Genomic DNA, 55640 nt, shown 5'->3' with positions numbered 1-55640 from the left:
GCAGTGGCCGCCGCAGGGCAAGATCGATGCGGGTCCGGTGGTGCAGGCGGTTGCTGCCGCCAACCCCGAGGCGATCCTCAACGTCACCTTCGGCGCCGATCTGGTGAAACTCGTGCGTGAGGGCAACACCCGCGGCCTGTTCAAGGGGCGCGAGGTCGTGTCGTTCCTGACCGGCGAGCCCGAATATCTCGATCCGCTCAAGGACGAGACGCCCGAGGGCTGGATCGTTACCGGCTATCCCTGGTATTCGATCAAGACCCCCGAGCATGACGCGTTCCTCAAGGCGTACCAGGCCAAGTACAATGACTATCCGCGCCTCGGCTCGATCGTCGGCTATCAGACCATCAAGTCGGCGGCTGCGATCCTGACGAAGGCCGGCTCGACCGATCCGGAGAAGCTGATCGCCGCGGCGGAAGGGCTGTCGATGCCGTCGCCGCTCGGTGAGATCACCTTCCGCAAGATCGACCACCAGTCGACGCTCGGTGCCTATGTCGGCAAGACCGCGCTGAAGGATGGCAAGGGCGTGATGGTGGACTCGGTCTACAAGAAGGGCTCGGACTATCTGCCGAGCGACGCCGAAGTCGAGAAGCTGCGCCCGAAGGATTGATGTCTTCCTTCTCCCTCTCCCCGCTTGCGGGGAGAGGGTCGGGGTGAGGGGGAGCCTTCGCGAGGGAGGTGATAGTGAGCCCTGCGGAAACTCCCCCTCACCCGAATTTGCGCGTTGCACAAATTCGACCTCTCTCCGCAAGCGGGGAGAGGTGAGCCAAGCCTCGCATGCCGCGGCATGCAACACCCAACCCGGACCGCCGATGGCCTTTTACGTCGTACAGTTTCTGACCGGTCTCGCCAGCGCAGCGTCGCTGTTCCTGGTGGCCTCGGGCCTGTCGATCATCTTTGGCGTGACGCGGATCGTGAATTTCGCGCATGGCGCCTTCTACATGATCGGCGCCTACATCGCCTTCACGCTGACGGAACGCCTCTCCGGCACCTTCGGCTTCTGGGGCGGGATCGTGTTGGCTGCGCTGGCCGTGGCGGTGATCGGCGTGCTTGTCGAGATGGTGCTGCTGCGCCGCATCTATCACGCGCCGGAACTGTTCCAGCTGCTCGCGACCTTCGGCCTGACCTTGATGGTCGAGGACCTCGTCGTGCTGGTCTGGGGTCCCGACGATCTCGTCGGCCGTCGTGCGCCGGGCTTCCGCGGCGCGGTCGATTTCTTTGGCCAGAACATCCCGAGCTACGATCTGTTCCTGATCGTGCTCGGCCCCGTCGTGCTCGGGATCCTCTGGCTGCTGTTCCAGCGGACCCGCTGGGGCGTGCTGGTGCGCGCGGCGACGCAGGATCGCGACATGGTCGCAGCGCTCGGCGTCAATCAGAAATGGCTGTTCACGAGCGTGTTCGCGGTCGGCGTCTTCCTCGCCGCCCTCGGCGGCGCGCTTCAGATCCCGCGCGATGCCGTGCACCATGCGATGGATTTGCGCATCATCGTCGAAGTCTTTGTCGTGGTCGTGATCGGCGGCCTCGGCAGCATCGTCGGCGCCTTCGTCGCGGCGGTGCTGGTCTCCGAGCTCAACGCGTTCGGCATCCTGATCTTCCCGAAGATTTCCATCATCCTGGTCTTCCTGGTGATGGCGGCGGTGCTGATCGTCCGTCCCTGGGGCCTGTTCGGCAAACCCGAGGCCCCCGCGCGCAAGACGCCGGGGCTCACCGTCAATCCGTGGCGTCCGCTGACGTCGAACGAGCGGCTGGCTGCGCTGGCGGCGCTCGTCATCGCTGCGACCCTGCCGCTGTTCGCAGGGAACTATGCGCTGACCGTCGGCTCCGAGATCGCGATCTTCGTGATCTTCGCCGTCAGCCTGCACTTCCTGATGTCGGTCGGCGGGCTCGCCTCGTTCGGGCACGCCGCCTATTTCGGCCTTGGCGCGTACGGCGTCGCCTTTCTCGCCAAGATGGCGGGGCTGCCGATGATCGTGTGCCTGTTGCTCGGCCCGCTACTCGGCTGCATGGGCGCCGCCGTGTTCGGCTTCTTCGCTGTGCAGCTCTCCGGCGTCTATTTCGCGATGCTGACGCTCGCTTTCGCGCAGATCGTCTGGTCGATCGCGTTCCAGTGGGTGAGCGTGACAGGCGGCGACAACGGCATCTTGAGCATCTGGCCGGAGAAATGGGCTGCGAGCCCGTCGAATTTCTACTGGCTGGCGCTCGGCGTCGCGGCGCTCGTCACGATCGCGCTGCGAGCCATGGTCTTCTCGCCGTTCGGCTATGCGCTCCGGGCCACGCGCGACTCGCTTCTGCGCAGCGAGGCGATCGGCATCAATGCCAAGCGCATCCAGTGGACGGCCTTCGTGATTGCAGGCACCACCGCCGGCATCGGCGGCGCGCTGTTCGCCTACCTCAAGGGCAGCGTCTTCCCGGACAATCTCGGCATCTCGCTCTCGGTCGACGCGCTGGTCATGGTGCTGCTCGGCGGCGTCGAGACGGTGTCGGGCGCGGTGATCGGCGCCATCGTCTACAAGGCTCTCAACATCTGGCTGGTCAGCCAGACCGATCTGTCGAAGCTCGTGCTTGGCGGTTTCATCGTGCTGATCGTCGTGGTCTTCCCCAAGGGCATCGTCGGCATGCTGGAGATGCTCGCGCAGCGGCGCAGGAAGGCTTCGCCGCCGGGATCGCCTCTTATTGCCAAGCCTATCGAGTCCGCCGAATGAGCGTCGCCCCCCCACTTCTCGCGGTCGAAGGCCTGACCAAATCCTATGGCGGCATCCATGCCGTGCGCGGCGTTTCGTTCTCGCTGCGCGCCGGCGAGATCCTGGCGCTGATCGGTCCCAACGGCGCAGGCAAGAGCACCTGCTTCGATATGCTCAACGGCCAGAACCGGCCGGATTCCGGCCATGTGCGTCTGCTTGGCGAAGAGACCACCGGCAAAAAACCCCGCGAGATCTGGCGGCTCGGGGTGGGACGCACGTTCCAGATCACCGCGACTTTCGCCACCATGACGGTGCGCGAGAACGTGCAGGTCGCGCTGGTGTCGCATGGCAGGCAATTGTTCAATCTCTGGGGCTCGGCGCCGAATTACGATCGCGGCGAAGCCGCACGCCTGCTCGAACTCGTCGGCATGGGCGGCTACGCGGATCGTCCCTGCGGCGAGCTCGCCTATGGCGATCTCAAGCGGCTCGAGCTTGCGGTGGCACTCGCCAACCAGCCGAAGCTGCTGCTGATGGACGAGCCGACCGCCGGCATGGCGCCGCGCGAGCGCGTCGAGTTGATGCGCCTGACCGCGCAGATCGCGCGGGAGAAATCGATCGGCGTGCTGTTCACCGAGCACGACATGGACGTGGTGTTCGAGCATGCCGACCGCATCATCGTGCTCAACCGCGGCACCTTGATCGCCGAGGGCTCGCCGGCGGAGGTGCGCAGCAATCCGCAGGTCCAGGCAGTCTATCTCGGCGAGGGTCTGCTCTACGAGGCCGGACACCGCGAGGGAGCCTCCGCATGAAGCTCACGGTGCAGGACCTCAACAGCCATTACGGCCCGGCGCATATCCTGTTCGACATCGGTTTCGAAGTCGGCGAAGGTGAAGTGGTGGCGCTGCTCGGCCGCAACGGCGCCGGCAAGTCGACGACGTTCCGTTCGATCGTCGGCCTCGTCGCTCAGCGCTCCGGGCGCATCATGTTCGAGGGCAAGGATGTCTCGGCACGCCCGACGCATGAGATCGTGCGCGACGGGCTCGGCTACGTGCCCGAGGAGCGGCGCATCTTCACCGATCTGACAGTGGAGGAGAATCTGGAGGTCGGTCGTCAGCCCAAGCGCCCGAACGCGCCATACTGGACCCGAGAAAAGCTGTTCGCGCTGTTTCCAAACCTGGGCGAGATGAAGAATCGCCCGGGCGGACGCATGAGCGGTGGCGAGCAGCAGATGCTGACGATCGCGCGCACGCTGATGGGCAATCCGTCGCTGGTCCTGCTCGACGAGCCCTCGGAAGGCCTGTCGCCGAAGATCGTGGAGCAGATGGTCGAGGCCATCCTGACCATGAAGAAGGAAGGCGTCAGCATCGTCGTCTCCGAGCAGAATTTGCACTTCGCGCGGCTGATCTCCGATCGCGCCTATATCATCGAGCGCGGCCGCATCTGTTTCGGCGGCACCATGGCCGAGCTCGATTCGCGTCCGGATATCCGCGACGCGCATCTGTCGTTGTGAGGGGCGGGGATCGGATGGCGAGAAGCGTCGCGGTGAAGAAGGGCGTCAAGCCGTCCAAGTCCTCCTACGTGCTCGACGAGCAGGTCGGCTTCATCCTGCGCCAGGTCTGGCAGCGTCATAGCTCGATCTTTTCCCGAGACATCGGCACCAACATCACGCCGACGCAGTGGGCGGCGCTGTCGAAACTCGCCGAGGCCGGGCCGTGTTCGCAGAACCAGCTCGGCCGGCTGACGGCGATGGACGTCGCGACCATCAAGGGCGTGATCGACCGCCTGACCGCACGCGGGCTCACCGAGACCAGCCAGGATCCCGAGGACGGGCGGCGACTGCTGGTCACCCTGACCCGCGCTGGTCAGCAGCTTGCGGAGAAAGTTGCGCCGAATGCGCTCGCGATCACGCGTGAGACCCTGGCGCCGCTCGAGCCGAAGGAGCGCGAGACGTTGATGGCGCTGTTGAACAAGCTGCGGTGAGCGGCGACTAATCTCGATAAAGGTTTGTCGAGGTTTCCGGCATGAGAGCAGCAACACGGATTGCAATGGCTTTGAGTTTCGGTGTGGCGCTGGCGGGCAGTAGCAATCCCGTCTGGGCGGCGCAGCCCTATGAAGGGTTCTGGGCGTCGACGAGGAAGGACTGCCGCGATCAGGACAGCGCCAATCGCATGAGTATCGAAGGCGGCAACCGTCTCTATTGGTACGAGACGCGCTGCCGCGCCAACGAGATCACCGCCGATGGAAAGCTCGGCTGGAAGATGAAGCTTGCCTGCGAAGGTGAGGGCGAGAAGTTTCGCTCCAATCCGCGTGTCTCCATCGCTGCGGACGGCGGGCTGGTGATGGACAACGGTCCGGTCGGGCAGGCCAGGCGCCAGACCTATGTGCGTTGTGAGATCGCGAAAAAGCGGTGATCCCCTTACGTCTTTCCCGGCCATTTGGCGCGGTAGCGGATTTCGCTGCCATCAGCGAGTCGGCGCCATGTGCCGAATTCCGGCGTATGCGGCGCCCGCGCGGTCAAATCGATCGGATAGATTCGGCTCGGCTGCCCTTCGATAGTGACGGCGAGCTGGCGGTGCGAGGTGCGAAACGCCAGTTCGACCTCGCCCGCGATGACGGGCTGGTCGCCGTCGCGACGGAAGGCGGCGGGGGTCACTTCGCCCGGCATGGTGTTGAGGTCGGTCTGCAGTTCGATGGTGATGCCCTGCGGTGACGTCGGCACCGTGACGCCGGCGGGAAAGCGAACCTCGAACATGAGCAGGGGATTGCTGGCGTTCGGATTGAGCCAGGGTGTGGCGGTCGTATAGGAATAGGCAATGTAGATGCCGATACCCACGGCGCAGAGCAGGACGACGACGCCGAGCGACTTCAGGCTGTTGCGCGCGACGCCCCCATTGTCCGCGCCCGTGCCTGAACGCGTCACCAGCCAGCTGGCAAGCACCGCGCCGGCGGTCGCCCCGATCGGGGAGTAAAAAAATAGCCCCAGCAGGCCCGATGTGATCGGGTCGGCGCGGTTGCCGAAATCGAGCAGCGAGAACAGCATAAAGGTCGCGATATAGCCCGCTACCGCGCCAGCAACGCCAACGGCTATCCGCGATGAGTTTTTCATGTCTCGCTCGATGGTCCAGCAAATGAACGCCGCCGCCGAGGGCCGCCTGCGTTAGACGCAGCAGGCAGCAGACTTGTTCAATGCGCTTGAAGCTGCGTCACTTCGCCACCACTTCCGGTACCCTGCCAGCGGGTGGGGTATTGCGGCTGCGCTGGGTGCGCACGATGCCGTCAATGATGGTCATGCCGATGCCGGGGAGGTCGCCGAGCTGCACGCTCTCCAGGATGGTCTTGCCGGGTGAATGCTGCGCCTTGTCCATGATGACGAAATCGGCGGAGCGGCCGACCTCGATCAGGCCGCAGTCGAGCTGCCGCATCCGCGCGGTGTTGCCGGTGGCAAGGCAGAACGCGATCTCGGCGGGCAGCTCGCCGATCGAGGACAGCATCGAGACCATGCGCAGGATGCCGAGCGGCTGCACGCCGGAGCCGGCCGGCCCGTCGGTGCCGAGGATGACGCGATGCAGGTCGCCCATCTCGCGCGCGATGCGCAGCGTGTAGAGCGCCGAGCGCTCATTGCCGTTGTGAACGATCTCGAGCCCGCGCTTGCACCCCTCGCAGATGCAGCGGATCTGGTCGTCGGGAAGCGCGGTGTGGCCGCCGTTGATGTGGCCGACCACGTCGGTGTCGGCCTCGAGCACCACGTCCTTGTCGATCAGGCCGGAGCCGGGGATCGAAGGGCCGCCGGTGTGGATCGTGCTCTGGATGCCGTATTTGCGCGCCCAGCCGACCATTTTTCGCGCGGTAGGTCCGTCCTTCACGCCGCCAAGGCCGACTTCGCCGAGCAGCTTGACGCCGGCGGCCGCCAATTCCTTGAAGTCTTCCTCGACCATCTCGCATTCGATGACGGGGGCACCGGCGTGAACCTTCACGCCGCCCGGGCGCAAGGTCCAGAACGCGCGCTGGGCGAAGATCGCCATCGCCTTCAACCCCACGACGTCGCGGGGGCGGCCGGGCATGTGCACTTCGCCTGCCGAGATCATGGTGGTGATACCGCCATGGAGCGAGCTGTCGATCCAGCCGGTCTGGTTCTGCCGCGGCGTCCAGTCACCCGCGACGGGGTGGACATGGCTGTCGATCAGGCCGGGGGTCACCGTCGTGCCGTTGGCATCGACAATGGTGGTCGCGCCTTCGGTGTTGAGGTCCTTGTGGCGGCCGATCGCGGTGATCTTGCCGTTCTCGGCGACGATGGTGTCGCCGTCCAGGATCGGCTTTTCCAGCGCTCCGGAGAGGATCAGACCGATATTCCGGATCACGAGTTTCGAAGGTCCGGTGGCCTGGGGTGCGTCATGCGCCATGGAAGGGGTCCTTGTCCTTAACTGCAACGCTCGCGATCTTGGGCAGCCTTGACCGCGGGAGCAAGCGGGATTATTCATTAGTATACGAATGATCGTATACAAACGACGCATAGCTGACCGCCTCGAACCGCACTGGAAGCGACACGGAAGGGTGAGATGAGCAATTTCAACCAGGAAAGCGTCTTGAGCGTCCACCACTGGACCGACACGCTGTTCTCGTTCAAGACCACCCGCAGCCCGACCTTCCGCTTCCGCAACGGCGAGTTCACCATGATCGGGCTCAAGGTCGGCGAGAAGCCGCTGCTGCGGGCCTACAGCGTCGCCAGCGCCAATTACGAGGACACCCTCGAATTCTTCTCGATCAAGGTGCCGGACGGTCCGCTGACCTCGCGGCTCCAGCACCTGAAGGAAGGCGACGAAATCATCGTCAGCCGCAAGGCCACCGGCACGCTGGTGATCGACAATCTGGAAGAGGGGCGCAACCTCTACCTCATCGGAACCGGCACCGGCCTGGCGCCGTTCCTGAGCGTGATCAAGGACCCCGAAACCTACGAGCGGTTCGAGAAGGTCGTGCTGCTGCACGGCTGCCGGCACGTAAAGGAACTCGCCTATGGCGAGATGATCACCGAGCATCTGCCGAACGACGAGATGCTCGGCGACTATATCCGCGCCCAGCTGATCTATTATCCGACCGTGACCCGCGATCCCTTCCGCAACCGCGGCCGCATCACCGACCTCATCACCTCCGGCAAACTGTTCGCCGATATCGGCCTGCCGGCGCTGGAAGCCGCCCACGACCGTGTCATGATCTGCGGCAGCCCAGCGCTCGTTGCCGACACCCGCACGCTTCTGGGCGAGAGGGGCTTTGTCGAGGGCAACCACGGCGAGCCGGCGCAGTTCGTGGTCGAAAAGGCCTTTGCCGAGCGCTAAGCGCGCAATTCTCGCGTCATAAGACCGTAGTTTCGCCGCCGCAGGGGCGTTGCGGCGCCGATTCGGCGCGCGCTACACTACGGGAGCGAATCAGCGGAGTTCCCACATGGTTGCGGACAGCGACAGCAACATCGCCTGGCACCGGGTCCAGTTGAAGAAGAACCGCGCCGAGTTGAAGGCGCTCGAGACCGCGCGCTTCATGATGGGCGAGATCGCGTCCTCCAAGCGGACCGGCCAGACCCAGAAGACGATCGCGGACCTCAAGCGCAAGATCGCGCAGTCGGAGCGCGTGATCGCGGACCACGACAAGCGCACGCGGCGGCCGCTCACGACCGACCTGCGGAGCCTCAGCGACGGCAGCTGGAGCCATTGGGATGCCTACACCAGCCAGCAGCAGCGCAAGACCGCGCCGCGTGCGCCGGGACGCGGATAGGGATCAAGAGCCGGTCAGCTTCTTCGCCGCGAGGTCGCGTTCCCAGCCGAACACGGAACGCCCGTCGAGTTCAGGCGATGCGGCACGTTCAACTGCGATGAACGACTCTACCGACGGGCCGCGCGCAGTGCGCTCCAGCCGGCGCGCCTGATCGTCGAGACGCTTGACCGCCTGCATCTCCTCGTCGCGTCCGAGCTTCGCGTTCTGGATCGCGCCCTTCAGCACGCGAATGGTCTCGTCATAGACCTTGATCGGGACGGGGTAGGGATGCCGGTCCTTGCCGCCATGGGCGAGCGAGAAGCGCGCGGGATCGTCGAAGCGATAGGGTGCGCCGTGCACCACCTCGGCGACCATCGCGAGCGAGCGCACGGTGCGCGCGCCGACACCCGGCGTCAGCAGCAGCTCCGGGAAGTCGACCGGGCCGCGCTCGGCGGCGGCTGCCAGCGTGCCGTGCAGGCGGCGCGCGAACACGTCTTTCGGCCTGACGTCGTGATGGGCGGGCATGATCAGATGCGGCAGCATCGCCTGCGCCGGCTCGGACGCCGTGCCGGTGAGCCGTTCGAATTCGGAGAGGATGCGATCGGGGCCGAGATCGCTCAGCAGCTCGAGCTGCGCGCTGCGCGAGACACCGGCACGATGGTCGGTGAGATTGACGATCTCGCCCTGCCGCGGCCCCTCGATCGCGCTGTGCGGCGTCTCGACAAAACTCTTCAGCGCCTCGGAATGCCAGTGATAGCGGCGGGCCTGCCGCTTGTCGCCGTTCATGCCCTGCTGCACCACGGTCCATTTGGCGTCCGCGGTGACGAAGAAGCCGTGCAGGTAAAGGTCGAAACCGTCCTGGACCGCGGCACTGTCGACCTTGGCCACCAGGCGGCTGGCGCGCGTGAGTTTTGCACCGTCGAAGCCGACGCGGTCGCCGAGCTGCATCAGCTCGTCCGGCGTCTTGCGCGAATGCTGGCCGCGGCCGCCGCAGACATAAATGCCGAGCTCGTCTTGGAGCGGGCCGAGCCCGCGCTTCAGCGCGCCGATCACGGAGGTGGTGATCCCCGAGGAGTGCCAGTCCATCCCCATCACGGCGCCGAACGACTGGAACCAGAACGGATGCGACAGCCGCTGGAGGAACGCGTCGCGCCCGTAATGATGCACGATCGCCTGCGTGACGATCGCGCCGAGCGACGACATGCGGGTCGCAAGCCAGGGCGGAACCCGGCCAGTGTGCAGGGGAAGATCGGCGCTGCCGGTTCGGCGAGTCATGATTGCGTAGCAATAGCGCAGTTCGGCCGTCAGGGGGAGGCGACAATACCGAGTTCCTGCAGCGTCACCCGGCGCAAGAGAAGATGCGGGCGAGGGCGAAAAGCTGAACGGCTGCGGTCAGGCGGCCTTCGCGACGGTGGTCTCCGTCCGCTCGTCTCCACGCGATCGCGGCTTGCGCAGCTTTCGCCGCGCCCAGATCAGCAGGCCGGTCGAGAGCAGTGTGAGCAGCGCGATCGACGTCACGACATTGAGCGGCGAGGCGATCAAGGCCGACCAGTTTCCTTCATGAATCAGGCGCGGCCAGTTGCGCGGCAACGGCGTGACGCCTGACGAACTGACGGCATAGGCGCGCAGCTCTCCGCCCTCGTAGACCCGCGCCATCATGCGTCCGCCGCGCACGCCGATCGAGATCACGTGCGACAAGTCGTGGGAGGCCGCGACCATGCCAACCGCCTCGGGCAGTGGCAGCGGACGGCCGCCGCTGGCAGGAGCGGACGCGCTCTGAAACGTCAAGCCGAACGCCAGGCAGAGGCCGGTGAGCGGGCTCAGGAGGATCAGCGGCAATGCGAACCAGGCAGTCCCCTTGTGCCATCCCGACAGCGTGTTGCGCAGGCGCGGCAGTCCCATGAGGATGCCAAGCACCATCAGGATGACCATGGCGACGGTGGAGCTCGTGACCAGCCACGCCTGGCCGAGCAGCCGCTCATGCGTGCCGCGCGCCCACATGAAGAGATCGGAGAGGCTGGAGCCGGTGACCGCGGGTTCGCCGGTAGCGAGATCGATCGCGGGCGCTCCCGCGCCTTGCAATGTCATCCGCTGCGCGGCGGCATTGATCGAAAGCCCGCGTGCCTTGCCATCCGGATCATATCGTTTCACCAGGTCGACGATGCGGGTGGAGGCGATCGGCGGGCCGCCAACGGCGCTGATTTGCGCCAGCGGCTCAAAGGACAGGATGAGGCCAGTCGCGATGATCGCGAGCAGGGGAAGCGCAAAGACCAGTGTGATCCAGCGATGGAGCGTCAACAACAACGGCTTGTTCATTCCCGGTCTCCTGCAATCCGCAGCTTTGGTCGCTCAGCGCGGTGCCGAGGACAAATGACGCTTTATCCATGTTGTTGCGTTGATTTGCAGCAAACGGAATCAGCACCCGGCGCAGCGATGTCAGCGAATGCCAATCGTTCGCAGCTTCGCGCGTCACGAGCAGCTTGTGCAGCAGCCGCGTCGTGCGTTCGACTTCGGTTGCCGAGCCGAGGTCAGGCTGCAGCGTGTCGCTGATATCGTCACCGCGATCGGCGACTTCCTCACTGGGCGCGGATGTCAGCGGCCTTCAGCACCGGCTCCCATTTGGTCGCCTCGGCACGCATATAGGCGTCGAAATCCTTGGCGGCGGAGCCGACCGGCGCGGCGCCAATCTTGCCGAGCGTCGACAACACGTTCGGGTCCTGCAACACCGCCTTCAAATCGGTCTCGAGCTTCGCCACGATCTCCGGCGGCATCTTGGCCGGACCAAGCACACCCCACCAGACCGAGACGTCATAGCCGGGTACGCCCGACTCCGCGACGGTCGGGACATTCGGCAGCGCCTTGGAGCGCTCGGCGGAGGTCACCGCGAGCGCGCGCACCGGGCCGCCTTCGAGCTGACCGATCGCCTCCGCAAGCGGATTGATGCTGAGCGGGATCTCGCCGGCGATCACCGCCGTGAGCGCCGGAGCGCCGCCCTTGTAGGGGATTGCGACGATCTTGGTGCCCGACATGTATTTGAGCAGCTCGCCGGCGAGATGCGCCGAGGTGCCGTTGCCGGACATGCCGTAGGAGAGTTTGTCCGGGTCCTTCTTTGCGGCGGCGAGGAGATCGCCGAGGGTCTTGTAGGGGCTGTCTTTGGCAACGACGATCGCGAGCGGCGAGGAGGCGACTTCGCTGATCGCGGTGAAATCCTTGAAGGTGTCGTAGGGCACGCTCGGATAGATGAACTGGTTCAGCGGATGGCCGCTCGCGACCAGGATCAGCGTGTAGCCGTCGGGTGCCGCCTGCGCCAGCGCCTGCGAGGCGACGATTCCGCCCGCGCCGGGCCGGTTGTCGACCACCGGCTGCTGGCCCCAGGTCTTGGCCAGTGCCTGGCTGAGCGTGCGCGCGAGCACGTCGACAGCGCCGCCGGCGGCATAGGGCACGAGGATATGAACCGGCTTGCTCGGATAGGTGTCAGCGGCCTGCGCGGCGCTCCCCGACAGCAACAGGCCGGCACCCAGCATCAAGCGGCCGATCGTCTTGTTCAAACCCAGCATTCCCAGCACTCCTAGAGGGCGTTTGTGCGCATATGGCGGTCTCGGAGCCATCGGGGCGCGGCCCTTGGTTCTTGTTGACGAGACCTGATCTTTTGTACGATAGTACAAATCACATGGTACGCAAGCCCACCAGCAAGGAAACGGCCCGCAAGCCGAACATGCGCGAGGCGATCCTCGTCGCGGCCGAGGAGATGTTCGCCACCAACGGATTCAATGCCGTTTCGGTGCGCGACATCGCGCAGGCCGCCGGCGCCAATCCCGGCAGCGTCACCTATCATTTCAAGACCAAGGACGGCCTGCTGCTGGAGATCTACCGGCGTCATTGCGGGCCGATGAATCTGCGCCGCTCCGAGCTGCTCGCCGCCGCCAGGCGGGTGCGCGATCTCCAGGACCGGCTGGAGGCGATCGTGCGCGCCTATGTGGTGCCGGCCTTCACCTCGGGCAGCGATCTTGCCGGCGGCGGCGCGCGCTTCACGCGGCTGCGCGCCGTAATGTCGGCCGAGGGCAACGAAGTTACGCGAAAAATCATCGCGCAGACCTTTGACGACACCAGCCATGCCTTCATCGATGCGGTGCACGACAGCCTGCCGCACATTCCACGCACCGATATCGTCTGGCGCAGTCACTTTCTGCTCGGCGCGCTCTATTACTCGCTGGTGACGCCGGACCGCGTCTCGCGGCTGTCGCGCGGCGAGGCCGACGGCAGCGATGCTGCCAGCGCCATCGAGCAATTGGTGCAGGCGACCGTTGCTGCGTTCCAGGCGCCTGCGCTGGATCAGGCTGCCCCGGCGCGGCGGCGGCCGGTCGTCAGCAGCAAGACCTGAAAAAAGCGTTCTCGTTCGGCGGTTCACCTGATGACGATGATGTACACGCCGACCATTCCACCGCCCGATCCGAACACGCGCACGCCGAAATTCAAGCTGCCAAAACTGTCTTGCGACGCGCATTGCCACATCTTCGGGCCCGGCGCGAAGTACCCTTACGCGCCGGATCGGACCTACACGCCGCCGGACGCACCGCTCGAGGATTTCCGCGTGCTGCATGCCAAGCTCGGAGTAGAGCGTGCCGTCATCGTCAATGCCAGCGTGCACGGTACCGACAACACGGTGGCGCTCGACGCCATCGCGCAGAGCAACGGCGCCTATCGCGCGGTCGCCAATATCGACGACACCATCACCGAGCGCGGGCTTCGCGTGCTGCATGAGGGCGGTTTCCGCGGCTGCCGCTTCAATTTCGTCCGCCATCTCGGCGGCGTCCCCGACAAGAGCGTGTTCAACCGCGTCATCGCGATGGTCGCACCGCTCGGCTGGCACATCGACCTGCATTTCGACGCAATCGACCTGCCTGACTATGCCGACATGCTGGCGAGGCTGCCGCTAAGCTACACCATCGACCACATGGGGCGGGTGAAGGCTGCCGAAGGGCTCGATCAATTGCCGTTCAGGATCCTGATCGAACTGATGGAGCGCGACGAAAAATGCTGGGTCAAGATCTGCGGCTCGGAGCGGGTGTCCTCCAGCGGTCCGCCGTTCGCGGACGCGGTGCCGTTCGCGCGAAAGATCGTCGAGACCTCAGCAGACCGCGTCATCTGGGGGACCGACTGGCCGCATCCCAACGTCAAAATGATGCCGAATGACGGTGACCTCGTTGATCTGATCCCGCTGTTCGCACCGGAGCCGGAACTCCAGCAGAAGATCCTCGTCGGCAATCCCGCGCGGCTTTTCGGGTTCGACCCATGACGGTGCCGTGATCGATACGTTGCTATCAACCAAAGAGGGGAGCATTCCCGTGAAAACAGGCCTTGTCGTCACCGCCCATCCGGGCGATTTTGTCTGGCGCGCCGGCGGAGCCATCGCGCTGCATGCGAAGAAGGGCTATCGCATGAAGATCGTCTGCATGTCCTTCGGCGAGCGCGGCGAGAGCCAGTTCGCCTGGAAGGAAAAGGGTGCGACGCTGGAATCGGTGAAGGCCGGCCGCAAGGACGAGGCGGAGCGCGCGGCAAAGCTGCTCGGCGCAGAGATCGAGTTCTTCGACTGCGGCGACTATCCGCTCAAGCTCACCGAGGCGCATTTCGACCGCATGGTCGACATCTACCGCGAGCTCAATCCGAGCTTCGTGCTGACCCATGCGCTGGAAGATCCCTATAATTTTGACCACCCGAACGCCGCGCATTTCGCGCAGGAGACGCGCGTGGTCGCGCAGGCGATGGGCCACAAGCCCGGCGCGCAGTACAAATACTCCGCGCCTCCAGTATTCCTGTTCGAGCCTCACCAGCCCGAGCAGTGCAATTACAAGCCTGACCTGCTGCTCAAGATCGACGAGGTCTGGAAGGAGAAGTACGAGGCGTTCCAGATCCTCGCCGCACAGAAGCATCTTTGGGGCTATTACGAGCGCGTGGCACTCAACCGCGGCATCCAGGGCAGCCGCAACACTGGCGTGCCCATGACCTATGGCGAGGCCTATCAGCGCCTGTTCCCGACGGTTGCGGAGGAACTGGCATGAAGCCCGTCGTCGTTCGCAATATCGAGCGAGCCGATCCCGCCGGTATGGCGGAGTACGGTGTCTCGACAGTGCACGAGGCCTACGGCCGTATCGGCCTGATGAAACCGTATCTGCGCCCGGTCTGGGCGGGGGCGTCGATTGCCGGTCCGGCCGTCACCGTGCTGGCGCAGCCCGGAGACAACTGGATGATCCATGTCGCGGTCGAGCAGTGCAGGAAGGGCGACATTCTCGTCGTTGGCTGCACCACCGACAATACCGACGGCATGTTCGGGGACTTGCTCGCAACCTCGCTCCAGGCGCGCGGCGTGCAGGGGCTGATCATCGACGCCGGCTGCCGCGACGTCAAAGCGCTGCACGAGATGAAGTTTCCGGTGTGGTCGCGCGCTGTCTCGGCCAAGGGCACGGTGAAGGCGACACTCGGCTCGGTCAACGTCCCCGTGGTTTGCGCCGGCGTCAATGTCGATCCCGGTGACATCGTCGTGGCCGATGATGATGGCGTCGTGGTGGTGCCGAAGCGTCATGCGGCTGAAGTTGCCGAGAAGGCGAAGAAGCGAAACGCAGACGAGGGCGGCAAGCGCAAGCGGCTCGCCTCGGGCGAGCTCGGTCTCGACATGTACAGCATGCGCGAGGCGCTGGCGAAAGCGGGGCTCGTCTACGTCGACAATCCCGAGGACGTCTGAAGAGAACCGGAGCGGGCGGATGGATCGTCTCAGGCTGAAGGCCGTGCTCGGCAGTCACCCCCATGTCCAGGCGGTGAAGAGCGGTGAGCTCCGCTCCGACCTGTTCGACCTCGACTTCATCGAGTACACGCCGACCAACACGGCGTTCAAGCCGATGGTGCGCGAGCAGGCCTTTGACGTCTGCGAGATGGCGATCGTCACCTATCTGATGGCCAAGGCGCATGGCAAGCCGCTGGTGCTGCTGCCGGCGACGATGCTCGGCCGCTTCCAGCATGCTTACGCGCTCTACAATCCTGTGCAGGGGAAGCTCGGGCCGTCCGATCTCGAAGGCAAGCGCGTCGGCATCCGCTCCTTCACCACGACGACGGGGGCGTGGATCAGGGGCATCCTCGCCAACGATTATGGCGTCAACCTCGACAGGGTCCGCTGGGTCACCTTTGAAGATCCGCACGTCGCCGAATATGTCGACACCACCGAGCGCGCACCGAAGGACAAGAAAGTCCTGCAGATGCTGCTCGACGGTGAGCTCGATGCGGTCCTCGGCGAGACCTCGAACGACCCCAGGCTGAAGCCGCTTTTTCCTGATCCGGCCGCGGAAGCCGCAAAATGGTACGCCCGCCGCGGTGTCGTCCCGGTCAATCATCTCGTGGTCGTGACAGAGAGGCTGGCGAAATCGCGGCCTGATGTGGTTGCGGGCGTCTATGATCTGTTGAAGCAGAACAAGGTGCGGACGGGGCCGGCGGGCTCACCCGACCTCGTTCCGTTCGGCATCGAGGCGAACGGGAAGCCGCTCGAGCTGATTGTCGACTACGCATTCCAGCAGGCGCTGATCCCGCGCCGCTATGCGGTCGAGGAGCTGTTCGATGAAACGATTCGAGGACTGAACTGATGGCGGGTGATCTCAAACGCTGGCAGATCGGGCTGGTTGGCTATGGTGAAGTTGGCCGGATTCTGGCTGAGGATTTGCGCCTGCAGGACATCAGGGTCGCCGCCTACGACATCAAGCTCGGAGGCGAGCAGCGCGCGGCTCTCAGGGAGCATGCCGCCAGGTTCGGAGTGGCACTCGCAGCCTCTCATGCCGAGCTGGCCGCGACATCCGATTTCATCATCTCTGCGGTCACGGCGAGCCAGGCCGTTCCGGTCGCAAGGGCCTGCGCGGCCGCGATCAACCAGGGCACATGGTTCCTCGATTTCAACTCGGCCTCTCCCGGCGCCAAGCAGCGCGCCGCGGCGCTGATCGATGGCGCCGCGGGGCGTTATGTCGAGGGCGCGGTGATGACCTCGGTACCGCCGTATCGCATCAAAGTGCCGCTGCTGCTCGGCGGCCCCGGCGCGAAAGAGCTGGAGCCGTTACTGAACGCGATCGGTTTTGCGGCGAAGGTTGCCAGCGACAAGCTCGGGGTGTCGTCGGCCGTCAAGATGTGCCGGAGCATCATGATCAAGGGACTGGAGGCCATGGTCATCGAAAGCTTCACCACCGCGCGCGCTTATGGCGTCGAGGATGCGGTGCTGGCGTCGCTCACGGAAACCTTCCCGAGCATCAATTGGGAGAAGCAGGGCGCTTATTTCTTCCAGCGCGTGATCGAGCACGGCCGTCGCCGTGCCGAAGAGGTGCGCGAAGTCGCGGACACCGTACGGGAGGCAGGGCTGACGCCATGGTCGGCGCAGGGCACGGCCGAACGTCAGGCCTGGGTGGCCGATCTCGCCGACGAAGGCCTGTTCGGCACCAGGGGCACGAAGGAGTTCGCCCGCAGCGCCGATTGGCGCACCGAGGCGGACAAGATCCTCGCGAAGATCAAGCGCTGACGCCGGGGCCCATTCAGCTCAGGACCCTGCTGCCGCCGCGATAGCCCGAGACTTCGTCGCGGGCGGCCTCGATCAGATCGATCAGGCTGTTGGCCTTGCGCACGATGTCCGTTGTCCGCTCGCTGCGGAATTCGGTCAGGATCAGGCGAACGCATTTGTCGGCTGTATCCAGCGTCCACAGCGCGCGTGCCATCTCGTCCTGTGTGTGGATTGCCGTGATGTCGAGGCCCGACAGGACTTCGCCGATTCCATTCAGGCGCTTGACGGCGGTCTCGGCTGGCGTGCTGGCCCGGATGGAATGATAGTCGATACTGTTGAATGCGCTGAACATAACCAAACTCCCGTGTACGCAGATGGTCAGTGCAAGGTCTTAGTAAGATTACCTGATCCTTGTCGCAACGCGTTGGGCTACGGACCGGGATTCTACCGGACTCGGAGGCTCGGGGAGGGCTTGACGGTACGATTGAACGGTTAGGCGCGTTTGCCGACAACCTGGCCGTTTGCAGCGACAAGTTTCCCCTCCTTGTACACGGAGCGCCCCTGCGGCACCGCGACGACGGCCTCGGGGATATGGGCCGCATTCAGCGTCACGAAGTCGGCCTTGGCGCCGACACGCAGGCCGTAACCTTCGAGGCGCAGCGCCTTGGCGCCTGATGCGGTGACGATGTCAAATGCGACGCGCAGTTCTTCGTCGATGTTGAAGCCGGAGCGATAGCCGAGCGTGGTTGCCCGGCGCAGCATGTCACCGTCGCCATAGGGCCACCAGGAATCGCGGATGTTGTCATTGCCGCTGAAGACGGTGACGCCAGCGTTGCGCAGGGCGAGAATCGGTGGAAACGGCCGCGCCCCCGGCGCATTGGTCATGATTGCGACGCCCGAGCGGGCAAGAACCTCCGCCATCTTCTTGAGGTGATCTGCCGGAATATCGCCGAGCCCGTAGGCGTGGCTGATGGCAACACGGCCCTCCATGCCGAGCGCGCGCGTGCGCGCCGCGATCTGCTCGATCTCGAAGGCGCCGAGGGTGCCCATGTCGTGCAGATGGATGTCGACATCGACGCCATGCTTTTCGGCCACGCCGAACACGACGTCGAGGTGCTTCTCGACATCGCGATCAAAGCTCGCGGGATCGAGCCCGCCGACGAGGTCGGCGCCGAGCCCGATGGCCTCATCCAGCAATTGCGGCGTGCCGGGGCTCGCCAGAATGCCGCTCTGGGGGAAGGCGACGAGCTGGATGTCGATCAGGCCCCGGTATTCCTCGCGCACGCGCAGGATCGTCTCGATCGATTTCAGCCCGACCGAGCCATCCACCATGACATGGCTGCGCATCTGCGTGGTGCCGTGGGCGATGCAGAGATCGAGCTGGTTGCGCGCCCGCACGTCCATCGGCGCAGCCTCGGCCATGTTCTGCGCCTGGAAGGCGACGCGCTCATGCACGTCGAATCCGTTGGTGCACGGCTTGTGCGGACGCCAGGCATCGCCATAGAAGCTGGTGTCGAGATGGATATGGCCCTCGACGAAGCCGGGGACGACGAGGGCCTGATCAAGATCGATCGCCGCAGCGCCGGTCGGGGGCTGGTCAGCGGGCGTGATCGCGGCGATGCGCCCATCCTTGACCGCGAAGTGATGCCGGGACCCGCCGTCGAAGCGCGCATTGAGGAAGATTGTGTCGAAGGCCATCGGTTCCTCCGTTGATCGTTGTGGCGCCGTTCAGCTCCGCGGTGAAAACAGCGTCGGACGCGGCCGTTCAAACGTCTGCCGGCCATTCTTGAACCCCATCAAGACATCCGGCAGCTCGGCGATGGCGAAGCGGCTGTCCTTCGTGTCGAGCACGATGAGATCGGCGGGGTTGCCGACCTTGGTGCCGTAGTCGTCAAGGTTCATCAGCCGCGCCGGCAGGTCGGTCACGAGATCGAGGCAGGTGTCGAAGTCGCTGACCGAGGCGTGCGCGACATTGGCATAGAAGTTCGCCATCCGGAGCAGCGAAGCGTCACCGAACGGGGTGAAGGGGTTGAGCACGTTGTTGGTGGCGACGGAGCACAGCACGCCGTTGTCGACGAGCTTGTGTGCGAGCGTCAACCCGCGCGGTGCATTGTGGGTGGCCTCGCGCCCCATCAGATAAAGGTCGGTCGCGGGCAGCACGGTGACGGCGACGCCGGCATTTGCCAGTTGCGCGGTGGCCGCTTTCAAGCGCTCCGGTGGCAGTGCCGAGAGCTTCGTGGCGTGGCCGATCGCGACGCGCCCCTGATAGCTGCGCCGCTCGGTCTGCCGGCAGACCTCGTCGAGGTGCCACCAGGACGGATCGAGATCGAAATCCAGATGGAGATCGACGTCGACGTCGAATTCCTGCGCGAGATCGAAGATGCGTTCGAGATGCGCGTTCGGGTCGGTGTCCATATAGGGACAGCCGCCGATCGCCTCGCCGCCGTCGCGCAGTGCCTGGATGAGCAACTCTTCGCTGCCGGGATCGTTTGTCAGCCCTTCCTGGGGGAAGACGCAGAGCGAGAGGTCAATGGCCCAGGCATGGTCGCGCTTGAGCGTCTTGATCGCTTCGTAGCCACGCAGGCCGATGCGCGGGTCGATCTCGACATGGGTGCGCATGCGCGTCGTACCGTGCACGATGGCGCGTTCGAGCACCTTCGCGCCGCGCGCGTAGACGTCCTCGACCGTAAAATCCTTCTTCATCCCGGCGACGGCACGGATCGCTTCCGAGACGCTGCCGTGATTATGCCCGCAGCGGCCGAGCAGGCAGGCCTTGTCGAGATGGATGTGGGTGTCGACGAAGCCGGGCAGGGCCAGATGCCCACCGAGGTCGACCTCGACGGCCTCGCAGGCGAGCTTTGGCTCGATCGCGGCGATGCGGCCGCCCTTCATGCCGATATCGACGGGTGTGGCGGACGATCGCAACAGCGCATTACGGAAGATCTGGTCGAAGGCGGTCTGCGTGGTCATGGCATCAAATTCAGCTGTGCTAGCCTAGCGGAAGCGCCAAGTGGGGGCAGCCCCAGATTGTGTGCAGTTCTGATATCAAATTGTTCAAAAAATGTGCATGCAGTTTGAAGTGCGAATTGTAGACTGTCCAGACCTTGGAGAACCCGCCATGTCCGCCCCCGCAAAAGCCGAAAGCCCGATGACCGACGCCGAGATCGTCGAAGCCTACCTGACGGCCTCGATGATACCCGATCCTGACGCGGCTGCGGCCTATATGAAGCCGGGCACCGTGATCACCTTTACCGGCGGGCGCGAGTTCGATCATCCGCGTGGCCCGACCGGCTTCAACGCGAAGCGCTACCGCTGGGTCAAGAAGAAGATGGACCGCTTCGACGTCTGCCCGGGCGCGGACGAGACGGTCGTCTACAGCGTCGGCACGCTCTATGGCGAGTGGATGGACGGTACCCCGTTCGAGGGCAATCGCTACGTCGATCGCTTCGTCGTTCGGGGCGGGCAGATCGTGAAGATGGACGTCTGGAACGACAGCGCCGAGCGGATTCTGGTTCAGCGCGGGATCGAGGCTTAACACGCGCATGATCCGGAAAAGTGTGCAGCGGTTTTCCGACGAGATCATGCGCAAACAAAAAAGCTAAGGCGCAACCTATTGCGCCTTAGCGGCGCGCGACCTTGGGCAGCTTGACGACGCGGTCGCTCGTCACCTCGTCGGCATACGGCGCGAGGATATCGAGCAGATCGCGGCCGCGCTGCGGGGTAGGGGCGACCAGCGCACGGTTTGCCACGGAATCGAGGTGATGGTGCATCAATTCCATCACCTTGGCCTCGTCGCCCTTGGCGAGCGCGGCGATGATGGCACGATGCTCGTTGATGGCGCATTCGGTGGAATGCGGCCGGCTGTAGAGCGACAGCGTCAGGCAGCAGCGATACGCGACCTCGCTGACATAGCGCACCAGGATCGGGCTGTTCGTCATGTGCGCGAGCAGGATGTGGAATTCGGTGGCAAGCCGGATCGAGATGGCGTCCGTGCCGCCGCGCGCGCGATCCTCGGCATCGACATGGGCATTCAGCTCGGCGATCTGCGTCTTGGTCAGCTTGCCTGCGAGCTGGCGGACCACGAGACGTTCGAGCTCGATGCGGATATCGAAGGCGTCGCGCGCCTCCTGCCAGCTCGGCGTCGCCACCACCGCGATCCGGTTGCGGCGGAGCTCGACCAGCCCTTCCGCGGCGAGCTGCCCCAGCGCGTGGCGGGCAATGGTGCGGCTGACGCCAAAACGCTCGCCCAGCGAATCCTCAGGCAGCTTTGCACCGGGCTCGAGTGCCTGCTCGATGATCGCGCGCCTGAGCGCACGGCAGATCACGCTGACCTTGTCGGATGATTCAGAAGTCTTGCTGGTGGGGCGCGCCGCCATCGGCGAATCCTTGAGGGGAGGGTCGAAGCCACTCTTTAGCACAGGCCCGCGCCAATCCAGCGCTGCAATTGCATGCAGTTTGATGTCCGGATTGCCTAATCCGAATCTCGCCGTTCGGCAGGTCGTTTGGCCAAATCATTGATTTTCCGGGAGTCGAGCGCTGGCATCCAGCTTGCATGCACTTTGGCTGTGATGCGCATGCAACCCAACGCCCAACTTGACGGCCAGCCCGTTCCCGAAGGCTCCGGCCCTGTTGCCATCGAGCTGTCCGAGGCCTCCGTGACCTTCGGGCGCGGCGACCGTGCCGTGCCCGCTTTGTCGACGACCAGCTTGCGGATCGCCGACGGCGAGTTTGTCGCACTGGTCGGTCCGTCCGGATGCGGCAAATCGACCATTCTGCGTCTCGTCTCCGGTCTGGTGCAGCCGACCAGCGGCGTCGTCATCGTCGGCGGCCGCGAGGTCGCGGCGCGGGCGCTGCGCGTCGGCATGGCGTTCCAGAACCCGACCATGCTGCCCTGGATGACGATCGAGCGGAACATCATGCTGCCGCTCAAGATCGTCGAGCCGTTCCGCTCCAACTTCCGCAAGCTGCGAAAGACCGAGTTTCGCGACAAGGCCAATGCGCTGCTGGAGCAGGTCGGCCTCAAGGGATTTGGCAGCCGCTATCCCTGGCAGCTCTCCGGAGGCATGCTCCAGCGCGCCAATCTCTGCCGCGCGCTGATCCACGAGCCGCGCATGCTGCTGCTCGACGAGCCCTTCGGCGCGCTCGACCAGTTCACCCGCGAGGAGCTGTGGGCGATCCTCCAGAACCTCTGGATGACGCACAAGCCGACGGTGCTGCTTGTCACCCATGATCTGCGCGAGGCCGGCTTCCTGGCCAGCCGCATCTGCGTGATGAGCGCGCGTCCGGGCCGCATCCTCGACGACAGCCGCGTCGCGTTCGCGCGGCCGCGCACCGTCGCCATGACCTTCGAGCCGGATTTCGTCGCGTTGAACCAGAAGCTGCGCGCCTTCATCGAGGATGCGCGCATTGCAGCTCAACAGGGAGCAGGCTGATGCTCGGGATCGATATCAGGCAGAAGGCATGGTCGGCCGGACTGATCGTGCTGTTCTTCGTCGGCTGGGAGCTGTTCTGCCTGATGACGGGCATGTCCGACCTCGTGCTGCCGCGGCCGTCGCAGGTGTTCGTGACGCTGTTTCAGCGCTTCCCGGTGCTGTGGCCGCATATCCTGCAGACACTGGGGACCACCATGCTCGGCTTCGTGCTTGGCGTCGCGCTCGGTGTCGCCCTCGGCGCCGTCATCGGCGTGTCCAGGACAGCCTACGACACCTGCTATCCGCTGCTGATCGGCTTCTCGTCGATCCCGAAGGTCGCTGTGGTGCCGATCTTCGTGCTGTGGTTTGGCTCGGGCACGGTCCCGGCCGTGCTCACCGCCCTGTCGATCTGCTTCTTCCCGATCGTCGTCAACATCGCGACGGGCCTTGCGACCACCGAGCCCGAGCTCGAGGACGTGCTGAAGGCTCTCGGCGCGAGCAAGTTCGACATCCTCTGGAATGTCGGGCTGCCCCGAACGATGCCGTTCTTTTTCGCCTCGCTGAAGGTCGCGATCTCCTACGCCTTCGTCGGTGCGGTGCTGTCGGAGACCGTCGCGTCCAATCGCGGCATCGGCAACGTCATGATGACCGCGTCCTCCAATTTCAACGTGCCGCTGGTGTTCGCCGGCCTGTTCGTGCTCGCCGGCCTCGGCGTCGCGCTCTACGCCGTATTCTCGCTGATCGAGGGGCGGGTCACCGGCTGGGCCACGCGCAAGAACGACGTGATTGCCACCTGAATTCTTGAACCATCACGCAACGAAGCTTGAGGAGGTCTCGATGTTGAGAAACGTTACTGCCGCACTGCTGGGATTGGCCCTGTCCGCGGGCGTCGCAACGGCCCAGGAAACCACGATCAAGTTCACGCTGGGCTGGAAGACGCAAGGCAGCGACGCCGCGTTCTTCTATGCCAAGGACAACGGCTTCTTCAAGGAGGAAGGCCTTAACGTCGTCATCGACCAGGGCGAGGGCTCCGGCGCCACCGTCACGCGCGTCATGTCGGGCGCCTACGACGCCGGCTTCGGCGACGTCAACGCCATCATCCAGAACGCCTCGACCAAGCCGCAGGACGCGCCGGTCATGGTCTACATGATGTGGAACCAGCCGCCATTCGCGATCGTCGCCAAGAAGACCAGCGGCATCAACACCATCAAGGATTTCGAGGGCCACACGCTCGGCGGTGCGCAGGGCACGCCGACGACGCGCCTGTTGCCGGTGTTCACGCGCAAGAACGGGCTCGACGGCGAGAAGATCAAGATCTCCAACATGGCCCCGAACCTGCAGGAGCCGATGCTGATCAAGGGCGACATCGATGCGGCCCTCGTCTTCAACATCACCAGCTATTTCAATCTCGTGCTCAATCGCCAGGATCCGGACAAGGATTTCAAATGGTTCTCGTTCGGTGATTACGGTCTCGATCTCTATTCCAACGGCGTGATGGTCTCGAAGAAGCTGATCGCCTCCAACCCGAAGGCGGTGGCGGGCCTTGTGCGCGCCATCAACAAGGGCGCGATCGCGGTGGCGAAGGATCAGAACGCGGGCATGAAGGCGGCGCTGAACTACGACAATCTGATCGACGTCGCGGTCGAGAAGCGCCGGCTGCAATATTCCTTCGACAAGCTGATCGTCTCGCCGGAGATGAAGGAGATCGGCATCGGCGACATCAAGGACGACCGCATGACGCGCGCCATCGGCATCGTGGTCGAGGGCTATCAGCTCGCCCGCGCGCCGACGCCGGCAGAGGTGTTCTCGCGCGAGTTCCTGCCGCCGCGCGCGGAGCGGGAGTTGGTGTATACTGCCAACTGATTTTGGAGAGGCGCTCATGGCCACGGAGATTGCGGCAACCAGCCTGTCCCGTGGCCCTGATCGCGGCATCAGCGACAATGTCGTGCTGCGGCACGATGGCGGCGTCATCACCGGCATCTCGGAAGGAGCGGGGCATGGGCCTCGCTCCTTCGTCATTCCCGCCTTCGTCAACGCCCATGACCACGCCCGCGCCACCGCATCGTCCTTCGGCGCGGTGGGTATGCCGCTGGAAAGCTGGATCTTGCGGACCGCGCTCGGTTCGCCGGTCGATCCGTATCTGACCGCGGCCTCCGCATTGGCACGTTCCGCCAAAGCCGGCTGCGCGGCGATGATGGTGCACTACACCCGCCCGAGCGGGACCATGCCTCTGCTGGACGAGGCCAAGGCGATTGCCAGGGCCGCGTCCGACGTCGGCATTCGCATGGCCTTTGCGCTTGCCGTGCGCGACCAGAATCCGATCGTCTACGGGGACGCCGAACCGATTCTCGCAGAACTCCCCAGCGACGAGCGCGAGACGATCGAAGACCTGTTCGTCCGCGCGCCGATGTCGCCAAAGGCGTATATCGAGCTGACCGACGCCATTGCCGCCGCCATCGCCGGTCCAATGGTCGACGTGCAACTCGGGCCAGCCGGGGTGCAATGGTGCTCGAAGCCCTTGCTGGAAGCGATCGCGGAGAACTCGGCGCGAACCGGCCGCCGCATCCACATGCATCTGCTGGAGACCGTGTACCAGCGCGCCTGGGCCGACCGGCACTTTCTAGGCATGGTGCGCTGGCTCCGCGACATCGGCTTCCTCTCGGAGCGGCTGACGCTGGCGCATTGCATCCACGCTCGGCCGGACGAACTGGAGATGATCGCGGCCTCTGGTGCGCGCATCGTCACCAATTTCAGCTCGAACATGCATCTGCGCTCAGGGCTTGCTCCGATCGCCGCCGCGCATAAATGCGGCTGCGCCATCGCCGTCGGCGTCGACGGGCTGGCGCTCGACGAGGACGACGACATCCTGCGCGAGATGCGGCTGGTGCAGATGGTCCATGGCGGCCTCGGCTTCAAGGCGACATGGACGCCGGCCGAGCTGTTCGCGCTTGCGATCCGCAATGGCCGCCGGGCGACTGGCGCACCTGGAAGCGGCGAGCTCAGTCCCGGCAACCCGGCGGATTACGTCGTGATAGATCTCGACCGGCTCGACCGCGACCGGATCATGCCGGTTGATCCCATGGCGCTGCTGTTCGCGCGCGGGAATGCATCGCTGGTGAAGGAGGTCGTCGTCGCCGGCAAGACCATCGCGCGGGACGGGGCCTGTGTTGGCGTTGACCTTCCGGCGATCGAACAGGAATTGCGGGCCATGTACCGCGCCAATGCCGGCAAGCTCGGAGGCTTTCAGCGGATGTGGCCGTCGCTGTCGGAGCGGCTATCCGGCTGGTTCGAGCAGCAGCTCACCTGCGAATAGGATGGGGCGCGGCGCCCCTGTTCAGGCCGATATAAAACCGTGATAGCTGATAGGCGGAACCTCGTCTGGCGGTTGGTTCGGCGCTGGGCTACACCGTGTGCGGCCGCGCGCCGACGTGGCCCATGATCCCCTCAAGGAGCCCCCGATGCGTCTTCCCGCCATTCTCCTCGCCGTCACATGTCTTGCCGGGGGCGCCTCCGCCGAAGACCTGTCGGGAACGCTCCAGAAGGTCAAGGAGACGAAGAAGATCACGCTGGGTTACCAGGAAGCGTCCGTGCCGTTCAGCTACCTCGACGGCAACCAGAAGCCTGTCGGCTTCGCCATGGACATCTGCCTGAAGATCGTGGACGCCGTGAAGAAGCAGCTCGGCATGCCCGACATCGGCGTCGAGTATCTCGCGGTGACCTCGTCCAACCGCATACCGCTGATGGTCAACGGCACGCTCGATCTGCACTGCTCGGCGACCACCAACAATGCCGACCGCCAGAAACAGGTCGCGTTCACCAACACGCATTTCCTCAGTGCGACGCGATTCGCAGCCAAGAAGGCGGCGAAGATCAACACCATCGACGATCTCAAGGGCAAGGCCGTCACGGCGGTGGCAGGCTCGGTCAATTTGAACCAGCTTGCCAAGGTCAACACCGAGCGCAATCTCGGCATCAGAATCATGCCGGCCGTGGATCAGGCCGAAGCGTTCCTGCTGCTGGAAACCGATCGCGCCCAGGCCTATGCGCTCGACGATGTGCAGCTCGCAGTCGCAATTGCCCGCTCGAAGGAACCGGCGATGTTCATGATCAGCGAGGAGGCGTTCTCGAAGCCGGAGCCTTTCGGAATCATGCTGCGACGGGAGGACGCGCCGTTCAAGGCGCTGGCCGATCGCGCCACGGCAGAGCTTTACGCCAGCCCGGAGATCGAGGTCCTCTACCGGAAGTGGCTGGAATCCCCGACGCCGCCGAACGGCCTCAACTACAACGTCCCGATCTCGCCAGCCCTGCGCAATGCCTTCCAGAAGCCGAGCTCCAGCGCCGATCCCGATGTTTACGTGGTGAACTAGGCGAGGGCGCTAGCGCGTCGGCGGCATATCCAGCAACTGGCCGACCAGCCCGCCGCTCACCAGCGGCGCGCTGGTGTTGGCGCCGGACATCGGCGGCTGAGACCCGAGTCCCATCTGCGTTGTCCTCGGTCGCTTTTGCGTGAACAGCTGCAATATGCCGGGCTATATAGTTGCAAACTAATAGTTCGCGTCCTATCTAATTGGCATGGCTCCCTCGCAGGCTCACATCCATGCCGAACTCGGCAGGCTCATCGCGCGCCTGGCCCGCATCTGGCGCCGCGAGTCCGACCAGGCCCTGTCCGATCACGGCCTGTCCTATGCGACCGCGATTCCGCTTCTGGTGCTGTCAAGGCAGGGTGAGAACGTCCGTCAGGGCGTGCTCGCCGACGAGCTCGGCATCGAGGGGCCGTCGCTGGTGCGCCTGATCGACCTGCTCCAGGCCGAGGGGCTGGTCGAGCGCAGGGAAGACCCCACCGACCGCCGCGCCAAGACGCTCCATTTGACCAAGGCGGGCGAGGCCAAGGTCGAGGAGACCAACCGGGTGCTGCGCCGGGTGCGGGCGAGCCTGTTGAAGGATATCGGCGCGGACGAACTTGCGATAACCTTCGAGACGCTTCAGCGCATCGAACGGCGGGCCGGTCGCCTGCAGGACGGCAAGACCGGTCCAGAGGCGAAGTAGCCATGCGCGCAGACGAGCCTTTTCTGGTCCGCCACGCGGACCTCATTTTCGCGTTAAAGACGTTTGCCGCGTCAATTCTCGCGCTCGTCATCGCATTGGCCATGGACTTGCCGCGGCCCTATTGGGCGATGGCGACGGTCTACATCACGTCTCAGCCGCTTGCGGGCGCAACGAGCTCGAAGGCGTTCTTTCGCGTCATGGGCACGCTGGTCGGCGCGATCATGACGGTGGCGCTGGTGCCGAACCTGATCGATGCGCCCGAGCTGCTCTGCCTCGCGATCGCGCTCTGGGTCGGGCTCTGCCTTTATCTGTCGCTGCTCGACGGCACACCGCGCAGCTACGTCTTCATGCTGGCCGGATACACCGTGGCGCTGATCGGCTTTCCTTCCGTGTCCGAGCCAGCCGCCATCTTCGACACGGCGGTGGCGAGGCTGGAGGAGATCTCGCTCGGCATCATCTGCGCCAGCCTCGTTTCCACCATCGTGTTTCCCCGCAGCGTCGCGCCCGCCGTCGCGCACCGCGTCGACAACTGGTTGTCCGATGCGCGCAATCTCAGCCGAGCCGTGCTGCTGCGCGACGGTACGAGCGAAGCGCACCGCGCCAGGCGCCTCAAGCTCGCAACCGACATCGTCGAGATCGATACGCTTTCGACCCATCTTGCCTATGACCGGCTGGCGGATCGCAATGCCGTAAGCAACCTCGGCGAGATCCGTCTGCGCATGCTGATGCTGCTGCCGGTCGTCGCCTCGCTCGAGGACCGTCTGGCCGCGCTGGGGGAGGAGGCCCTGCGCCGGCAGCCGGAGCTGAATCGGCTGCTGGAGGATCTTGCGCAATGGATCGTCAGCGACGTCGGTGCGCGGCAGCCGGCCGGGCGGATCCGCTCCATGATTGCGGAGCGACAGGCGGTGCTCGATGACGACGCCTCCTGGGAGCGGATCATCACCACCAGCCTGTTGTCGCGGCTACGCGAGCTGGTCGACCTCTCGCGCGACTGCCGCGCGCTGACCGAGGCGATTGCCGAGGGCCACGACGTCTCGACACTCGATCTTGCTTTTCATCCCGAGACCGGCGCCGCGCCCGTGCGCCACCGGGACCGCGGCCTTGCGCTGTGGTCCGCGGCCGGTGCGGCCGGCGCCATCCTGATCTGCTGTGCGTTCTGGATCGGCACCGGCTGGCCCGACGGCGCGTCGGCCCCGATGATGGCGGCGGTGGCGTGCTCGTTCTTCGCAGCCCAGGACGAACCCGCGCGCTTCATCCGCAGTTTCGGCCTGTGGTCGCTGGTCGCGATCGTGGTGGTCGCGATCTATCTGTTCGCGCTGGTGCCGGCGATCTCGCATCTCGAGGTCCTGGTCGTGGCGCTGGCCCCGGCGTTCCTGCTCTATGGCTTTCTGATCGCGCGGCCGGCGACGGCCGGCACCGGCATGGCTCTCGCGGCCAATACGGCGACGCTGCTGGCGCTGCAATCGACCTACAGTGCGGACTTTGCGTCCTATGCGAACTCCGCGGTCGCCTTCTTCGTCGGCGTCGTCATCGCCGAGCTCGTGACGCGGATCGCGCGCGGCGTTGGCGCCGAGTGGATCGCCAATCGCCTGGTGCTGTCGAACTGGACAACGCTTGCGGTCGCCGCGGAACGCCGCGGCAAGGGTGATCGCGCGGAATTTGCCGGCCTCATGCTGCACCGGCTCGGGCTCCTGGTGCAGCGGATCGCCTTTCTCTCCGAGAGCGATCGCCGCGATACCGACAGCCTCGTCCAGCTCCGCATCGGCCTGAACATCATCGACCTTCGCCGGGCCCGCTACGGGCTCGCGGTATCGACCATTTCCGTGATCGACGACATGCTCGACCAGCTCGCCATCGCCTGCCGCAGATTTGCAAGCGATGGGATGCCCGTCGAACTGCTGACGAGCATCGACCGGGCGCTGGCCCGGGCGGTGAAGGATCCCAACGACAAGGCGCGGGAAGACGCCCTGATCGGCCTCGTCGGCATCCGCCGCGGCCTGTTCCCGGACGCGCCGGCCTACCGGCCGCGCGCAGGCGAGAGTGTTGCGGCATGAGATATGTGATCGACATCTATGGCGTGCTCGTGCCGGCGCTGCTGCTGTGGATCATCGTCGCCTATATCCTGAGCGCGATTCTCCGCCGGCTCATGCATCGCTTCGATCTCTACCGGCTGGTCTGGCACCGCGCGCTGTTCGACTTTGCAATTTTCGTCTGCCTTCTCGGCGGTGTCGTCTATCTCTCGGAGTATCTCTCATGAAAGGGAATTTTCCCTGGCTCGGTCGCCTCGCACTGACAGTGCTTGCCGTCGTCGCGGCGCTCGTCGTCGGCCGCGAGCTCTGGGTGTATTACATGGAATCGCCGTGGACCCGCGACGGCCGTGTCCGCGCCGACGTGGTGCAGGTCGCACCCGACGTGTCCGGTTTCGTGACGCAAGTGCTGGTCAAGGACAATCAGAAGGTCCATCGAGGCGACGTGCTGTTCCGGATCGACCGCGAACGTTTCGCGCTGGCGCTGCGGCAGGCCGATGCCGCGGTGGCCGGTCATCAGGCCACGCTCGATCAGGCCAATGCCGATCTGAAGCGCTACAGCGCGCTGACGACCGACGCGGTGTCGCAGCAGAAGCAGGAGCAGGTGCTGGCGACCCAGCTTCAGGCCAAGGCAGCCGTCGATCAGGCCGTGGCCGACCGTGCGGTGGCCCAGCTCAATCTCGACCGCAGCGAGGTCCACGCCTCCGTGAACGGCGTGATCACCAACATGGATCTGCGTCCGGGCGCCTATGTCACAGCCGGGAAGGGCGTGATGGCGCTGGTCGATACCGACACGCTGCATGTGGAAGGCTATTTCGAGGAGACCAAACTCGCGCGCATTCGTGTGGGCGACAAGGTGCAAATCCGCCTGATGGGCGAGAAGGTGACGCTGTCAGGTCATGTCGAGAGCATCGCCGCCGGTATCGAGGACCGCGACCGCGCCGACGGCGCCAGCCTGCTCGCCAACGTCAACCCGACCTTCAGCTGGGTGCGCCTCGCCCAGCGCGTGCCCGTGCGCATCGCGCTGGATCCGGTGCCGGATGGCACGGCACTGGTCGCAGGGCGCTCGGCGACGGTGGAGGTGCTGGACTGAAAGCGCAATGCGCATTGCTGCACACTCTCCCCCTTGCAAGGGAAGAAGGAAGAGAGGGCGCCGGCTGGTGAGCTGCTGCTGCCTTTCCTCACGCGTTCGAAAATTTCTTCAGCTCGAACCGTGCGATCTGGTTCCTGTGGACCTCGTCCGGCCCGTCGGCAAGACGCAGCAGACGCGCGGTCGCATAGGCCTGCGTCAGCCCGAAATCGTTCGACGTGCCGCCGCCGCCATGGGCCTGGATGGCCCAGTCGATGATCTGGCAGGCCATGTTCGGCACCGCGACCTTGATCATCGCGATCTCGGCTTTCGCCACCTTGTTGCCGACCGTGTCCATCGCGTAGGCGGCATTGAACGTCAGCAGACGGGCCTGCTCGATCATGATGCGGGATTCCGCGATGCGCTCCTGCGTCACCGTCTGCTCGGACACCGGCTTGCCGAAGGCGACGCGGCTGCGCACGCGGCGGCACATTTTCTCCAGCGTGCGTTCGGCGAGACCAATCAGTCGCATGCAGTGGTGGATGCGGCCCGGGCCGAGGCGGCCCTGTGCGATCTCGAAACCACGGCCTTCGCCGAGCAGAATGTTCTCCTTCGGCACCCGCACGTTGGTGAAGACGACTTCGGAGGCACGGTCGGGCACGCCGTAGAAGCCGAACACCGGCAGGGGACGCTTCACCTCGACGCCTGGTGTCTCCATCGGGACCAGGATCATGGATTGCTGCCTGTGGCGGTCTGGATTGTCGGGATCGGTCTTGCCCATGAAGATGCAGATCTTGCAGCGCGGGTCGGTCGCATTCGTCGTGTACCATTTACGCCCGTTGATGACGTAGTGGTCGCCGTCACGCACGATCGAGCTTTCGATGTTGGTTGCGTCGGATGATGCGACCGCCGGCTCGGTCATGGCGAAGCAGGAGCGGATTTCGCCCGCGAGCAGCGGCTTCAGCCAGCGTTCCTTGTCCTTCTCGGTGCCGTAACGCTCCAGCACTTCCATGTTGCCGGTGTCGGGCGCCGAGCAGTTGAAGACTTCGGGCGCCAGATGCGAGCGGCCCATCACTTCGCAGAGCGGGGCATATTCGAGATTGGTGAGGCCTGCGCCATGGTTCGACTCCGGCAGGAACAGATTCCAGAGGCCTTCCGCGCGCGCCAGCGGCTTCAGCTCCTCGACGACGGGATAGACTTTCCACGGCCCCAGCTCTTCGGCCTCGCGATAGAAGCGCTCCTCGTTCGGATAGATGTGCCGGTCCATGAAACTCTCGAGCTTGCGCTTGAGCTCGACGACTTTGGGCGACATCGGGTAGAGCATCTGGGTCTCCTGCAGGTCGGTCAGGGTCTGGTTTTGGGGCAGGCTGGCGCCGAATCGCGCCCAATGTTGCCCGGCATGCGCCCCATTTTTCATCAATCGGTCGGCCGCAACTTGCGTCAAGGCAGACCCGGCACGTTGCCATGTTAACGGTTATTCACAGGCTGTCTTGCGTCGTGCCGCGATTAGGAGGCGGGCAAGACAACCAGCAGCAACAAACTGCAACTGTTGCCGTCGCGGTACTGGCAATTCAACGCGTGGTGCCTAAGATCAGCCTCAATTAGAAGCAGGGGGCTGCAATCATGACAAGAGAAGGGGACTTCGGACGCGCATCCATGGGGTTCGCTCGTCTTTAGTTCGCCCATCGACCAGCCGCGGAGCGCATTTTCCTAGACCGCGCCCCGGCTCTTCCAACTCTCAATAGGTTTTCCCGTCGATCCGCTGGTGCGTGGTCGCCGGCTTCGTTCGTTCAAAATCCAGCAGGGGCTTGACCCAAATGTCGTGACCTCAAATTCAATCTAAGATAGCGCAGATATAATATACATCCTTAAATTCAGAGAAGGAAATGGACCTCGACATGCACACACATTCAGGACGCTCCGTAACTCGCTGCCGTGGATTCGCAGCCGCCGTTGCAGCGGCGAGCGCGATCATCGCCTCACCCGTTTTCGCCGGCGGTCCGCTGCCGGCCCCCGTCGTCTCCTGGACTGGCGCCTATGCCGGCGTTCACGGTGGTTGGGGCTGGGGGAAGAGCGAGTTTCGCGATCCGCTCAACAGCCCTGCCAACAATCCGTTCTTTGCCTACTACAACGGGCCGCTCGCCGGCGGGCAGCTCGGCTACAACTGGCAGCAGGGCAACTACGTCATCGGCGCCGAGATCGACGGCTCCTGGTCCTTTGTGAAGGGCAACACCAGCACCTCGCCCATCGTCACGTCGAGCACCAACAACGGGGTCGGCTACACCGCGCTTGCGACCGCAACGGGACGCGTCGGTTACGCATCGGGCCAATGGCTCGCCTACGCGAAGGGCGGCGCGGCCTATGCGCGCATGGAGCTTTCGTCGCGGTTTACGCCCGAGGTCACCAACTACGACCGAGACCTGTTCGGTGCCGTGGGCGGCGTCGGCCTGGAGGTGGCCTTCCTGCGCAACGTCTCGGCCAAGGTCGAATACAACGCGATCTTCCTGCCGACCGAGACGCTCCGTTGGGTGAGCCCGGACACCACGTCCGAGATCAAGCATTTCGTCCAGGTGGTGAAGGCCGGCATCAACATCCGCTTCAATGGCGACGATGGCCCGCTGCGCTAACGCCCCGAGATCAATCGAAACATCATTCAGCAGAAATTTGGAGAACATCATGTCCATCATTTCCAGCAACCGCCGCGCCGCCCGTATGGTCGCAGCCGCCGTCACCATCGGCCTCACCGCCGTGATCGCCGCGCCGAGCCACGCGGCTCCGGTCGAGTACGTCAAGGTCTGCTCGTTGTACGGCGCCGGCTTCTTCTACATTCCGGGCACCGACACCTGTAGCAACGCCAACCAGATCCAGACGAACCAGTTCGACATCGCGCGTGCGCAGACCCGCGCCTCGACCGGCACGGCGATGGCTGCGTCGCTCGTCGCGCCGTGGCTTCCGACCGGCACCAACTACGCGGTCTCGACCCACTGGGCGACCTATGACGGCCAGCACGCCGCGGGCTTCTCGGGCCTGGTGCGGGTCTCCGGCAACTTCGTGTTCTCAGGCGGTTTCTCGCTTGGCCTGGACAAGGGAAGCCTCACCTCCCTCACCAACCGGACGCAGACGGAATACGGCACGGCGATCCCGGCGCAATCGTGGAACGACGTCCGCGGCCTTGGCCGCGCGGGCTTCATGTACGCCTGGTGAAGCGCGCGAAACCTCACCCGATAATTCATTCCGACATTTTGAAAGATCATCTCATGACAATCTTCATCCTCCGATCGGCGCGCCGCTTCCTCGCCTGTGCTGCTGCCGTTGCGCCGGTTCTCACTGCCATGTCGCTCACCGCCACGTCCGCGAATGCGGCCGATATGACGGTGAAGGCTCCGGTCGTCGCTCCGGTGCCGCTGTGGAACGGCTTCTATATCGGCGCTCACGGCGGCTATGGCGTCGGCAGCAGCCGTCTGGTCGACCCGAGCTTCGCCTTCGCGCAAGACCGATTCACGATGGATACGAAGGGTGCGATCGCCGGTGCGCAGGTCGGCGCCAATTGGCAGTTCGACAACATCGTGGTCGGTGCCGAGCTCGATCTCTCCTGGGCGTCGATCAAGGGCAATCGCCCGGTCGATCCGGCGAACCCCATTTTGTCCGGCCTCTCAGTGTCGTACCAGGCACTGGCGACGGGTACCGGTCGCATCGGCTACGCATTTGATAACGCGCTGGTCTACGCCAAAGGCGGCGTGGCATGGGCCAATATTGCTTACCAGGCCTTCGTCGGCACGCCCGTTCCGACCGACATAAACCATCAGCGGACCGGTTTGACCGGCGGCGTGGGCCTTGAATACGCGCTGACGCGCAATCTCTCGGCGCGACTGGAATACGACTATTTGTATTTCGCTCCAGCTGCGCTCGCGTTGTCGACACGGATCAGCACCCAGAACGTCGACCATGAGCTGCATCTCGTGAAGCTCGGCGTGAACTACCGCTTCAACGGCGATGCCATCGTTGCTCGTTACTGAGCCGCGTTTTCATCATTGATTGGAGACAACCATGTGGAAGCAAATCAACGCGGCACGAGGCGTCCTCGGGCGAAGCTTGCGCGCTTTGCTCGCGACTGCGGTCCTTGCTCTGGCGATCCCGACGCCGGGCCATACCGCGGTCGAATACGAAAAGGTCTGCTCGCTCTACGGCGCCGGCTTTTTCTACATACCCGGAACCGACACCTGCGTGAATGCGCAGCAGACCGTGCAGAGCCAGTTCGACATTGCACGACAGATCACGCGTGCAGCGACTGGAACGGCCATGGCCGCGTCGCTCGTCAATCCGTTCCTGCCTGACGGGACCAACTATGCGATCTCGACCCATTGGGCCGTGTTCGACGGGCAGCATGCCGCCGGAGCCGTCGGCATGATCAGGATCCAGGGCAACCTGTCCCTGACCATGGGCATCGCGTTCGGTCTCGATCGCGGCAGCCTGACGTCCAACTCCAACCGGACCGCGACGGAGTTCGGCGTGGCGATCCCGGCACAGTCGTGGAGCGACATCAGGGCACTTGGACGGGTCGGCCTCCAGTATTCCTGGTAGCCGGTCCCAAACGCGAAGGCGCCGCCCGGACGATCGACTTGACGTCCGGGTGGCGCAGATCTCGAGAGCGAAGGGAAGGGCTGCCTAGACGATTTCGAGATAGTCCGGGCCGGGCAGCTGCGGGAACGGCGCCGTCGGCAGCGTCTGATACCAGAACGCGACCGAGGCGATGTCGTCCTGCAGCGGAAGATACCTTGCCTCTTTGACACCCTGTAGCCACCCCAGCGCCTGGATCGTCACGCGCAGGTCGGAGCCGAAGCGTATCGGATCGGGGATGTGCCAGCGGTACATACCGAACCGCTGCTGCGACTTGTAGACGCCGTCGGGGCGGATCACCTGCGGCAGGCCGGCATAGGGCGTGGTGAATTCCTGGTAGCGCGATTGCCCTTGACCGCCATGCGCGACATGGGGATCGAAATTATAGGCGCCGCAAAAATAATCCTCGGTGCCGGTGCCGCAGATGGTCGGGAATTCGCCGTCGCCGTCGAGGAAGAACTTGATCTCGCCTTCGCCCCACCAGCCATTGTTGTTGACGCCCCAGGCCATGTAGGTGCCGACATAATGACCCGCGCCATGGACGCCGTCGAGGATGGTGTAGACCTCCTTATACGGCAGCGGATTGGTGCGCCGGAACTGCGCATGGAAATAGGCGCAGTCTTCGGGCACGTCGGTCAGCGCATAGTTGATCTGGTAGTAGACGGTGAGGGCCTCCTCGCTGCGGTTCTCCAGCGTGAAGCGCGCGCGCTTGCGGAACGGCATCTCCCAATAGCAGTTGAAGGCGCGGCCGGGATTGACGCAGACCGCGAGCGAGGACACTTGCGCGAACTCCTCCCAGCCGCAGGCGAAGAAATCGCCGGCCGGGCATTCGACGCTCGGCAGCGTCTGGTCGTCCCAGTAGACGCGCAGGATCGAATGGCGCAGCCGCCCGCGCGCCAGCGTCATCCAGATCTGCTGGATCGCGCCTTGGCCTACGATGTCGGCGAGCGTGAAGGTCGCGCCCGGCTCGATCACGACATAGGGCGAGACCTTCCAGCCCCGGCCGAGGTCGCGGGCCTGCCGTGCGGCGGCGCCGTCGACCGCCATGCCGCCCTTGCCCTTCTCGCCGGTAAAGTTCTCGGGGCTGATCGAGCGCGTCTGCGCGTTCGACAGGCGCGACAGATTGCCGAGATGCAGGCCCAGTCCGGAAAACGCCATGGTATCCTCGACATGAAGTTGGCGACGTTCCGGTATATCGCTGCCGAATTGACCAAAAGATGAAGATGATCGCGCAAGGTGAGGCCTTTGCGCGACCGGGCGTCGTCAACCCGCGCGGTACTCCTTGAATTTCTCGCGCAGCGCGGATTTGAGCACCTTGCCGGTGCCGGTCATCGGGAATTCCTCCAGGAACTCGACCGCATCCGGCATCCACCAGCTCGCGATCTTCGGGCGCATGTGGTCGAGCAGTGTCTTGCCGTCGACCGTCGCGCCCTTCTTGCGGACGACGAGGAGCAGGGGACGCTCCTGCCATTTCTCGTGGTTGATCGCGACCACTGCGGCCTGCAGCACGTCGGGATGAGACAGGGCGACGTCCTCGAGCTGGATCGAGGAGATCCATTCGCCGCCGGACTTGATGACGTCCTTTGAACGGTCGGTCAGCGTCACGTGGCCCTGGCTGTCGATCACGGCCATGTCGCCGGTGATGAGCCAGCCGTCGCGGTCGAGGCCTTCCTCTAACTTCATGTAGCCGGAGGCGACCCACGGACCACGCGCGCGCAGATGTCCGACGGACTTGCCGTCCCGCGGCAGCTCATTGCCGCCGTCGTCGACGATGCGTAGCGCAGTGCCGAAACAGGCGCGGCCCGAGACCTGGCGCCGGTCGAATTTCTCGATGTCGCTGAGATGCTCCGAGCCGGGCCTCAGGCCCGGCATCGAGCAGCCCAGCGCCTCGGTCATGCCCCAGGCCTGGATGTAGTCGATGCCATAGTCGCGCTTGAGTTTCTCGACCATCGCGCGTGGCGGCGCCGAGCCCGACGACAGCGTTGCACGCAATGTCGAGAATCTGTTTCCGGTGCGGCCCAGCCAGTCGAGCAGGATCAGCCAGAAGCTCGGCACTCCCGCCGACAGCGTCACCTTCTCGCCTTCGAGCAGCTCATAAAGTTTGTCGGGCTCGTAATTGCGGCCGGGCAGCACCAGCTTCGAGCCGGTGTAGGGCGCGGTGAACGGCATGTTCCAGCCGTTGCCGTGGAATAGCGGCGCCATCGGCATCATCACCTCGCGCACGCCTTCGACGTGTCCGGGCAGGAAGTCGAAACTGCTGCAGGTCATCGTCTGCAGGATCGCCGCGCGGTGGGAGTAGATCACGCCCTTCGGATTGCCCGTCGTGCCCGACGTGTAGCAGATGGTGGAGGCCGATTTTTCGTCGAACTCCGGCCAGGCGAAGCCGGCGTCGTTCTCCTTTTCCAGCAGCTCCTCATAGCAATGCACGTTCGCAAGCCTCGTCTCCGGCATCCGCTCGCGCGATGACATGATCACATAGGCCTCGACCGTCTTGAGCTGCGGCGCGATCGCTTCGACCAGCGGCAGCGTGGCGCGGTCGACGAACAGCAGCCGGTCCTCGGCGTGATTGATGATGTAGACGAGCTGCTCGGGAAACAGCCGCGGATTGACGGTGTGCAGTACATAGCCCATGCCCGGTGCGGCATAGAACATCTCGAAATGACGATGGGTATTCCAGGCCAGCGTGCCGACGCGATCGCCTTGCTTCATGCCGAGCCGCCTGAGCGCCAGCGCCATGCGCTTGATGCGCGGGTGGGCGTCGGCATAAGAGTAGCGATGAATGTCGCCTTCGATCTCGCGCGCGACGATCTCCGCTTCGCCGTGATAGTCGGCGGCATACTGGATCAGGCCGCTGATCAGAAGCGGCATGTCCATCATCAATCCCTGCATCGTCTCCTCCAGTCCGCCACGTCGTTGCGCGGCGTATGCTTGTGATTTGCGCGGAAGGTTAGCGGAACGCCACGCGGCGTTCACGCAAAAAACGAGGGGCGTGATTGCGTGCGGCGCTTTTTCGAGGCTAACTGATCCGAGCTGCCGGCGAAGCAGCGTTCGCGGTGGAGGAGATCGATGTCAGCGGAAAGACACAAGACCGGTGCAGCCGGCGAATCTAAGGTCGACATTGACGCACTCCGCGCGCGCTATCGCGACGAGCGCGACCGCCGTCTGCGCACCGAAGGCAAGGCGCAGTATGTCGAAGTGACCGGCGACTTCGGCCGCTATCTCGACGATCCCTGGGCCGATCCCGCATTTGCGCGCGAAGCTGTCAGCGAAGAGACCGAGGTGCTCATCGTCGGCGGCGGCTTCGGCGGCCTGCTCTGCGGCGCGCGCCTGCGCGAAGCCGGCATCGACGATTTTCGCATGGTGGAAAAGGCCGCGGATTTCGGCGGCACCTGGTACTGGAATCGCTATCCCGGGGCGGCATGCGATACCGAGAGCTACATCTATCTGCCGCTGCTGGAAGAGACCGGCTACATGCCGGTGCGCAAATATGCGCGGGCTCCGGAGATCTACGAACATTCCCGCCGCATCGGCCGTCACTTCGGCCTCTATGAGCGCGCGCTGTTTCAGACCGTCATCGCGCGCATGGAATGGCAGGAGCCGGAGGGGCGCTGGCTGGTCGAGACCGATCGCGGCGATCGCATCCACGCGCGCTTCGTCATCCTGGCCGGCGGCCCGCTGAGCCGTCCGAAACTGCCGGGCATTCCCGGCATCGCGACGTTCACGGGCCACAGCTTCCACACCAGCCGCTGGGATTACGGCTACACCGGCGGGACCGCCGAAGGCGGTCTTACCGGCCTTGCCGACAAGCGCGTCGGTATCATCGGCACCGGTGCCACCGCCGTGCAATGCGTGCCGCATCTCGGCCGCTCCGCGAAGGAGCTCTACGTCTTCCAGCGCACGCCATCGGCGATCGGCGTCCGCGACGACCGGCCGACGGACCAGAGCTGGGCGCAAGGCCTCAAGCCCGGCTGGCAGCGCGAGCGCATGGACAATTTCACCGCCGTCATCTCCGGCGAGCCGTTCGAGCAGGATCTGGTGCAGGACGGCTGGACCGGTCTGCTCGGCGAGATCCTGCTGGCGCCGCGCCGTCAGCCGCAGCCGGTGACCTCGATGGAGGAGGCGCTGAAGGTGATCGAGCAGGCCGACTATCGCAAGATGGAGGAGATCCGCGCCCGCGTCGATGCCGTGGTGAAGGACGAGGCGGCCGCGGCGGCGCTAAAACCCTGGTACAAGGCGTTCTGCAAGCGGCCGTGCTTCCACGACGAATATCTCGACACGTTCAACCGCCCCAACGTGCATCTCGTCGATACCAAAGGGCAGGGCGTCGATCGCATCACCGAAAATGCCGTCGTGGTCGACGGCAAGGCCTATGAGCTCGATTGCCTGATCTATGCCAGCGGCTTCGAGGTCGGGACCGATTATGCCCGGCGCATGGGCTTCGAGGTCTACGGCCGCGGCGGCATGAGTCTGTCGGAGCGCTGGCGCGATGGTGTCAAGACGATGCACGGCTTCTACAGCCGCGGTTTCCCGAACTGCTTCCTGATCGTCACCGTGCAGGCCGGCCAGAGCGCCAATTTTCCGCACATCATCGATGAGCAGTCGCAGCACATCGCCTACGTCATCAAGGAGGCGCGCAAGCGCAAGGCGCGAACGCTCGAGCCGACGCTCGCCGCCGAGAACGCCTGGGTCGACGAAGTCGTCAAGGCCGCGCTTGGCCGCCAGACTTATCTGGCCGAATGCACGCCCGGTTATTACAACAATGAAGGCGTGTTCGATCCGATAGCGGCCAGAAACAGCCAATATTGGCGCGGGCCCATGGCGTTCCTGCGGCTGCTCGACAGATGGCGCAAGGAAGGCAGTCTGGAAGGCCTCGAACTGTCGTATGATCACGCCATGGAGTCGGCGCCTTCGTCCGGGTAAGCTCGGGCATCGGATTGCTGCAGACAGAGAGGACGTCGGACATGATCAGGGGCAGGACCGTAGCCGGGGCGGTTTTTGGGGCGATGGCGCTGCTTGGTTGCCTGGCGCCCGCGGCGCAAGCCGCGACATGCGGCAGCTCGCCGGCGGGTTTCGAGGCCTGGAAGCGCGAGTTCAGCGCGGAGGCGCAGGGCAAGGGCGTCGGGCAGACCGCGCTGTCGGCGCTGATGCAGACCAATTACGCCAGCGCCACGATTGCGGCCGACCGCGGCCAGCGCAGCTTCTCGCTGACGCTCGACCAGTTCCTTGCCAAGCGCGGCGCTACCACCATCGTGGCCAAGGGCCGGCAGCTCAAGCAATCGCAGGCCGCCTTGTTCGCCTCGATTCAGCAACGCTATGGCGTGCCACCCGGGCCGCTGATCGCGATCTGGGGCATGGAGACCGGTTTCGGCAGCCAGCGCGGCAACCAGAACATGCTGTCGTCGATCGCGACTCTTGCCTATGACTGCCGCCGTCCCGAATTCTTCACCGACCAGCTCTATGCCGCCCTGAAGCTGATCGACCGCGGCACGCTGTCGGGATCGACCCGCGGCTCCATGCATGGCGAGGTCGGCCAGACCCAGTTTATGCCGAAGAACATCCTGGCCTATGGCACCGGCAATCTCGAGGTCGCCGCCAACGCACTGAACTCGACCGCAAATTTCCTCAAGGCCCATGGCTGGCGTGCGGGAGCTGGTTACCAGCCGGGCGAGCCGAACTTCGTCGCCATCGAGGCCTGGAACGCCGCAGGCGTCTATCAGAAGGCGATCGCGCTGATGGGACGGCAGATCGACGAAGGAGGTGCGGCCGCCTCGCGTTAGCGCTCTTGTTCAGCAAGGCGTGATGCGCCGGCACAAGAAAGTTGTTGCCATCAGGAACGCACGGCATGAGGTTTGCTTTGATCAGGTTCGGGGCTGGGCATGAGGAGACTCACAATGGCAACCCAGATCGTGATGGATCAGACCGGCGATACACGCCACGAGTTTGATCCTGGCAATGCCGAAGCGCTGGCGCGGGCCGAACAGCGCTTTCGAGAGCTGACGGGAGCCGGCTTCACCGCCGCGTTCCGGACCGGGCCCGGCGACGTGACCCGTATCAAATCATTCGATCCGACCGCACAGGAAACATTGTTCTACCCCCGTCTGGTCGGCGGCTGATCCGAGCTGCTCATGTTCGCGGCATACTGGTTCCGCACGCCGGCGCGTGCGCGTCTGCATGCGCTGCGCGAACTCTACCGACGCTTCTTCGGCGAGAACACGCCGGATGCGCGGGGGCGCCGCCTTTTGGCCGAATGGCTGTCACCGGCGCAACGCGCGCAGTTCGAGCAGCATCGCTATTTCGATGTCATCGGCTGCGATACCGGCAGGACCTATCGCATTCACTACGGCACCGCCGCCAACGTTCACGAGATTGATCGCGACGGGCATCCGACGATGGGCTGGTGCTTCGTCCCGTCGGGCTTCCTGGTGCCGGGTGACGTAATGCTGGCGCAAAAGATAGCGCTCGAGACGGATGAAAAGGGCGCACTCGCGCTCGCCAACCGGTTTCCGCCGGCGACGCATTCGGAACACTTCTACCGGCGCCCGTTCTAGCGCCCGGGATGATCAGGAATGCGTGGTGCGATAGGCATCCAGCGCATGTGCCGCAAAGATACCGATGCTGCAGAGGACGAGGAGGGCGGAGATCAGCTCGATCATGACTCGTCCTCCCGCAGCGGCTCTGGAACGAGGTTCCGGCAGCAGGAAAAATCATAGATCAGCTCGAGGAGGAATTGCATGGTGGCCGTCCCTGTATTTATTTTGACGACCACTTAACCGGCCATCTGTTTCAGGCGTGTTTCGTCGTTTAGGGAAACGGGTTTCGCGGGGAACCCCGGGCTGGCTTGTGCGCTGCGAACCCGCTACATCCCGCTTCCAGTCCGTCCCTTCGGCCGCGCGCCCCGCGGGCCGCATGTTACGTTGCGAGGCAAGATCATGGCGCAGGTCGAGTGGTTCGACGATCTCACCATTGGAATGCGGTTCAGATCGCCCGAGGTCGAGATCACCGAGGCCGACATCAAGCGCTTCGCGGCCGAATTCGACCCGCAGCCGATGCATCTCGACCATGAGGCCGCCAAGGAGACCCTGTTCAGGGGGTTGGCCGCGTCCGGGTGGCATACCGCTGCGATCGCCATGAACCTCGCGATCCAGGCCCGCCCGTTCGGCCCGCATCCGCTGATCGGCGCCGGCGTCGACGGCCTGCGCTGGACCATCCCGGTGCGACCGAACGATCGCCTGCATCTGGTCGGCGAGGTCATGAGCCTGACGCCGTCGAAATCGAAGCCGCAGGGCATCGCGTTGGTGAAATGGACGATGTTCAACCAGAACGACGAGGAGGTTTACACCTTCACCCCGATCGCCATCATCCCCAGGCGGGTGTAGGGCGGCCGCCGTTCGGGCCCGGTCAGCCTCCTCAAACCCTTGCGGGCCACCGGCAGAGGTGGTCATCTCCACGTGGGGAACACGCTGGAGGCAAAGATGAAAAGAGTCCTTTTCGCTGCTGTGCTGAGCGCGGGCGCCTTGTTGCAGTTGGCCGCCGGGCCGGCGCTGGCGCAGCAATCCAGGGTCGGCGACTGGACCATCGAGAAGCGCACGCAGGACACGCATTGCAATGCGAGCCGCGGCTACAAGGACAAGGACGACGAGAACCGCGACTACGTCATCGTCATCACTTATTCCGAGAAAGCCATCGTGATCGTGATGATCTATGACGGGTGGGAGTGGGACAAGGTCGGCGAGGTCCTGCGCGCCGATGTCGGCACTGATGACGCCGACATCATGAAGAAGGCGAAGTGGGAGGTCATGGACAAGACCACCGTGCGCGGCATCTTCGAATACGACCAGTCGATGATGGACCGCCTCTCGAAGGCGAGGCGCCTGTCGCTCGATTTCGAGGATGATGACGAGGACAGCATCGAGATGCAGATCCCGCGCGCCGGCGAGGCGCTCGCCGCGCTGAAGTTCTGCGAGGAGAACCGGAAGTAAATTGCCGGCGCCCGCGGCGATGCAGGCCGGAATGGGTGGCAATGAGTTCGGCGGCAGCGTGCACCCGCGTGACACAACGCACACAGCCCCGCGCGCTGTTCGCATTTATCCTAGTCTTTGGCGAAAACGTCCAAGCCGCACCCTGCGGTTGACGTTACGCAAGGACAATGTTCGATATTCCAGCATATCGTTGTAACTATTTTTCATCGTCCAAAGCGACGATTGGCCGGCCTGTCGTCTTTGCAAATTCCCAGTATGCGCGTCCCCGTTGCCTCCGGGCCAGCGCGCCGATCGCATCGCTGTTTCGATGACAATCCTTCAGGCAAACCGGTTTTCGTCGCTCATCGGCGAGATCTACGACGCGGCGGCCGACCCCGCGCTGCGCAGCGGCGTATTGGAGCAGGTTTCGAACTTCGTCGGCGGGTGTGCCGCGACCATCCTGTCCCGTGATGCCGCCAAGCTCTCGATCGAGATTCACCAGCATTTTGGCACCGAATCCCGCTTCCGCCAGCTTTATCGTGACCGCTATGTCGAGCAGGATCCGTTGCTCGATCGTCATCTCGATCTCGACGCCGAGCAGACGATCGGTGTCACCGACGTCATGCCTCACGCGGAGTTTTTGGCGACGAGCTTCTATCGCGAATGGGTCGAGCCGCAGGGAGCGATCGATCTCGCCACGGTCGCGATCGAGAAATCGGATGCGCGTACGACAATCCTCCAGGTGCTGCGCCACCGGTCGCGCGGGACGGTCGACGAGCCGATGCGCGAGCGCATGCGGCTGCTCGCGCCCCACATCCAGCGTTCAAGGATCATGGGCAGGCAGATCAGGGCACGTTCTCATACCGTGGACGATCTCGCTGATGTCCTCGACGGCCTGAGCACGGCGATCTGCCTGCTCGACGCGGACGGCCGGGTGGTGCATGCCAACGCGGCGTGCCGCGAGCTGTTCGTCGATGGCAGCCTGTTGTCGATGGTCGGCGACAGGATCGTCGCGCGCAACACCCAGACAGACAAGATATTCCGCAGCCTGTTCGAAATTGCTGCAGATGATGGAACTCATGTGCCCGGTCCGCGCCGGATCGAGCTCGTGACATCGGCGGCCGGTCAACACTATCTCCTCTGCGCCTCGCCATTGAAGCGGGAACGGCTCCAGCAGAGAGACAGCGCCGCAGCGGTGCTGCTCGTTCAAAGGGCGACGATGGCGCCGTCGCTCGTGCCCGACGCCATTGCCACCGCCTTCAGGCTGACGCCGTCCGAATTGCGCGTGTTGATGGCGATCGTCGAGATTGGCGGCGTTCCCGACATCGCAGCGAAGCTCGGAATCGCCGAGACCACGGTGAAGACGCATCTTGGCCGGCTGTTCGAGAAGACCGGTGCCGGAAGGCAGGCAGATCTCGTGAAGATCGCGGCAGGATTCTCCGCGCCGTTTGCGCAGCGAGCGAGCAGCAACGACGACGCCGTGTGATTCATTTCACAGCGCACGCCGTCGGACGATGCAATCTCAATCCATTGTGATGAGCAGGACTATCGGGTCATCCGAACGCAGGACGCATGCCGCTTGAGACTTTCGTATATGGCGCGACTTGAAATGAGAAGGGCAGCGTGTGCCACGGGACGGAGCGCACCGGCACCAAACAGGTGCGGGGATGCAACAGCGCATGGCCAGGCTTGCTCGTCGGTTGGAGAAATTGCAGTGAGCGGCAAGGAAGAAGTTTCCATTCTCGACGTTTCAACGGACCATATTCCAGAAGACGAGCGCGTGCCGCTGCTGCGAGAGTTCTACTGCCGCGGCGTGCTGAAGGCCGAGGTCGAGGCGACCGAGGGCAAGTTGTTCGCGGCGAGCCTCATATCTCACGGTGTACCGGACGCTCAGCTCGTGATCGGCGGGCTGATCGGAGCGCGCGTCATCCGTACCCGGCAACTGGTCATCGACGGTGACGACAGCCTAGGCCTGATGGTCAATCGTTCCGGCGTCGTCGGGATATCCGCGCGGGGACGCGATCTCCTGCTTCATCCCGGTGATGCGGTCTTGACGAGTGCGGAAGACGTGACGACCTACGAACGGTTCTCGCTGGGAAACTGCCTGTCGCTGCGCGTGCCGCGGCGGGTGCTGGCGCCCATGATCGTGGATATCGACGACGCGGTGATGCGCGTCATTCCGGAGCGCGCCGCCGGGCTTCGCCTGCTCGTCGACTACGCGACGGCCCTGGTGCGGGAGCGCGCGTTCTGGGTGCCCGCGCTGCGCCAGCTCGGCGTGACGCATCTTCACGATCTGATGGCGCGCGTTCTCGGCGCGACGGACGACGTGCACGAGGAGGCCGGGCGGCGAGGCGTCAGGGCGGCGCGGCTGCGCAAGGTGAAATCCTTCATCGTCAACAATTGCTGGCAGCAGGACCTTTCGGTCGCGACCGTGGCGCAGGAGTTCGGCGTGACCACGCGCTATCTCCAGCGGCTGTTCGAGGCCGACGGCAAGACCTTCTCGTCCTTCCTGACCGAGCAGCGCCTCAAGCGCGCCCATCGCATGCTGCGTGAGCCCGATTTTGCCGGGCGACCGGTGAGCTCGATCGCCTACGACGTCGGCTTCGGCGATCTCTCCTATTTCAACCGCTGCTTCCGGCGGGCCTATGGCGCGACGCCAAGCGGCGTCAGGAGCGGCGAGGCGTTGTGATCGCGCCCAACTGAATTTCAGCGAAAGACCGGTTCCAGCAGGGAATGATTTGACATGATCCTTGATCGCAGACTCATGGCCATAGCGCAGTGCCTTTGCCGCAGTCTCAGTCTTGCAGGCCTTCTCTACGGGGCCTCGGCGTCGGCGGGCACGCCCGACGAGATCCGGGTGCCCGGCGAGATTCCCGGCACCGCGCTGCACGCCGAGGGCGCGCAGATCTACGAATGCCAGCCCGATGCGGCGAAGCAACTGGCCTGGCAGCCGCGTGAGCCCGCAGCGACCCTGATGGACGGCGGCAACTCGGTCGGTCGCCACTATGTGGCGCTGCATTGGGAGGCCGTCGATGCCAGCACGCTGGTCTGGGAGCACAAGGACGGCAGCTCGGTGAAAGCGAGGATTGTCGCCCGCGTTGCCGGCCGGGCCGCCGATGATCTTCCCTGGCTGAAGTTGAAGGTCGTGGCGCAGACGGGCAACGGCCTGTTCTACGGCGTCACGCACGTCCAGCGCGTCAACACGCAAGGCGGCCTGCTGCGCGGCTCCTGCGAGCATGCCGGCAGCTATCGCAACGTACCCTATTCGGCCGACTACGTGTTCTGGCGTGCGGAGTAGTTTGTACCGTCGCCTTCGGGGCGGTACCGTGAGTGGAGTTTGGAATGCATCGTTTCTTCTTTGATCTCCTGGTCGACAATGTCGTGAAGATCGACCCCGGCGGCATGGTGTTCGAGCAGGCCAAGGCGACGGTCGTCGTCGCTGACGAGATGGCGCGGCATCTGTTCGTCTGGCGCGACGATTTGCGCGATCGCGATGCCTGGATCCGCGTCAGGGATGCAGGCGGACGCGAGATCTATCGCGCCGCGGTCTGGGCGGAGAGCGAGGAGAAGGTCGGCTGGGACCAGGCGTAATCCAATTGGGGGAGGAAATTGTCGCAGCTGTGCATCAGTGCGGCACCAAGTGGCGGCCGGTGCGCTTGAAGCGAAGTCCCGGTCGCTTCCGTCCAAGTCGGTTACGAGAGCCCTTTCTACCTTGGCGTTCAGCGATTCAGAGTTCGCTGCACCGGATTTCCTCCGATTGAAGGAGGCCGGTGGCAATTCCGCGCTGCGCCCGCAAGGGCCGCAAGCCCGCCGGGGAATGAAAATGAAACGAAAGCTCCTTGCGACCGTCAACCGCCGCTTATTGCGGGTTCCGGCATCCGCACTTCTGCTGGCGCCCTTGCTGATGATCGATCGAGCCGAAGCTGCGTGCACACCGGTCGCGCCGGTGAACAACGCGACCATTGTCTGCTCGGGAAACGTCAACACGCAGCAGGGCGGGGTTACGGGATACGGGACCATCAACGACAACAATAACACCTATCACGTCGATACCGGCGCGAACGTTCAGGGAGACTACTTTGGCATTGAGACCGGCTCCGGTGGCGTCGTAACCAATTTGGGCACAATTAACGGAGCCAGCGCGGCCGGCCTCAGGGCGCGTGATGTCACGGTCTCTAACGCCAGCGGAGCCACGATCTCAGGTTTCAATGGCATTACGGCATCGACGCTCAATCTCGACAATGCCGGCACCATCACCGGGATTGGTGTGAACTCCATCGGAATCAGCGCAACGACCTTGAACGTGACGGCGAATACCGGCACGATCACCGGCGTCCGTTTTGGCGCTTCTACGACGGGCGACGCCACCGTAGCCAACGGTGGAATCATCACGGCGACCGGCGCAAACGGCGCCGCTCTGGCTGCGAGCGGTAACGCCTCGATCGACAACCGCGGGACAATTTCGGCTTTGGGTGCCGGCGGCATCGCCGTCAATGTCCTTGGCACGGTTACCATTACGACCAATATTGCGGGCATCGAGGGCGACGCAATCGGCGTCAGTTCTGGAACCAACGCTACCATCAATAACAGCACGGGACAGATCTTGGCGCACGCCGCAAACGGCGTCGCCCTTCGAGCAAACAACACAGCCACGGTCATCAATGGCGGCGATATCAGGGCGCTGGGTGCTGACAGCTTCGGGATCGAGGCCGGCACCGTTGTCGTATCGGCCAATTCCGGCCACATCTCCGGTGGACGTAGCGGAATATTCGCCAATACCGCGACGATTACGAACGGGGCTGGCACCATCTCGGCGCTTGACGCGGGCGGCTCCGCCATCAGTGCGGTCACGGCGACCGTCTCCAACGCGGGAAGCATTACGGCGTTGGCCACGGGCGGTATCGGGATTCACGCGAGCAGCGTGAACGTTACCTCAAACACCGGACTGATCGCAGGCGAAAAAAACGCAATCCTGTCCGTATCGGGCGCAGTTACGGTGAGCAACAATGCCGGAGGGACGATTCAGAGTACGAACGTCACCTCGACCGCGATTTCTGCGGTGACGGATGCGAACGTGGCCAACGCCGGAACCATCCAAGGGGGGACGACTACTGGCACCGCTATCCGCGCCGGAAACAACGCGAACATCTCGAACGCTTCGGGAGGACTGATTTCCGCCGGTCACTTCGGCATCAGCGCTCACGACGTCACGATCAACAATGCCGGGATTGTGGAGTCGACGGGAGTGGGTGCCGCCGTCGACGGCATGACCGTGAATGTCACCAACTCAGGCACGCTTCGCGCGGTGAATGGGAACGTCGTTCAGGCCATTACCGCGGTCGTCCTGAACAACTCTGGCACGATCAGCGGTACCGCCGGCGCAAAGGGTGTCATTTCCAGCGGGCAGGCGGATGTCGTCAACTCCGGTTCGATCACAGCAAGAAATGGTATCGCGGCCGGAGGTGCGCTCAATCTGATGAACATGGCGGGCGGCACCATTGCCGGCACTTTCGAAGGTGTTTTCTCTCAGGGCGTCGCCGCGATCGTCAATGCCGGCACCATCACCGGCGGCCCAGTCGCCATTGCCACGAACACCACGATGAGCTTGACAAACACCGGCTCTATCAGCGGTACCATCGGTATTCAGTCATCCGGCGCCGCGAACATCGCCAATGCCGGAACCATCACAGGAACTGGCGGGACGGCAATCAAGCTGACCAATGCAGCCGATACGCTGACCTTGCTTCCGGGCTCGAAGATCAACGGTGTCGTCGATTTCGGCTTCGGCAATGACGTCGTCAACGTGAATGTTGTACCCACCAGCAGCAGGGTCTCGTCATTGACGACCATTGCGTTGCCGACCTTCGTGAACTTCAACGGCACCATCAATACCAGTATCTCCGGTGGCAGCTTCAACGGTCCGTCGGTTCTGTCCGGCGCCACCCTCGCAACGCTCGATCCCACCGCGCTGGCTCAGACGGACCGCACGCTGATGGATTTCACCGGCGGTGCCTCTTCGCTGGTGCAGGGCCGTCTGAACGGTGGCGCCGGTCCTGGTGGCAGCAACATGATGGCGATGGCCTATGCGCCGGAGACGGCGCAGGCCGGTCCCTTCACCAAGGCGCCGCGCAGCCTCTGGACCGATCCGGCGCCGATCACGGTCTGGGTCAACAGCTTTGGCGGCCAGCGCATCCAGGACGAGACCGCCGCGACGCTGCGCGCGACCTCGACGGCGTGGGGCGGCGCCATCGGCATCGACCGCAAGGTACAGCCGAACTGGCTGGTCGGTGCCTTCCTCGGCGGCGGGCAGGGCGGCCTCTCGGTCGATCTCAATTCGCAATCGGTCGACACCAATTACGTATTCGCCGGTGTCTACAGCCGCTTCGAATGGGCCTCGCAATTCTTCGACTTCACCTTCCAGGGCGGCAACGCCGACAACAAGTCGCGCCGGCTGGTGCTGAACAACGCCGCCGCCGGCGGCATGGAGACGGCGACGGCAAATTACAGCGGCTGGTATGTCAGCCCGGAGGTGGCCTACGGCTACAAGCTCGCTGTCGGCAACGGCTATCTGCTGACGCCGACGGCACGGCTGCGCTACGTCGCGGGCCGGTTCGACGGCTACAGTGAGACCGGCTCGGCACAAGGCCTCTCGGTCGGCGGCCGCACGCTGCAGGATTTCGAGGAGCGCGGCGAGGTCGATCTGTCGCGGGTGACGAGTCTGGCCGGCGGCGAGCTCAAGGCCAACGTCCATGGCGGCGTCATTGCGCTTCAGCGCGTCGGCGACAGCAATATCAATGCGGTGCTCATCGGCCAGAACCTGTCCTTCGTCACGCCCGGCAGCCGCAGCACCGTCGGCGCCGTCGCCGGCGTCGGCTTTGACTACCGCACCAGCGGCAACGTCTCCGTGTTCGGCGCGGTCGAAGGCATGCTGATGTCGGACCAGAGCCGGACCGGCACGGCGAAGGGCGGCATTCGCGTCGCGTTCTGAGCCGGCATCAGCCCCGGCGGCTTTGAGCACGACGCTGGCCGGCCGGGCCCCTCCGTCCGGCCGGCGCCTCATCCGATCGGATGATGCCGCATCCCGGGGTTGTGCTATGCTGGGTGATATTGATCACTCAGGCCATTTACAGCCATGCACGGACCTCGGAAGCTGCCGGACCTGGTCGAGTCCATCTATGACGCCGGGCTCGATCCCTCGCTGTGGAACAACGTCGTCGCCGGCATCCGCGATTTCGTCGGCGGGCAGGCGTGCGGGCTGTTTTCCAAGGATTCGATCAGCAAATTCGGCGTCACGCATTACTACTGCGGCGCGGATCCGCACTACATCCAGCTCTATTCCGAGACCCACTCGAAGTTCGATCCGCTGAGCGTCCTGCCGCCGCAGGGCGAGATCGTCAGCATCCCCGATCTCGTCAATTTCGACGAATACCGCAGAGGGCGCTTTTACCAGGAATGGATGCAGCCGCAGGGCTGCAGCGACGCGGCCAACGTCGTGCTCGACAAGTCGAATGCGAGCTGCCCCGTGATGATGACGGTGCTGTCGGGCCGGCGCATGGTGGATCCCGCGATGAAGCAGCGGCTCTCGCTGATCGTGCCGCACGCCAGCCGCGCGCTTCTGATCAACCGTGCCATCACCTCGCAGCTGACCCTGGCGACCGCGCTGGCGGATGTCCTGGACAATCTGGTCTCCGGCATCTTCCTGCTCGATGTCTCCTGCCGCGTCGTGCATGCGAATTCCGCCGGGCACGCCCTGCTGGCGGCGGACGACGTGGTCCGAACCGTCGCCGGGCAACTCGTGACCAGCAGCACTGAGGCCAATCAGACCCTGCGTGAGGCATTTGCGACCGGCAGCGACATTGCCTTGCTTGCCGCAAGAGGCCACGCGATTCCGCTGCTGTCGCCCACCGGCGAGCGTTACGTCGCGCATGTTCTGCCGCTCTCGTCCGTGCTTCGCAATGGCAGCGAGCAGGTCGCCGACGCCGCCGGCGCGCTGCTGCTGCGCAGGGTGTCGCTCGGCGGCCAGTCCTATGGCGAGCTGATCGCGCGGACCTTCGATCTGACGCCGGCTGAACTGCGCGTGTTCTTGTCGATCGTCGAGGTCGGCGGCGTCCCGGAGACCGCGGCCGCGCTCGGAATTGCGGAAACAACCACGAAGACGCATCTGCATCGCGTCTTCGCCAAGACCGGCGTGTCCCGGCAGGCCGATCTCGTCAAGCTCGCCGCGGGATTCTCCAATCCGCTCGTGAACTGATCGGCCGATCATTTCCGCGATTGAACCTTTTGCTGGCGTGACAGACTCACAGGAGCCGCAAGGCATGAACAAGATTTCGCAATCTCCGTGTGTGATGATTGGCTGTTCCGATGCCCCGACCTCCAAGACAGTCCGAGTTGATCGAGAGCATCTATGATGCCGGCCTCCATCCGGAGTTGTGGAGCGATGTCATCGTCACACTCAATGCGTTCATCGGCAGCCGCGCCTGCGGCCTGATTTCAAAGGACCCTGTCAGCAAATCCGGCGCCACGCATTATTACTGCGGCGTCGATCCGCTCTACATCCAGCTCTATGCCGAGACCTACGCCCGGTACGACCCGCTTGCCCGGCTTCCGAAATACGGCGAGGTGCGGAACATCCCCGATCTCGTGAACTACGACGAATATCGCCGTGGTCGCTTCTATCAGGAATGGTTGCGCCCCCAGGGCAGCGTCGATGTCGCCAACGTGGTGCTGGAGCAGTCGAAGTCACCCAGCCCGATGTTGATGACCGTGATTCCGGGCAGGGACATGCTCGATGCCGGGCAGCGGGCGCGCATGCAGTTCCTCGTTCCGCATGTCAGCCGCGCACTTCTGATCAACCGGGCGATCGAGCGCAAGCAGCGGCGGGCGATCGCGCTCGCCGATGTCGTTGACCGGCTCAATGCCGGCGTCATCCTGCTCGACGCCTCCTGCCGCATCGTCCACAGCAATCCGGCAGCGGACACGCTGCTCGGCGCCGATGATGTCCTGCGGTCCGTTGCGGGCCGGCTGGTGACGAGATCCACCACGGCGAATTCAGCCCTGCGCGAGATCTTCCGTGATGCAGACGAGGTTGCCCTGGCGTCAGCCGCGGGGCGGAAGATCTCGCTGATGTCGCAAGACGGTTCCCACTACATCGCGCACGTCATCGCGCTGCCGTCGCTGCTGCGTGAAGCCGCGGCCGAGCGCACGTCGGCGGTGGGCGCTTTGTTCGTCTGGAAGGCGGAACTCGACGGGCACTCCTGTGCCGGTGTCCTGGACCGCACGTTCGAACTGACGCCCGCGGAACTCAGGGTCATGCAGTCGATCGTCGACGTCGGCGGCGTGCCGGAGACGGCGGTCGCGCTCGGCATCGCCGAGACGACGGTGAAGACGCATCTGCATCGCGTGTTCGCCAAGACCGGCGTCTCGCGTCAGGCCGATCTCGTCAAGCTCGCCGCGGGATTCTCCAATCCGCTCGTGCACTGACGCGCGCGCCAAGGCGCGCGAGGCGAGTCGCTCCAGCTCGCAATAGGTTCAATCAGAAGCATCATTAGAAAGTTATCGCGCGTCGTTCGATCGAATGACGCGATTTTTCACGTTCTCACTTACGAGAGCGCGTCACACGATTTCTTGTTCGATGCGTTCGATTGTCGTGTGAAGCAACTCACAGCAGGCGGAAGTAGATCCCAGCAATCTCTCGTACAGGTTGAGAGGAGATTGTCATGCCAAATGCGTCATCAGTGTCGGGCAGGTTCCGCGGCATCGTCACGCGTATCGGCGCGGCATTCCGCGCGCAGCGCGAAATCGACGCGCAGCGCGCGTTGCAACGCTATCGCCATCTGCTGGCGGAGCCGCACGAAGCACCGCTTGTGAATGAAATGAGTCCCGTCGCCAGTGAAGAGGATACGTCCAGACATGCCAACCGAGTTGATCCGCGCGAGCGCGCAGCCGGGCAGTCCACGTTCGAACGCGCGTAACGGCAGCATTGTCGCCGTCGCGCTGACCGCAGCACTGGTGATGCTTCAACTGGTCGGGCTGGCAATGCTGGAACGCTCGCACGCGCAATCGGTTCCGCCATCGCTGGTGAAGTCGTCCCAGACGAGTTGCGCCGAGAGCGCCGAAATTCCCACAACGCAGACGCCCTACGATTGAGCGGAGAGACATGGTGCCCGACATCACGACCAGCCTTCTGCTCAGCGTCGCCGTCTTTGCCGGAGCCTTCGTCTCCGGGCTCTCGGGCTTTGCCTTCTCGGCGGTGGCCGGCGCCATTCTGCTCCGCGTGTTTCAGCCGCTGGAGGCGGTGCCGCTGATGATGGCGTGCAGCATCGGCGTGCAGGCGACGAATCTGTGGGCGCTTCGGCGCAGCATCCGCTGGGAGGGCAGCCTGCTGCTGATCGTCGGCGGATTGATCGGCGTTCCCATCGCGGTATCGCTGTTGCAGAGCACGGATACGCATCTGCTGCGGCGTGGCTTCGGCGTCGTCGTCGCGCTCTATGCCGCCTACATGCTGCTGCGGCCAACGCTGGTCACGGCCGGCGAGGCCGTCGGCCGGCACTGGGTGGCGCTGATTGGATTCGGGGGAGGGCTGGTCGGCGGGCTCACCGCGATGCCTGGTGCGATCCCGACGATCTGGTGCGACATGCGCGGCATGCCCAAGAGCGAGCAACGCGGCCTGGTGCAGCCCTTTATCGCCGCGATGCAGATCTTCGCGATCGCACTCCTGGTCGGACACCAGGACCTGTCGTCGAAGGTCTTCGTCGACCTCGCGATCAGCCTGCCGGCGTTGTTTGCGGGCTCAGCGCTCGGCGTGATCGCCTTTCACCGGGTCAACGAGACGGTCTTTCGCAAGACCGTGCTCGTCCTGTTGTTGCTGTCGGGAATTTCCCTGATCTGACGGCCCGTTCTAATGACCCGCGCCCTCGTGATGGAGGCCCTGGACCGGGGCCGCGCTGATGTCGCTGCCGTGATGCACCAGAGGCTTGTTGCCGGTGACGGTCCGCAGCAGCACGTAGAACACCGGTGTCAGGAACAGGCCGAACACGGTGACGCCGATCATGCCGGAGAACACGGCGACGCCCATGGCGCGTCGCATCTCCGAGCCCGCGCCGGTCGAGAGCACCAGCGGCAGCACGCCCATGATGAACGCCATCGACGTCATCAGGATCGGGCGTAGCCGCAGGCGGCTGGCCTCGATCGCGGCCCGGATCGGCGTGCGCCCGGCGAATTCGAGCTCGCGTGCGAATTCGACGATCAGGATCGCGTTCTTGGCGGAGAGGCCCACCAGCACGATCAGGCCGATCTGGGTGAAGACGTTGTTGTCGCCCTTCGAGATCCAGACGCCGAACATCGCAGCCAACAATCCCATCGGCACGATCATGATGATCGACAACGGCAGGGTCAGGCTCTCGTAGAGCGCGGCCAGCACCAGGAACACCAGTAGGATCGCCAGCGGGAATACCCAGAGGCCGGAATTGCCGGCGATGAACTCCTGATAGGTCAGGTCGGTCCATTCGAAGGCAAAGCCGGGCGGCAACGTCTCCGCCGCGATCCGCGTCGCGACTTCCTGCGCCTGGCCGGAGGAGAATCCGGGGGCAGCCGCCGCGTTGATGTCGGAGGACAGGAAGCCGTTGTAGCGGATCGCCCGCTCAGGACCCGCGCTCTGCCGGATCGTGAGCAGCGCCGACAACGGCACCATGTCACCCGAGGACGAGCGCACCTTCAACTGCCTGATGTCGTCGGCGCGGGCGCGGAACGGCGCGTCGGCCTGGACATAGACGGAGTAGGTGCGGCCAAACTTGTTGAAGTCGTTGACGTAGTAGGAGCCGAGATAGATCTGCAGCGTGTTGAACACCTCCGTCACGGGGACGCCGAGTTGCAGCGCCTTGGTGCGGTCGATGTCGGCGAACAGCTGGGGCACGTTGACCTGGAAGCTCGAGAACACGCCGGCGATCTCCGGCGCCTTCTGCATCGCCGCCGTAAATGCCTTGGTCGCCTCGTTCAGCGCCTCATAGCCGAGACCGGCCCGGTCCTCGATCTGAAGCTTGAAGCCTCCGATGGTGCCGAGGCCGTTGACCGGCGGCGGCGGGAACATGGCGATGAAGGCTTCCTGGATGCCGGCGTACTTCTTGTTGAGGTCGGCGGCGATGGCATTTCCGCTCAGGGCCGGATCCTTCCGCTCGTCGAACGGCTTCAACGTCGAGAACACGATGCCGGCGTTGGAGGAGTTGGTGAAGCCGGCGATCGACAGGCCCGGAAACGCGACCGAGCTCTCGACACCGGGCTGGGTCAGCGCGATGTCGCTCATCTTGCGGATCACCTCTTCGGTACGGTCGAGCGCGGCGCCATCGGGCAGGCGCGAGAAACCGACCAGATATTGCTTGTCCTGGCCCGGCACGAAACCGCTCGGCACCTGCTGGAACAGAAGGGCGGTGAGGCCGACCAGCACCACATAGAGACCCATCACCGCCGCCTTGCCCGAGATCACCTTGGTGACGGTGCCGCTGTAATTGTCCGACGAGCGCGTGAACGCCTTGTTGAAGCCGCGGAAGAACCAGCCAAGGCTCTTTTCCATGAT

The 55640-nt window shown here is 64.3% G+C and carries 56 protein-coding genes (2 of these 56 only partly in view); 43 read left to right on the top strand and 13 right to left on the bottom strand.

Annotated elements, in window-relative coordinates:
* The 6 genes from FNV92_RS22045 to FNV92_RS22020 all read left to right on the top strand — a co-directional run.
* A protein-coding gene (locus tag FNV92_RS22045; protein WP_143844579.1) for an ABC transporter substrate-binding protein crosses the window boundary here: on the top strand, window positions 1–607 show its 3' portion. Its footprint begins 596 nt before the window's first position; only the last 607 of its 1203 coding nucleotides appear in the window; its start codon lies beyond the left edge, outside the window; its stop codon occupies window positions 605–607.
* 202 nt (window positions 608–809) lie between these two features.
* Window positions 810–2699, top strand: coding sequence for an ABC transporter permease (locus tag FNV92_RS22040; RefSeq protein ID WP_143844580.1), 1890 nt, complete (start codon window positions 810–812; stop codon window positions 2697–2699).
* Entirely contained in the window at window positions 2696–3487 is a 792-nt protein-coding gene (locus FNV92_RS22035; RefSeq protein ID WP_143844581.1) for an ABC transporter ATP-binding protein, read from the top strand. Before FNV92_RS22040 ends, FNV92_RS22035 begins: the two co-directional genes overlap by 4 nt.
* Window positions 3484–4188: an ABC transporter ATP-binding protein gene (locus FNV92_RS22030; RefSeq protein ID WP_143844582.1), complete on the top strand. Its 705-nt coding sequence runs from the start codon at window positions 3484–3486 to the stop codon at window positions 4186–4188. The genes FNV92_RS22035 and FNV92_RS22030 overlap by 4 nt, the downstream gene beginning before the upstream one ends.
* Window positions 4189–4202: 14 nt before the next feature.
* Window positions 4203–4658 carry a MarR family winged helix-turn-helix transcriptional regulator gene (locus tag FNV92_RS22025; RefSeq protein ID WP_143844583.1) on the top strand — a complete coding sequence of 152 codons (456 nt, stop codon included), beginning with the start codon at window positions 4203–4205 and terminating at the stop codon, window positions 4656–4658.
* A gap of 41 nt (window positions 4659–4699) precedes the next feature.
* Window positions 4700–5089 (top strand): hypothetical protein, encoded by a 390-nt coding sequence (locus FNV92_RS22020; protein WP_143844584.1) that lies wholly within the window; start codon window positions 4700–4702, stop codon window positions 5087–5089.
* Window positions 5090–5094: 5 nt separating this feature from the next.
* Here FNV92_RS22020 and FNV92_RS22015 read toward each other — a convergent pair whose 3' ends face one another.
* Both FNV92_RS22015 and FNV92_RS22010 read right to left on the bottom strand, forming a co-directional pair.
* Entirely contained in the window at window positions 5095–5784 is a 690-nt protein-coding gene (locus tag FNV92_RS22015; protein WP_143844585.1) for a hypothetical protein, read from the bottom strand.
* A gap of 97 nt (window positions 5785–5881) precedes the next feature.
* Complete coding sequence (locus tag FNV92_RS22010; RefSeq protein ID WP_015686884.1) at window positions 5882–7078, bottom strand: amidohydrolase family protein; 1197 nt, start codon at window positions 7076–7078, stop codon at window positions 5882–5884.
* 156 nt (window positions 7079–7234) lie between these two features.
* On the opposite strand from FNV92_RS22010, the gene FNV92_RS22005 reads away from it, so the two are divergent.
* Window positions 7235–8008 carry a ferredoxin--NADP reductase gene (locus tag FNV92_RS22005; protein WP_015686883.1) on the top strand — a complete coding sequence of 258 codons (774 nt, stop codon included), beginning with the start codon at window positions 7235–7237 and terminating at the stop codon, window positions 8006–8008.
* A gap of 106 nt (window positions 8009–8114) precedes the next feature.
* Window positions 8115–8441, top strand: a complete 327-nt coding sequence (locus FNV92_RS22000) for a hypothetical protein (protein WP_015686882.1) — start codon at window positions 8115–8117, stop codon at window positions 8439–8441.
* A gap of 3 nt (window positions 8442–8444) precedes the next feature.
* On the opposite strand, the gene FNV92_RS21995 is transcribed toward FNV92_RS22000, so the two are convergent.
* From FNV92_RS21995 to FNV92_RS21985, 3 genes are all read right to left on the bottom strand, one after another.
* Entirely contained in the window at window positions 8445–9695 is a 1251-nt protein-coding gene (locus FNV92_RS21995) for a DUF763 domain-containing protein (protein ID WP_143844586.1), read from the bottom strand.
* A 117-nt stretch (window positions 9696–9812) separates the two neighbouring features.
* Window positions 9813–10736 (bottom strand): PepSY-associated TM helix domain-containing protein, encoded by a 924-nt coding sequence (locus tag FNV92_RS21990; protein WP_143844587.1) that lies wholly within the window; start codon window positions 10734–10736, stop codon window positions 9813–9815.
* A 260-nt stretch (window positions 10737–10996) separates the two neighbouring features.
* Window positions 10997–11977: a tripartite tricarboxylate transporter substrate binding protein gene (locus FNV92_RS21985; RefSeq protein WP_143844588.1), complete on the bottom strand. Its 981-nt coding sequence runs from the start codon at window positions 11975–11977 to the stop codon at window positions 10997–10999.
* Window positions 11978–12090: 113 nt separating this feature from the next.
* On the opposite strand from FNV92_RS21985, the gene FNV92_RS21980 reads away from it, so the two are divergent.
* The 6 genes from FNV92_RS21980 to FNV92_RS21955 are packed head-to-tail and all read left to right on the top strand — an operon-like array spanning window position 12091 to window position 16965.
* Entirely contained in the window at window positions 12091–12801 is a 711-nt protein-coding gene (locus tag FNV92_RS21980) for a TetR/AcrR family transcriptional regulator (RefSeq protein ID WP_143844589.1), read from the top strand.
* 30 nt (window positions 12802–12831) lie between these two features.
* Window positions 12832–13716: an amidohydrolase family protein gene (locus FNV92_RS21975; protein ID WP_143844590.1), complete on the top strand. Its 885-nt coding sequence runs from the start codon at window positions 12832–12834 to the stop codon at window positions 13714–13716.
* Window positions 13717–13765: 49 nt separating this feature from the next.
* Complete coding sequence (locus FNV92_RS21970) at window positions 13766–14479, top strand: PIG-L deacetylase family protein (protein WP_011086622.1); 714 nt, start codon at window positions 13766–13768, stop codon at window positions 14477–14479.
* Window positions 14476–15159, top strand: a complete 684-nt coding sequence (locus FNV92_RS21965; RefSeq protein WP_143844591.1) for a 4-carboxy-4-hydroxy-2-oxoadipate aldolase/oxaloacetate decarboxylase — start codon at window positions 14476–14478, stop codon at window positions 15157–15159. Before FNV92_RS21970 ends, FNV92_RS21965 begins: the two co-directional genes overlap by 4 nt.
* 19 nt (window positions 15160–15178) lie before the next feature.
* On the top strand, window positions 15179–16048 hold the full coding sequence (locus FNV92_RS21960) for an ABC transporter substrate-binding protein (protein ID WP_143844592.1): 870 nt from the start codon (window positions 15179–15181) through the stop codon (window positions 16046–16048).
* Window positions 16048–16965 (top strand): DUF1932 domain-containing protein, encoded by a 918-nt coding sequence (locus FNV92_RS21955; RefSeq protein ID WP_143844593.1) that lies wholly within the window; start codon window positions 16048–16050, stop codon window positions 16963–16965. Before FNV92_RS21960 ends, FNV92_RS21955 begins: the two co-directional genes overlap by 1 nt.
* A 13-nt stretch (window positions 16966–16978) precedes the next feature.
* On the opposite strand, the gene FNV92_RS21950 is transcribed toward FNV92_RS21955, so the two are convergent.
* The 3 genes from FNV92_RS21950 to FNV92_RS21940 all read right to left on the bottom strand — a co-directional run bounded on the left by FNV92_RS21950 (window position 16979) and on the right by FNV92_RS21940 (window position 19914).
* On the bottom strand, window positions 16979–17296 hold the full coding sequence (locus FNV92_RS21950; RefSeq protein WP_015686872.1) for a hypothetical protein: 318 nt from the start codon (window positions 17294–17296) through the stop codon (window positions 16979–16981).
* 140 nt (window positions 17297–17436) lie between these two features.
* Window positions 17437–18642, bottom strand: coding sequence for an amidohydrolase family protein (locus FNV92_RS21945; protein WP_143844594.1), 1206 nt, complete (start codon window positions 18640–18642; stop codon window positions 17437–17439).
* Between the two features lie 30 nt (window positions 18643–18672).
* On the bottom strand, window positions 18673–19914 hold the full coding sequence (locus FNV92_RS21940; RefSeq protein ID WP_143844595.1) for an amidohydrolase family protein: 1242 nt from the start codon (window positions 19912–19914) through the stop codon (window positions 18673–18675).
* A gap of 148 nt (window positions 19915–20062) precedes the next feature.
* Between FNV92_RS21940 and FNV92_RS21935 the strand changes: the two genes are divergently transcribed.
* Complete coding sequence (locus tag FNV92_RS21935) at window positions 20063–20479, top strand: nuclear transport factor 2-like protein (RefSeq protein ID WP_143844596.1); 417 nt, start codon at window positions 20063–20065, stop codon at window positions 20477–20479.
* 85 nt (window positions 20480–20564) lie between these two features.
* On the opposite strand, the gene FNV92_RS21930 is transcribed toward FNV92_RS21935, so the two are convergent.
* The gene (locus tag FNV92_RS21930; protein ID WP_143844597.1) at window positions 20565–21320 is read right to left on the bottom strand and encodes a GntR family transcriptional regulator; all 756 of its coding nucleotides are present in this window, start codon (window positions 21318–21320) and stop codon (window positions 20565–20567) included.
* A 198-nt stretch (window positions 21321–21518) separates the two neighbouring features.
* Between FNV92_RS21930 and FNV92_RS21925 the strand changes: the two genes are divergently transcribed.
* The 9 genes from FNV92_RS21925 (at window position 21519) to FNV92_RS21885 (ending at window position 30521) form a co-directional block, all read left to right on the top strand.
* Window positions 21519–22376 (top strand): ABC transporter ATP-binding protein, encoded by an 858-nt coding sequence (locus FNV92_RS21925; protein WP_244623654.1) that lies wholly within the window; start codon window positions 21519–21521, stop codon window positions 22374–22376.
* Complete coding sequence (locus FNV92_RS21920; RefSeq protein WP_143844599.1) at window positions 22376–23152, top strand: ABC transporter permease; 777 nt, start codon at window positions 22376–22378, stop codon at window positions 23150–23152. Before FNV92_RS21925 ends, FNV92_RS21920 begins: the two co-directional genes overlap by 1 nt.
* Window positions 23153–23192: 40 nt before the next feature.
* Window positions 23193–24218 (top strand): ABC transporter substrate-binding protein, encoded by a 1026-nt coding sequence (locus FNV92_RS21915; protein ID WP_015686865.1) that lies wholly within the window; start codon window positions 23193–23195, stop codon window positions 24216–24218.
* Between the two features lie 16 nt (window positions 24219–24234).
* Window positions 24235–25668 (top strand): amidohydrolase family protein, encoded by a 1434-nt coding sequence (locus FNV92_RS21910; protein WP_143844600.1) that lies wholly within the window; start codon window positions 24235–24237, stop codon window positions 25666–25668.
* A 145-nt stretch (window positions 25669–25813) separates the two neighbouring features.
* Window positions 25814–26722: an amino acid ABC transporter substrate-binding protein gene (locus tag FNV92_RS21905; RefSeq protein WP_143844601.1), complete on the top strand. Its 909-nt coding sequence runs from the start codon at window positions 25814–25816 to the stop codon at window positions 26720–26722.
* A 205-nt stretch (window positions 26723–26927) separates the two neighbouring features.
* Window positions 26928–27401 carry a MarR family winged helix-turn-helix transcriptional regulator gene (locus FNV92_RS21900; protein WP_015686862.1) on the top strand — a complete coding sequence of 158 codons (474 nt, stop codon included), beginning with the start codon at window positions 26928–26930 and terminating at the stop codon, window positions 27399–27401.
* Window positions 27402–27403: 2 nt separating this feature from the next.
* On the top strand, window positions 27404–29455 hold the full coding sequence (locus tag FNV92_RS21895) for an FUSC family protein (RefSeq protein ID WP_143844602.1): 2052 nt from the start codon (window positions 27404–27406) through the stop codon (window positions 29453–29455).
* Window positions 29452–29658, top strand: coding sequence for a DUF1656 domain-containing protein (locus FNV92_RS21890; RefSeq protein ID WP_015686860.1), 207 nt, complete (start codon window positions 29452–29454; stop codon window positions 29656–29658). Before FNV92_RS21895 ends, FNV92_RS21890 begins: the two co-directional genes overlap by 4 nt.
* Entirely contained in the window at window positions 29655–30521 is an 867-nt protein-coding gene (locus tag FNV92_RS21885; protein WP_143844603.1) for an efflux RND transporter periplasmic adaptor subunit, read from the top strand. The genes FNV92_RS21890 and FNV92_RS21885 overlap by 4 nt, the downstream gene beginning before the upstream one ends.
* An 88-nt stretch (window positions 30522–30609) precedes the next feature.
* On the opposite strand, the gene FNV92_RS21880 is transcribed toward FNV92_RS21885, so the two are convergent.
* Window positions 30610–31821, bottom strand: a complete 1212-nt coding sequence (locus FNV92_RS21880) for an acyl-CoA dehydrogenase family protein (RefSeq protein WP_143844604.1) — start codon at window positions 31819–31821, stop codon at window positions 30610–30612.
* Between the two features lie 574 nt (window positions 31822–32395).
* On the opposite strand from FNV92_RS21880, the gene FNV92_RS21875 reads away from it, so the two are divergent.
* From FNV92_RS21875 to FNV92_RS34635, 4 genes are read left to right on the top strand one after another with little or no spacing between them, the layout of a single operon-like run.
* Entirely contained in the window at window positions 32396–33124 is a 729-nt protein-coding gene (locus FNV92_RS21875; RefSeq protein ID WP_158324553.1) for an outer membrane protein, read from the top strand.
* 49 nt (window positions 33125–33173) lie between these two features.
* The gene (locus FNV92_RS34640; protein ID WP_143844605.1) at window positions 33174–33701 is read left to right on the top strand and encodes a porin; all 528 of its coding nucleotides are present in this window, start codon (window positions 33174–33176) and stop codon (window positions 33699–33701) included.
* Window positions 33702–33754: 53 nt separating this feature from the next.
* Window positions 33755–34513, top strand: coding sequence for an outer membrane protein (locus FNV92_RS21865; protein WP_143844606.1), 759 nt, complete (start codon window positions 33755–33757; stop codon window positions 34511–34513).
* A gap of 31 nt (window positions 34514–34544) precedes the next feature.
* Entirely contained in the window at window positions 34545–35078 is a 534-nt protein-coding gene (locus tag FNV92_RS34635) for a porin (RefSeq protein WP_416377732.1), read from the top strand.
* Window positions 35079–35162: 84 nt separating this feature from the next.
* Here FNV92_RS34635 and FNV92_RS21855 read toward each other — a convergent pair whose 3' ends face one another.
* Together FNV92_RS21855 and FNV92_RS21850 are read right to left on the bottom strand one after the other, a co-directional pair.
* A complete protein-coding gene (locus tag FNV92_RS21855; RefSeq protein WP_143844607.1) occupies window positions 35163–36272 on the bottom strand; it encodes a glycoside hydrolase family 172 protein in 1110 nt (369 codons plus the stop codon).
* A gap of 105 nt (window positions 36273–36377) precedes the next feature.
* On the bottom strand, window positions 36378–38003 hold the full coding sequence (locus FNV92_RS21850; protein ID WP_143844608.1) for a long-chain fatty acid--CoA ligase: 1626 nt from the start codon (window positions 38001–38003) through the stop codon (window positions 36378–36380).
* Between the two features lie 177 nt (window positions 38004–38180).
* On the opposite strand from FNV92_RS21850, the gene FNV92_RS21845 reads away from it, so the two are divergent.
* The 15 genes from FNV92_RS21845 to FNV92_RS21775 all read left to right on the top strand — a co-directional run bounded on the left by FNV92_RS21845 (window position 38181) and on the right by FNV92_RS21775 (window position 53960).
* Window positions 38181–40034, top strand: coding sequence for a flavin-containing monooxygenase (locus FNV92_RS21845; protein WP_143844609.1), 1854 nt, complete (start codon window positions 38181–38183; stop codon window positions 40032–40034).
* A gap of 41 nt (window positions 40035–40075) precedes the next feature.
* Window positions 40076–40891 (top strand): lytic murein transglycosylase, encoded by an 816-nt coding sequence (locus tag FNV92_RS21840; RefSeq protein ID WP_143844610.1) that lies wholly within the window; start codon window positions 40076–40078, stop codon window positions 40889–40891.
* A gap of 114 nt (window positions 40892–41005) precedes the next feature.
* Window positions 41006–41227, top strand: coding sequence for a hypothetical protein (locus FNV92_RS21835; protein ID WP_143844611.1), 222 nt, complete (start codon window positions 41006–41008; stop codon window positions 41225–41227).
* A gap of 12 nt (window positions 41228–41239) precedes the next feature.
* Window positions 41240–41662 carry a hypothetical protein gene (locus tag FNV92_RS21830; RefSeq protein ID WP_143844612.1) on the top strand — a complete coding sequence of 141 codons (423 nt, stop codon included), beginning with the start codon at window positions 41240–41242 and terminating at the stop codon, window positions 41660–41662.
* 381 nt (window positions 41663–42043) lie between these two features.
* Window positions 42044–42490 carry a MaoC family dehydratase gene (locus FNV92_RS21825; protein WP_143844613.1) on the top strand — a complete coding sequence of 149 codons (447 nt, stop codon included), beginning with the start codon at window positions 42044–42046 and terminating at the stop codon, window positions 42488–42490.
* 96 nt (window positions 42491–42586) lie between these two features.
* Window positions 42587–43093 (top strand): hypothetical protein, encoded by a 507-nt coding sequence (locus FNV92_RS21820; protein WP_143844614.1) that lies wholly within the window; start codon window positions 42587–42589, stop codon window positions 43091–43093.
* Window positions 43094–43400: 307 nt separating this feature from the next.
* Entirely contained in the window at window positions 43401–44558 is a 1158-nt protein-coding gene (locus FNV92_RS21815) for a helix-turn-helix transcriptional regulator (protein ID WP_143844615.1), read from the top strand.
* A 228-nt stretch (window positions 44559–44786) separates the two neighbouring features.
* Window positions 44787–45761, top strand: coding sequence for a helix-turn-helix transcriptional regulator (locus FNV92_RS21810; RefSeq protein WP_143844616.1), 975 nt, complete (start codon window positions 44787–44789; stop codon window positions 45759–45761).
* 75 nt (window positions 45762–45836) lie between these two features.
* The gene (locus FNV92_RS21805; protein WP_244623655.1) at window positions 45837–46370 is read left to right on the top strand and encodes a DUF3455 domain-containing protein; all 534 of its coding nucleotides are present in this window, start codon (window positions 45837–45839) and stop codon (window positions 46368–46370) included.
* A gap of 44 nt (window positions 46371–46414) precedes the next feature.
* A complete protein-coding gene (locus tag FNV92_RS21800; protein WP_015686843.1) occupies window positions 46415–46663 on the top strand; it encodes a DUF6894 family protein in 249 nt (82 codons plus the stop codon).
* A gap of 121 nt (window positions 46664–46784) precedes the next feature.
* Window positions 46785–50060, top strand: a complete 3276-nt coding sequence (locus tag FNV92_RS21795; protein WP_168213612.1) for an autotransporter outer membrane beta-barrel domain-containing protein — start codon at window positions 46785–46787, stop codon at window positions 50058–50060.
* A gap of 144 nt (window positions 50061–50204) precedes the next feature.
* Entirely contained in the window at window positions 50205–51323 is a 1119-nt protein-coding gene (locus FNV92_RS21790; RefSeq protein WP_143844619.1) for a helix-turn-helix transcriptional regulator, read from the top strand.
* Between the two features lie 110 nt (window positions 51324–51433).
* A complete protein-coding gene (locus tag FNV92_RS21785; protein WP_143844620.1) occupies window positions 51434–52552 on the top strand; it encodes a helix-turn-helix transcriptional regulator in 1119 nt (372 codons plus the stop codon).
* A gap of 236 nt (window positions 52553–52788) precedes the next feature.
* The gene (locus tag FNV92_RS21780) at window positions 52789–53043 is read left to right on the top strand and encodes a hypothetical protein (RefSeq protein WP_143844621.1); all 255 of its coding nucleotides are present in this window, start codon (window positions 52789–52791) and stop codon (window positions 53041–53043) included.
* A 188-nt stretch (window positions 53044–53231) separates the two neighbouring features.
* A complete protein-coding gene (locus FNV92_RS21775) occupies window positions 53232–53960 on the top strand; it encodes a sulfite exporter TauE/SafE family protein (RefSeq protein WP_143844623.1) in 729 nt (242 codons plus the stop codon).
* A 9-nt stretch (window positions 53961–53969) separates the two neighbouring features.
* Here FNV92_RS21775 and FNV92_RS21770 read toward each other — a convergent pair whose 3' ends face one another.
* Window positions 53970–55640, bottom strand: the 3' portion of a protein-coding gene (locus FNV92_RS21770) for an efflux RND transporter permease subunit (RefSeq protein ID WP_143844624.1). The gene runs 1533 nt beyond the window's last position; only the last 1671 of its 3204 coding nucleotides appear in the window; the start codon falls outside the window, past its right edge; it ends in the stop codon at window positions 53970–53972.

The organism is Bradyrhizobium cosmicum (genome assembly GCF_007290395.2).
In the GTDB taxonomy this organism is placed as follows: domain Bacteria; phylum Pseudomonadota; class Alphaproteobacteria; order Rhizobiales; family Xanthobacteraceae; genus Bradyrhizobium; species Bradyrhizobium cosmicum.
This window is presented reverse-complemented; position numbering and strand designations above follow the sequence as displayed.

Coding starts and splice junctions, on each gene's coding strand:
- FNV92_RS22040 (WP_143844580.1), top strand. CDS start 810: ATGGCCTTTTACGTCGTACAGTTTCTGACCGGTCTCGCCAGCGCAGCG.
- FNV92_RS22035 (WP_143844581.1), top strand. CDS start 2,696: ATGAGCGTCGCCCCCCCACTTCTCGCGGTCGAAGGCCTGACCAAATCC.
- FNV92_RS22030 (WP_143844582.1), top strand. CDS start 3,484: ATGAAGCTCACGGTGCAGGACCTCAACAGCCATTACGGCCCGGCGCAT.
- FNV92_RS22025 (WP_143844583.1), top strand. CDS start 4,203: ATGGCGAGAAGCGTCGCGGTGAAGAAGGGCGTCAAGCCGTCCAAGTCC.
- FNV92_RS22020 (WP_143844584.1), top strand. CDS start 4,700: ATGAGAGCAGCAACACGGATTGCAATGGCTTTGAGTTTCGGTGTGGCG.
- FNV92_RS22015 (WP_143844585.1), bottom strand. CDS start 5,784: ATGAAAAACTCATCGCGGATAGCCGTTGGCGTTGCTGGCGCGGTAGCG.
- FNV92_RS22010 (WP_015686884.1), bottom strand. CDS start 7,078: ATGGCGCATGACGCACCCCAGGCCACCGGACCTTCGAAACTCGTGATC.
- FNV92_RS22005 (WP_015686883.1), top strand. CDS start 7,235: ATGAGCAATTTCAACCAGGAAAGCGTCTTGAGCGTCCACCACTGGACC.
- FNV92_RS22000 (WP_015686882.1), top strand. CDS start 8,115: ATGGTTGCGGACAGCGACAGCAACATCGCCTGGCACCGGGTCCAGTTG.
- FNV92_RS21995 (WP_143844586.1), bottom strand. CDS start 9,695: ATGACTCGCCGAACCGGCAGCGCCGATCTTCCCCTGCACACTGGCCGG.
- FNV92_RS21990 (WP_143844587.1), bottom strand. CDS start 10,736: ATGAACAAGCCGTTGTTGTTGACGCTCCATCGCTGGATCACACTGGTC.
- FNV92_RS21985 (WP_143844588.1), bottom strand. CDS start 11,977: ATGCTGGGTTTGAACAAGACGATCGGCCGCTTGATGCTGGGTGCCGGC.
- FNV92_RS21980 (WP_143844589.1), top strand. CDS start 12,091: ATGGTACGCAAGCCCACCAGCAAGGAAACGGCCCGCAAGCCGAACATG.
- FNV92_RS21975 (WP_143844590.1), top strand. CDS start 12,832: ATGACGATGATGTACACGCCGACCATTCCACCGCCCGATCCGAACACG.
- FNV92_RS21965 (WP_143844591.1), top strand. CDS start 14,476: ATGAAGCCCGTCGTCGTTCGCAATATCGAGCGAGCCGATCCCGCCGGT.
- FNV92_RS21960 (WP_143844592.1), top strand. CDS start 15,179: ATGGATCGTCTCAGGCTGAAGGCCGTGCTCGGCAGTCACCCCCATGTC.
- FNV92_RS21955 (WP_143844593.1), top strand. CDS start 16,048: ATGGCGGGTGATCTCAAACGCTGGCAGATCGGGCTGGTTGGCTATGGT.
- FNV92_RS21950 (WP_015686872.1), bottom strand. CDS start 17,296: ATGTTCAGCGCATTCAACAGTATCGACTATCATTCCATCCGGGCCAGC.
- FNV92_RS21945 (WP_143844594.1), bottom strand. CDS start 18,642: ATGGCCTTCGACACAATCTTCCTCAATGCGCGCTTCGACGGCGGGTCC.
- FNV92_RS21940 (WP_143844595.1), bottom strand. CDS start 19,914: ATGACCACGCAGACCGCCTTCGACCAGATCTTCCGTAATGCGCTGTTG.
- FNV92_RS21935 (WP_143844596.1), top strand. CDS start 20,063: ATGTCCGCCCCCGCAAAAGCCGAAAGCCCGATGACCGACGCCGAGATC.
- FNV92_RS21930 (WP_143844597.1), bottom strand. CDS start 21,320: ATGGCGGCGCGCCCCACCAGCAAGACTTCTGAATCATCCGACAAGGTC.
- FNV92_RS21925 (WP_244623654.1), top strand. CDS start 21,519: ATGCAACCCAACGCCCAACTTGACGGCCAGCCCGTTCCCGAAGGCTCC.
- FNV92_RS21920 (WP_143844599.1), top strand. CDS start 22,376: ATGCTCGGGATCGATATCAGGCAGAAGGCATGGTCGGCCGGACTGATC.
- FNV92_RS21915 (WP_015686865.1), top strand. CDS start 23,193: ATGTTGAGAAACGTTACTGCCGCACTGCTGGGATTGGCCCTGTCCGCG.
- FNV92_RS21910 (WP_143844600.1), top strand. CDS start 24,235: ATGGCCACGGAGATTGCGGCAACCAGCCTGTCCCGTGGCCCTGATCGC.
- FNV92_RS21905 (WP_143844601.1), top strand. CDS start 25,814: ATGCGTCTTCCCGCCATTCTCCTCGCCGTCACATGTCTTGCCGGGGGC.
- FNV92_RS21900 (WP_015686862.1), top strand. CDS start 26,928: ATGGCTCCCTCGCAGGCTCACATCCATGCCGAACTCGGCAGGCTCATC.
- FNV92_RS21895 (WP_143844602.1), top strand. CDS start 27,404: ATGCGCGCAGACGAGCCTTTTCTGGTCCGCCACGCGGACCTCATTTTC.
- FNV92_RS21890 (WP_015686860.1), top strand. CDS start 29,452: ATGAGATATGTGATCGACATCTATGGCGTGCTCGTGCCGGCGCTGCTG.
- FNV92_RS21885 (WP_143844603.1), top strand. CDS start 29,655: ATGAAAGGGAATTTTCCCTGGCTCGGTCGCCTCGCACTGACAGTGCTT.
- FNV92_RS21880 (WP_143844604.1), bottom strand. CDS start 31,821: ATGCTCTACCCGATGTCGCCCAAAGTCGTCGAGCTCAAGCGCAAGCTC.
- FNV92_RS21875 (WP_158324553.1), top strand. CDS start 32,396: ATGCACACACATTCAGGACGCTCCGTAACTCGCTGCCGTGGATTCGCA.
- FNV92_RS34640 (WP_143844605.1), top strand. CDS start 33,174: ATGTCCATCATTTCCAGCAACCGCCGCGCCGCCCGTATGGTCGCAGCC.
- FNV92_RS21865 (WP_143844606.1), top strand. CDS start 33,755: ATGACAATCTTCATCCTCCGATCGGCGCGCCGCTTCCTCGCCTGTGCT.
- FNV92_RS34635 (WP_416377732.1), top strand. CDS start 34,545: ATGTGGAAGCAAATCAACGCGGCACGAGGCGTCCTCGGGCGAAGCTTG.
- FNV92_RS21855 (WP_143844607.1), bottom strand. CDS start 36,272: ATGGCGTTTTCCGGACTGGGCCTGCATCTCGGCAATCTGTCGCGCCTG.
- FNV92_RS21850 (WP_143844608.1), bottom strand. CDS start 38,003: ATGCAGGGATTGATGATGGACATGCCGCTTCTGATCAGCGGCCTGATC.
- FNV92_RS21845 (WP_143844609.1), top strand. CDS start 38,181: ATGTCAGCGGAAAGACACAAGACCGGTGCAGCCGGCGAATCTAAGGTC.
- FNV92_RS21840 (WP_143844610.1), top strand. CDS start 40,076: ATGATCAGGGGCAGGACCGTAGCCGGGGCGGTTTTTGGGGCGATGGCG.
- FNV92_RS21835 (WP_143844611.1), top strand. CDS start 41,006: ATGGCAACCCAGATCGTGATGGATCAGACCGGCGATACACGCCACGAG.
- FNV92_RS21830 (WP_143844612.1), top strand. CDS start 41,240: ATGTTCGCGGCATACTGGTTCCGCACGCCGGCGCGTGCGCGTCTGCAT.
- FNV92_RS21825 (WP_143844613.1), top strand. CDS start 42,044: ATGGCGCAGGTCGAGTGGTTCGACGATCTCACCATTGGAATGCGGTTC.
- FNV92_RS21820 (WP_143844614.1), top strand. CDS start 42,587: ATGAAAAGAGTCCTTTTCGCTGCTGTGCTGAGCGCGGGCGCCTTGTTG.
- FNV92_RS21815 (WP_143844615.1), top strand. CDS start 43,401: ATGACAATCCTTCAGGCAAACCGGTTTTCGTCGCTCATCGGCGAGATC.
- FNV92_RS21805 (WP_244623655.1), top strand. CDS start 45,837: ATGGCCATAGCGCAGTGCCTTTGCCGCAGTCTCAGTCTTGCAGGCCTT.
- FNV92_RS21800 (WP_015686843.1), top strand. CDS start 46,415: ATGCATCGTTTCTTCTTTGATCTCCTGGTCGACAATGTCGTGAAGATC.
- FNV92_RS21790 (WP_143844619.1), top strand. CDS start 50,205: ATGCACGGACCTCGGAAGCTGCCGGACCTGGTCGAGTCCATCTATGAC.
- FNV92_RS21785 (WP_143844620.1), top strand. CDS start 51,434: ATGCCCCGACCTCCAAGACAGTCCGAGTTGATCGAGAGCATCTATGAT.
- FNV92_RS21780 (WP_143844621.1), top strand. CDS start 52,789: ATGCCAAATGCGTCATCAGTGTCGGGCAGGTTCCGCGGCATCGTCACG.